Annotated in this window: 44 protein-coding genes and 1 riboswitch (1 of these 45 running past the window's edge); of the genes, 25 read left to right on the top strand and 19 right to left on the bottom strand. The window is 39.3% G+C overall.

Annotated elements, in window-relative coordinates; translation table 11 throughout:
- The 4 genes from ACRX5O_RS19750 to ACRX5O_RS19735 form a co-directional block, all read right to left on the bottom strand.
- A protein-coding gene (locus ACRX5O_RS19750; RefSeq protein WP_433907541.1) for a S8 family serine peptidase crosses the window boundary here: on the bottom strand, positions 1-1187 show its 5' portion. 160 nt of this gene lie to the left of the window's left edge; the window shows 1187 of its 1347 coding nt (coding positions 1-1187); the start codon lies at positions 1185-1187; its stop codon lies beyond the left edge, outside the window.
- A gap of 190 nt (positions 1188-1377) precedes the next feature.
- Complete coding sequence (locus ACRX5O_RS19745; protein ID WP_433907540.1) at positions 1378-2331, bottom strand: NAD-dependent epimerase/dehydratase family protein; 954 nt, start codon at positions 2329-2331, stop codon at positions 1378-1380.
- A gap of 21 nt (positions 2332-2352) precedes the next feature.
- Positions 2353-3507, bottom strand: coding sequence for a glycosyltransferase family 4 protein (locus ACRX5O_RS19740; protein ID WP_433907539.1), 1155 nt, complete (start codon positions 3505-3507; stop codon positions 2353-2355).
- Between the two features lie 41 nt (positions 3508-3548).
- Positions 3549-5219, bottom strand: a complete 1671-nt coding sequence (locus ACRX5O_RS19735; protein ID WP_433907538.1) for a CotS family spore coat protein — start codon at positions 5217-5219, stop codon at positions 3549-3551.
- A 369-nt stretch (positions 5220-5588) separates the two neighbouring features.
- On the opposite strand from ACRX5O_RS19735, the gene ACRX5O_RS19730 reads away from it, so the two are divergent.
- Positions 5589-6539 carry a ribose-phosphate diphosphokinase gene (locus tag ACRX5O_RS19730; RefSeq protein ID WP_433907537.1) on the top strand — a complete coding sequence of 317 codons (951 nt, stop codon included), beginning with the start codon at positions 5589-5591 and terminating at the stop codon, positions 6537-6539.
- A gap of 996 nt (positions 6540-7535) precedes the next feature.
- On the opposite strand, the gene ACRX5O_RS19725 is transcribed toward ACRX5O_RS19730, so the two are convergent.
- A complete protein-coding gene (locus ACRX5O_RS19725; RefSeq protein ID WP_433907536.1) occupies positions 7536-7937 on the bottom strand; it encodes a hypothetical protein in 402 nt (133 codons plus the stop codon).
- A gap of 202 nt (positions 7938-8139) precedes the next feature.
- On the opposite strand from ACRX5O_RS19725, the gene ACRX5O_RS19720 reads away from it, so the two are divergent.
- The 3 genes from ACRX5O_RS19720 (at position 8140) to ACRX5O_RS19710 (ending at position 10913) form a co-directional block, all read left to right on the top strand.
- Positions 8140-8847 carry a M48 family metallopeptidase gene (locus tag ACRX5O_RS19720; protein ID WP_433907535.1) on the top strand — a complete coding sequence of 236 codons (708 nt, stop codon included), beginning with the start codon at positions 8140-8142 and terminating at the stop codon, positions 8845-8847.
- 127 nt (positions 8848-8974) lie between these two features.
- Positions 8975-9057, top strand: a riboswitch (cyclic di-GMP riboswitch).
- Positions 9058-9118: 61 nt separating this feature from the next.
- Positions 9119-10195, top strand: coding sequence for a GGDEF domain-containing protein (locus tag ACRX5O_RS19715; RefSeq protein ID WP_433907534.1), 1077 nt, complete (start codon positions 9119-9121; stop codon positions 10193-10195).
- Between the two features lie 148 nt (positions 10196-10343).
- The gene (locus tag ACRX5O_RS19710) at positions 10344-10913 is read left to right on the top strand and encodes a hypothetical protein (protein WP_433907533.1); all 570 of its coding nucleotides are present in this window, start codon (positions 10344-10346) and stop codon (positions 10911-10913) included.
- A 42-nt stretch (positions 10914-10955) separates the two neighbouring features.
- Here ACRX5O_RS19710 and ACRX5O_RS19705 read toward each other — a convergent pair whose 3' ends face one another.
- From ACRX5O_RS19705 to ACRX5O_RS19680, 6 genes are all read right to left on the bottom strand, one after another.
- A complete protein-coding gene (locus ACRX5O_RS19705; protein ID WP_433907532.1) occupies positions 10956-12542 on the bottom strand; it encodes a bifunctional metallophosphatase/5'-nucleotidase in 1587 nt (528 codons plus the stop codon).
- Between the two features lie 75 nt (positions 12543-12617).
- Positions 12618-14021: a decarboxylating NADP(+)-dependent phosphogluconate dehydrogenase gene (gnd, locus tag ACRX5O_RS19700; RefSeq protein WP_433907531.1), complete on the bottom strand. Its 1404-nt coding sequence runs from the start codon at positions 14019-14021 to the stop codon at positions 12618-12620.
- An 18-nt stretch (positions 14022-14039) separates the two neighbouring features.
- Positions 14040-15386: a GntP family permease gene (locus tag ACRX5O_RS19695; RefSeq protein ID WP_433907530.1), complete on the bottom strand. Its 1347-nt coding sequence runs from the start codon at positions 15384-15386 to the stop codon at positions 14040-14042.
- A gap of 22 nt (positions 15387-15408) precedes the next feature.
- The gene (gntK, locus tag ACRX5O_RS19690) at positions 15409-16947 is read right to left on the bottom strand and encodes a gluconokinase (protein WP_433907529.1); all 1539 of its coding nucleotides are present in this window, start codon (positions 16945-16947) and stop codon (positions 15409-15411) included.
- Entirely contained in the window at positions 16940-17671 is a 732-nt protein-coding gene (locus ACRX5O_RS19685; RefSeq protein ID WP_433907528.1) for a GntR family transcriptional regulator, read from the bottom strand. The genes gntK and ACRX5O_RS19685 overlap by 8 nt, the downstream gene beginning before the upstream one ends.
- Before the next feature lie 807 nt (positions 17672-18478).
- Positions 18479-19807 carry a YheC/YheD family endospore coat-associated protein gene (locus ACRX5O_RS19680; RefSeq protein WP_433907527.1) on the bottom strand — a complete coding sequence of 443 codons (1329 nt, stop codon included), beginning with the start codon at positions 19805-19807 and terminating at the stop codon, positions 18479-18481.
- Positions 19808-19975: 168 nt separating this feature from the next.
- On the opposite strand from ACRX5O_RS19680, the gene ACRX5O_RS19675 reads away from it, so the two are divergent.
- Entirely contained in the window at positions 19976-21373 is a 1398-nt protein-coding gene (locus ACRX5O_RS19675) for a UDP-N-acetylmuramoyl-tripeptide--D-alanyl-D-alanine ligase (RefSeq protein ID WP_433907526.1), read from the top strand.
- 5 nt (positions 21374-21378) lie between these two features.
- On the opposite strand, the gene ACRX5O_RS19670 is transcribed toward ACRX5O_RS19675, so the two are convergent.
- Both ACRX5O_RS19670 and ACRX5O_RS19665 read right to left on the bottom strand, forming a co-directional pair.
- Entirely contained in the window at positions 21379-22485 is a 1107-nt protein-coding gene (locus ACRX5O_RS19670; RefSeq protein ID WP_433907525.1) for a YheC/YheD family endospore coat-associated protein, read from the bottom strand.
- 466 nt (positions 22486-22951) lie between these two features.
- Positions 22952-23860, bottom strand: a complete 909-nt coding sequence (locus ACRX5O_RS19665) for a nuclease-related domain-containing protein (protein ID WP_433907524.1) — start codon at positions 23858-23860, stop codon at positions 22952-22954.
- 217 nt (positions 23861-24077) lie between these two features.
- Here ACRX5O_RS19665 and ACRX5O_RS19660 point away from each other — a divergent pair, with 217 nt between their 5' ends.
- The 7 genes from ACRX5O_RS19660 to eutH all read left to right on the top strand — a co-directional run bounded on the left by ACRX5O_RS19660 (position 24078) and on the right by eutH (position 32461).
- Entirely contained in the window at positions 24078-25697 is a 1620-nt protein-coding gene (locus tag ACRX5O_RS19660; RefSeq protein WP_433907523.1) for a choice-of-anchor I family protein, read from the top strand.
- Between the two features lie 173 nt (positions 25698-25870).
- Positions 25871-26956 (top strand): sensor histidine kinase, encoded by a 1086-nt coding sequence (locus ACRX5O_RS19655; protein WP_433907522.1) that lies wholly within the window; start codon positions 25871-25873, stop codon positions 26954-26956.
- A complete protein-coding gene (locus ACRX5O_RS19650) occupies positions 26953-27525 on the top strand; it encodes an ANTAR domain-containing response regulator (protein WP_433907521.1) in 573 nt (190 codons plus the stop codon). The genes ACRX5O_RS19655 and ACRX5O_RS19650 overlap by 4 nt, the downstream gene beginning before the upstream one ends.
- Positions 27526-27621: 96 nt before the next feature.
- Positions 27622-29058: an ethanolamine ammonia-lyase reactivating factor EutA gene (locus ACRX5O_RS19645; protein ID WP_433907520.1), complete on the top strand. Its 1437-nt coding sequence runs from the start codon at positions 27622-27624 to the stop codon at positions 29056-29058.
- A gap of 16 nt (positions 29059-29074) precedes the next feature.
- Entirely contained in the window at positions 29075-30445 is a 1371-nt protein-coding gene (locus ACRX5O_RS19640; RefSeq protein ID WP_433907519.1) for an ethanolamine ammonia-lyase subunit EutB, read from the top strand.
- Positions 30446-30462: 17 nt separating this feature from the next.
- The gene (gene eutC, locus ACRX5O_RS19635) at positions 30463-31164 is read left to right on the top strand and encodes an ethanolamine ammonia-lyase subunit EutC (RefSeq protein WP_433907518.1); all 702 of its coding nucleotides are present in this window, start codon (positions 30463-30465) and stop codon (positions 31162-31164) included.
- A 31-nt stretch (positions 31165-31195) separates the two neighbouring features.
- A complete protein-coding gene (gene eutH / locus ACRX5O_RS19630) occupies positions 31196-32461 on the top strand; it encodes an ethanolamine utilization protein EutH (protein WP_433907517.1) in 1266 nt (421 codons plus the stop codon).
- 46 nt (positions 32462-32507) lie between these two features.
- On the opposite strand, the gene ACRX5O_RS19625 is transcribed toward eutH, so the two are convergent.
- Positions 32508-33212 (bottom strand): peptidoglycan recognition protein family protein, encoded by a 705-nt coding sequence (locus ACRX5O_RS19625; RefSeq protein WP_433907516.1) that lies wholly within the window; start codon positions 33210-33212, stop codon positions 32508-32510.
- 187 nt (positions 33213-33399) lie between these two features.
- Here ACRX5O_RS19625 and ACRX5O_RS19620 point away from each other — a divergent pair, with 187 nt between their 5' ends.
- Together ACRX5O_RS19620 and ACRX5O_RS19615 are read left to right on the top strand one after the other, a co-directional pair.
- Positions 33400-34863, top strand: a complete 1464-nt coding sequence (locus ACRX5O_RS19620; RefSeq protein ID WP_433907515.1) for a protein adenylyltransferase SelO — start codon at positions 33400-33402, stop codon at positions 34861-34863.
- A 169-nt stretch (positions 34864-35032) separates the two neighbouring features.
- Positions 35033-36214 carry a NupC/NupG family nucleoside CNT transporter gene (locus ACRX5O_RS19615; RefSeq protein ID WP_433907514.1) on the top strand — a complete coding sequence of 394 codons (1182 nt, stop codon included), beginning with the start codon at positions 35033-35035 and terminating at the stop codon, positions 36212-36214.
- Positions 36215-36269: 55 nt separating this feature from the next.
- Here the strand turns inward: ACRX5O_RS19615 and ACRX5O_RS19610 are convergent, their stop codons facing one another.
- Complete coding sequence (locus ACRX5O_RS19610) at positions 36270-37076, bottom strand: cobalamin-binding protein (protein WP_433907513.1); 807 nt, start codon at positions 37074-37076, stop codon at positions 36270-36272.
- Between the two features lie 84 nt (positions 37077-37160).
- On the opposite strand from ACRX5O_RS19610, the gene ACRX5O_RS19605 reads away from it, so the two are divergent.
- The 4 genes from ACRX5O_RS19605 to ACRX5O_RS19590 all read left to right on the top strand — a co-directional run bounded on the left by ACRX5O_RS19605 (position 37161) and on the right by ACRX5O_RS19590 (position 43067).
- Complete coding sequence (locus tag ACRX5O_RS19605; protein WP_433907512.1) at positions 37161-37331, top strand: hypothetical protein; 171 nt, start codon at positions 37161-37163, stop codon at positions 37329-37331.
- Positions 37332-38188: 857 nt separating this feature from the next.
- Entirely contained in the window at positions 38189-39250 is a 1062-nt protein-coding gene (locus tag ACRX5O_RS19600; protein ID WP_433907511.1) for a PQQ-dependent sugar dehydrogenase, read from the top strand.
- A gap of 105 nt (positions 39251-39355) precedes the next feature.
- Complete coding sequence (locus ACRX5O_RS19595) at positions 39356-42532, top strand: DEAD/DEAH box helicase (protein ID WP_433907510.1); 3177 nt, start codon at positions 39356-39358, stop codon at positions 42530-42532.
- Positions 42533-42644: 112 nt separating this feature from the next.
- The gene (locus ACRX5O_RS19590; RefSeq protein WP_433907509.1) at positions 42645-43067 is read left to right on the top strand and encodes a hypothetical protein; all 423 of its coding nucleotides are present in this window, start codon (positions 42645-42647) and stop codon (positions 43065-43067) included.
- 41 nt (positions 43068-43108) lie between these two features.
- Here ACRX5O_RS19590 and ACRX5O_RS19585 read toward each other — a convergent pair whose 3' ends face one another.
- Positions 43109-44173, bottom strand: a complete 1065-nt coding sequence (locus ACRX5O_RS19585) for a M14 family zinc carboxypeptidase (protein WP_433907508.1) — start codon at positions 44171-44173, stop codon at positions 43109-43111.
- Positions 44174-44717: 544 nt separating this feature from the next.
- On the opposite strand from ACRX5O_RS19585, the gene ganS reads away from it, so the two are divergent.
- From ganS to ACRX5O_RS19555, 6 genes are all read left to right on the top strand, one after another.
- The gene (ganS, locus tag ACRX5O_RS19580; RefSeq protein WP_433907507.1) at positions 44718-46001 is read left to right on the top strand and encodes an arabinogalactan oligomer ABC transporter substrate-binding protein GanS; all 1284 of its coding nucleotides are present in this window, start codon (positions 44718-44720) and stop codon (positions 45999-46001) included.
- 100 nt (positions 46002-46101) lie between these two features.
- Entirely contained in the window at positions 46102-47358 is a 1257-nt protein-coding gene (gene ganP, locus ACRX5O_RS19575; protein WP_433907506.1) for a galactooligosaccharide ABC transporter permease GanP, read from the top strand.
- A gap of 3 nt (positions 47359-47361) precedes the next feature.
- On the top strand, positions 47362-48213 hold the full coding sequence (ganQ, locus tag ACRX5O_RS19570; protein ID WP_433907505.1) for a galactooligosaccharide ABC transporter permease GanQ: 852 nt from the start codon (positions 47362-47364) through the stop codon (positions 48211-48213).
- Between the two features lie 43 nt (positions 48214-48256).
- Positions 48257-50326 carry a beta-galactosidase GanA gene (gene ganA / locus ACRX5O_RS19565; protein WP_433907504.1) on the top strand — a complete coding sequence of 690 codons (2070 nt, stop codon included), beginning with the start codon at positions 48257-48259 and terminating at the stop codon, positions 50324-50326.
- A 135-nt stretch (positions 50327-50461) separates the two neighbouring features.
- Positions 50462-52909, top strand: a complete 2448-nt coding sequence (locus ACRX5O_RS19560) for a glycosyl hydrolase 53 family protein (protein WP_433907503.1) — start codon at positions 50462-50464, stop codon at positions 52907-52909.
- 140 nt (positions 52910-53049) lie between these two features.
- Positions 53050-54039, top strand: coding sequence for a LacI family DNA-binding transcriptional regulator (locus ACRX5O_RS19555; protein WP_433907502.1), 990 nt, complete (start codon positions 53050-53052; stop codon positions 54037-54039).
- Positions 54040-54130: 91 nt separating this feature from the next.
- Here the strand turns inward: ACRX5O_RS19555 and ACRX5O_RS19550 are convergent, their stop codons facing one another.
- Positions 54131-54535 (bottom strand): MerR family transcriptional regulator, encoded by a 405-nt coding sequence (locus tag ACRX5O_RS19550; protein ID WP_433907501.1) that lies wholly within the window; start codon positions 54533-54535, stop codon positions 54131-54133.
- A gap of 247 nt (positions 54536-54782) precedes the next feature.
- Between ACRX5O_RS19550 and ACRX5O_RS19545 the strand changes: the two genes are divergently transcribed.
- Positions 54783-55823 (top strand): NAD(P)-dependent alcohol dehydrogenase, encoded by a 1041-nt coding sequence (locus ACRX5O_RS19545; protein WP_433907500.1) that lies wholly within the window; start codon positions 54783-54785, stop codon positions 55821-55823.
- 136 nt (positions 55824-55959) lie between these two features.
- Here the strand turns inward: ACRX5O_RS19545 and ACRX5O_RS19540 are convergent, their stop codons facing one another.
- Positions 55960-56826, bottom strand: a complete 867-nt coding sequence (locus ACRX5O_RS19540) for a dimethylarginine dimethylaminohydrolase family protein (protein ID WP_433907499.1) — start codon at positions 56824-56826, stop codon at positions 55960-55962.
- 84 nt (positions 56827-56910) lie between these two features.
- Positions 56911-57201 (bottom strand): YMGG-like glycine zipper-containing protein, encoded by a 291-nt coding sequence (locus ACRX5O_RS19535; RefSeq protein WP_433907498.1) that lies wholly within the window; start codon positions 57199-57201, stop codon positions 56911-56913.
- Positions 57202-57671: the final 470 nt, after the last annotated feature.

The raw sequence follows: 57671 nt of genomic DNA, 5'->3' as shown, positions 1-57671 counted from the left end.
GCTGTTTTAGGAGCAGCCATCGATGTTCCTGCATAGAAGGCATATCCTCCAGGAACCGTGGATAAGCATAATTTATTACGATCTCTTAAATTGGTGTCGCCTGTTTCTAGCCAAGCTGTACCGTAGTCGCCTCCTGGTGCGATGACATCAATTTTACCAACACCATAGTTAGAATAGAAAGTGAGGTTCTTTTCTTCACCACCAGCAGCTACACGGATCAAGGTTTGGCTGCTTGGGCTCCGATGAGTTGCACCTGTATCATCTCCTGAAAGCTTTCCTGGACTTGAAAGGTCAACGCCAGCATTTCCTGCAGATCCGACTACCGTTACCCCATTCTTTATCGCATATTGAATGGCGCGGTTGAAGAGACGAACGTCTGCAACAACCTCTTGTGTTGCATAATCCGGATTTTGGAACCAATCGTAACCTCCAAGTGACATGTTAACGACGTCCACATTGTCATCTGCCGCTGTCATTAATGCATTGGCGATATCAGAAGTGTAAGCTCCCCCCGTTGGTCCAAACACTCTATACGCAGCAACTTTTAATTCTGGACCGATTCCTAGTACTCTACCATTTCCGGCAATGGACCCAGCCACGTGAGTTCCATGACCATCTTCATCCATTGCGCTCGTTATACCTGGTACGAAAGATTTTCCGTAAGCGTAGTTTTCTTTAATATCAGGATGAGTATAATCTATTCCTGTATCCACAACAGCTACAACAATATCCTTTCCATCCTTCGCTTCTCCAGTTCCTCCTTCCAAATTCCAAGAGGCCCCATTGTTTGTTACTTGCTTAATATCCCATTGATAGGTGTTATATAAATCGTTTGCAGGTGTAGACGTGAAATCATCTTCAAGAACGTCCACATTTACTGGGGCTTCAGGATAAATGGTGTTTTCCACACCAGCATCTAGTACGACTGTGCTTTTTTCGATGTCTGTTAGAAAGTTAGAGTTATCTGAGTGGACCTTAACAGCACCTAATTTCGGTAACGCCTTAGTAACTTTACCACCAGAACTTTTTACTAGATCTTGATAGTTTGATGGAAGATTTGTATCAGATTTAAAGATAACTATGTAGTTCTTGTCCACCGCTTGAGCTTGAGTAACCCCTAAACTTCCAAAAAAGGCAGTAGCACTCAGTGTTGCTGTTAAAGCACCTGCAATCCATTTCTTCTTCATTAAAATCCCCCTATTAAAAGAATTTTCCAACAACTTAATTATAGAATTCGCTTACATAACGCTCAATGGGTGCATTTTGTTTAAACTTGTCATTACTTGTTCGAAATACAAAAAAAGTTTCGACAATCGTAATTTAAGTGTAGCAAAAAATCCTTCATATATTTTATGAAGGACTAAAAATCAGCAAACTCTATTTCTTTTTATATAAATCCTTTACATCCTCAATTTCCTTCAATAGGCCTTCCTTTAATGTAACCTGTGGATCGTAATTTAATAGTTTTTGTGCTTTGGTAATATCAGCCCAAGTATGAAGTGGCTCTCCGTAAGTAGATCCTGTATATCGAATATTGAGCTTTTGGCCAAGAGCGTCTTCTAGGATGGATAAGCAACTTAAAAGAGAGGCCCTTTCTTTTCCGCCGATATTTATCGTTTCTCCTACAATGCCTTCCGAGATAGCTGCGGAGGCAATTGCGTTAATACAGTCGCTAATAAAGGTGAAATCCCTTGTTTGCTGTCCATCTCCGTATATTTCTATTGTTTCGTTACTAAGTGTTCGTTTAATAAATTTATGAAAGGCCATGTCTGGTCGCTGCCTTGGACCATAGACGGTAAATAATCGTAAGATCGTGATGGGGAGCCCATCGTTTTGATAAAATACTCGACACAAGTGTTCACCAGACAATTTCGTTACCCCATATGGAGACAGTGGTGTTGGTTCGGATATTTCCGTTACTTTGCCATCCTTTTGACCGTAGACGGAAGAGGTCGAGGTATAAATGAATTTTTTTATCGGAAACTTAAGGCATGCTTCCAATAACGTTTGAGTTGCAATAATATTATTGGTTACATACAATGTGAAGTCCTGACCCCAGCTAGATCTTACACCGGGAACACCTGCCAGATGGTAGATGATATCTACTCCCTCAAGTAAGGTGTCCCATTTAGCATGTTGTATATCTTCTTCAACAAATGTAAATCTTGTAGAGTGAAGTAGGTTTTGAAGGTTTCGTTCACGAATCCCTCTTGAAGTACCAACTGGTAAAAACACATCAATACCTATCACCTCATTTTGTGGGTTTTGTAGCAAGCGCTCACAGAGATGAGACCCGATAAAACCTGCAGCCCCTGTGACAAGAATTTTCATAATGCACACTTCCTTTGGCTGCTAATTTTCGGAAGGATTTCTCTCCCAGACGGAAAGGATATTATTGGCTACATGTTTCCAAGTGAAATTTTCTTCAACGAGTTTTCGACCGCGAAGCCCCATGTCCCTAGTAGATTCTAAATTTGCTAGCATTTTATTGAGGTGGTTTGCGTATTCAATAGGATCTTCAGGATTTTGAACAAGATAGCCATTATCATTCAGGATAATTTCTGGATTACCACCTCTAGCGGTAGTGATAAACGGAAGCCCTGCTGCCATGGCTTCATAATGAACTCTAGCTAGTGGTTCTTCCCAGATGGATGTGCAAACAAAGACATCTGCGGCACAAAACCAATTGTGAACCTCATCTGCTTGAACATATCCTGTAGTAATAACCGGGATAGGGGATCTTTCTGCCAATGCACGCGTATAGGAGATGTAATCACTAATCCTATCGTCACTATACCAGGCTGCCCCTACGATAACGAGTACAGCATCTTTTGATTTAATATGTGACATGGCCTTAACAAGAACATGTGGCCCTTTGTTCCTTGAGAGACGACCAACAAATAAAATAATTTTTTTGGACCCTAAGTCGTATTTGGAACGAATGGCTTTTCTTGCCTGTAGAGCAGATTCTGATTTTGTCCAAGGAGCAAACCTGGACAAATCTACACCAGAATAGATCGGGAAGATTTTGGGCGCTGCTTCTGGAAAATAAGATACAATGGTTTGACCAATATATTTACTAATGGTTATGATTGTCTCTAATTTCTCTACAGCTGCTGCTCCTTCAGCCCGGCTAATCTTCTCTGGTTTAAACATATCATTGTGCATGCTTAATATGATTCGAGAGTTAGGAGCGAGTTCGCTTACTGGCAGGACCAGCTTTGGGCGATTAAAAATGTGAATGATGTCGTATTGCTCTTCTGTTTCTGACAGATATTTCACAATTCCTTGCTTGTAAACATCTAGTAACCTTTGAGAGTCAATACGGACGTAACGAATGCCATTAACAACCTCTTCATCCGGTAGATCCGGATCTGTTCTGCTGATGATGGTAATTTGATGTTGCTCGCTTAATAAGTGGGAAACACCGCATATATACGTTTGGATAGCGCCACCTCGAATATTAGGGACAGGTAGCATTTCTGTACAAATCAGCAACACATTCATGTGCGTTCTCCCTTCTTGCTATTTTTCGTAGAAAGTAAACATTATTTTTTCTTTTTTGTCTTACGTTCGTGTTCTAGCTTTTTTCGCTGGACTTTTGCTACAATACTTTCAAATTCAGCGTTCGACTTTTTTATCTTATTTACGGGTTTAGAGGAAGCTGGACGTTCGGTATTTTTATTAGCTTTGGATGGTTTTCCTTCATTCATTTTCTTTAGCAATTTTGGAAGATCATCTTCTAGAATGGATTTTAGAAGGAGATCTAGGTCGACCAAATGATCTTTACTGCTACTATTTTTAGACTTGAGGGATGGTTCCATTTTTATTCTTTGGATTCTTGAACGCAAACTTTCTCGATCTTGAATGGATTTCTTAACTTCAGGTTCCTTAGATTTAGATTCCTTAGACTTAGATTCTTTAGATTTAGACTCTTTAGACTTAGATTCTTTAGGCTCTTCAAAAGTGGACGGAACGTTTTGTTGTGCTTTAGATGGATCGGACTTTTTGAATTCATTATTATTTTTAACTAATAATTCTGTATCGCCTAATACGACTGCACTTGGAGTTACATCATAAATGAATTCTTCCTCTGTATAATCACCAGGAGGGTACTTCTCTTTGTCTTTGGCTAATTCGGATAGAACTTCCCATTTATTGGATTCTGTTAGAGTGATTCTGTCTAAGATGGCATCAAGTTCAGTGTTCATAAAAGTCACTGGTTCGAAAACTACTTCTTTTACATGCTTATAAAACTCATTTGGAAACGCCATATCAATCCATAGTAATTCAAAGGTTTCTTGGTCGATTGGATTTGCTTGGTGGTAGGCGTCTATTACACCTCGTATCCATTCGAGATCCCAGGTTCCCATATCATCCATTGTGCTTGTAATAATTTTTCGTAAGTCACGAATAGGTAAATCATAAGAAACTCCATCCAAGTCGATGACCCAGATTCCACCAGGTCCTTGTTGTCCATTAGACCAGCCATAGTCTTGGTGAGCTAAGCCCCAATGTGCTTCCCCTTTTGCAATCATTTTTCGATAAGAGGATTGCTTGAATTTTTCATACATTTCATAGGCTTGCTGTTCAAATTTGTCTACAACAGATAGTAAGTGTGGACTTGCGACCGTTTCAGGGTAAGCATGGGCAATATCTCGGAACCAACCTATTTTTTGAATCATTTTCTCGTAATATTGATTCCATCGATACAGTCGAGAGGACTTTTTTGAGCCGGCTGGTGGAATATATCCTTTCGTATGACGATGGAATTCTCCTAGACCATAGCAAAGTGCAGAGGCAGCCTCTAAATCAATTTTCATTAGTTGTTCAAGCGGAGTTACCCAATCGGTGACAATCCATAACTTGCCTCCTGCTTGTACGTAGAGGTGATTTTCCTTTGTGGGAATAAGGGGGGCAACTCGTGCTCCCTGCTGAACAACATACACTTGGGCACCAATACTAAATAAACTCCTTGTAGGCTGGCGATGAAGAACCTTGATACTGCGTGGTCCGTGGTTGGTCTCTATTTTCCATATAGCTCCGCCTTTATCGGGCTTTGAGGTGATAAGAGTCATCTCGGAGACGGTCATATCATAATTTGATATGACTTCATAGGCTAATTTCTCTAGCTCTGGTGGGACATATTGTTCTAGGTCTGCCTCGCTAGTGGCTGAATCGACTAGATGATCCCACGGTTCAATCGTATATTCATGCACATTTTTTTCCTCCAATCTCAAGACAAAAAACTAGCTTGCTTATTTATATGTCAGAGAGAAGGACATGGAATGGGGCATTCGTGGAGCTTGAGCGTAAGAACCGTGAAAAATTGGTCTTTTATCTGAGTTATGCGTGTTGAATGAATGGGTGATCAAACTAAGGGGAATCTATACCATATGATTGATACGAACTAAGGGAGTATAAAGAAGATTCTCAAAAATCACCTAAATAGGTTATAATTAAGACAGGTTGTGACAAAAAACAACATTTTTCACTATATAAGCAGGAAAAACAGACATGTAAAGAGAATGTATCAAGAATCGTATATTGAATCGAAAAAGAATGAATAAGAGTATGGGGGATATAAGGTGCCTTATCAATTAAGTAAAAATTTTAGGTTGTTTTCATTGAATTCAAACCGTAAGCTCGTTGAAGAGATGGCGGAAATTTCAGGTTGTAAAATGGGAAATTGTTCTGTTTCACAGTTTAGCGATGGAGAAATTCAAATTCATATTGAAGAGAGTGTCCGCGGCTGTGAGGTATTTGTTGTTCAATCCACTTCGTACCCTGTGAACGATAATATTTTAGAACTTTTAATTATGATTGATGCGTTGAAAAGAGCATCAGCAGGTGTCATTAATGTTGTGATTCCTTACTACGCTTATGGTAGACAAGATCGGAAGGCACGTTCTCGTGAGCCTATCACTGCTAAGCTAGTAGCCAACCTATTAGAATCTGCTGGAGCGAATCGAGTTCTTACGATGGATCTTCATACTCCTCAGCTACAAGGTTTCTTTGATATCCCTGTGGAGCATTTAATCGGTGTGCCCGTTCTTGCACAATATTTTATGGAAAAAGGGCTAGAAGATATGGTCATTGTGGCACCACACAACGGAAGTATCGGAAGAACTAGAAAATTGGCCAATACTCTAAATGCGCCAATCGCTCTTATTGATAAAAGAAAACTGGAAGAAGGCGGACATGAAACGTACGATGTGATTGGGAATGTAGAAGGCAAAAACGCAATCATTATTGATGACCTCATTGATACAGGAACAACCATCACGTTTGCAGCAAAAGCATTAGCCGAACACGGTGCAAAAGCCATCTATGCTGGCTGTACACACGCAGTATTTACAGGGAACTCCATTGAAAAAATTGAACAGTCCCCAATTAAAGAACTCGTTGTGACTAACACGATTGAACAACCTGAAGAGAAACAACTCAAGAAAATCACTTGCTTATCTGTTGCCCCATTGCTGGTAGAAGCTATTGACCGAATTCATAGTGAAAAAGCGGTAAGTCCATTGTTTGAATAACAAAGAAACTCTATCGACCGAAGTAAGGGGTTCGGTTTTCGAGTACAAAAACTTAATTAGCAAACAAATTAGCAGTCCAATTCGCAACTGAATTGGACTGCATCTTTTTGTTGAATATTAAGGCTTTCCATAAATGTAATGGTATTTTAGCACCTTAATTTGCACCTCTATTAACAGGATGCAAAAGTTAGTGTCAATGTTCGAATTTGTTTGTTAATTTAATTGGGGATGATGTGCTGAGAGTGGTAGGTGTTTGGATATTCAAGTAATCTCAAGAAAAAGACTCTGTTGTTATTCATTGTTGACTTTTTCGCGGAGGTATAGGAATTCATAGGCGGAGAAATTCCGGTTAATGTGTATAGTAGGGACTCAAGAAGCAGATATAAGCGGATATATTCCGATTAACTTCTCTATATATAACGAAATCTAAAGATTAGGTTCATATAAGCGGAAAAACTCCGCTTATTTTGCGGGAAATGTTGGTATTTCCTGAAATAAACGGAATTCTTCCGTTTATTTTTTAAGTAGTTCTAATTTTGTGCTTCAAAACCGAACTACTTACGACTAAAAGATAGAGTTATACGCTTGAATCATCTTAACAATGGCTACACAAAGACCTAGTGCACTTGCCTTTATTTTCGCAGGGTGTTGACGCTTGCTAACATAAAGGTAAATCAGCACCATAACGAATCCCATCGGAAACCATAAGGTAAAATCACCATGATCGTCAGTAGAAGTTGAAAAGAGGGGACCAATATACGTACTAACTAAAAAATATATAAATACAGTAAAACTGCGATTTTCAAGTTCTTTACTCCATCTGTAAAGTAAATACAATATGCCAATAAATAATAAAGGAATTAGAATATTTTTTATAAGCAGAAGAATCCGTCCTTTCACCAGTGAATAAAGTAATTGTAACACCTAATATGGTAAAATTGGGAAATAACAGTGTTTGTTTTGTGACGAAAAGAATAGAGGATTTCGCTCTAGCAGCTATTTTTCTTTAATACTTTCAATGCTTAAGTTCATCTCTTTTAGCTTTTTATTAAACCTATTTTGAATGGTCCATAGATATTTAGTGGATTCTAAATTCATTTGGTTACCATCGGTAAAATGGAAGGTCAGAACCGTCTTATCTTCGTTCTGATCGTGGTTAAGGGTAATCCTCATATCAAAAAAGAAGAGAATCAAAGCTGAAATGAACAATAGGAGGAATGCGATGCCATAAATGACCGTATTCTCTCCCGGTGAAAAAACATACCAATCTCCTGTTCGATAATGAAAAATATTAGCGACCGTTTGCGGTAGAAAAAGTAAGAAAATAGGTCCGAAAATTGGAATGAATATGGCAATTGCAAGAAAGAGATGTCTAGTTTCATAGTTTTTCTCATCCATTGAAATCAATCCTTTCTTTAATATATATTTCGATAATAACATGGAACAAAGTAAGAAAGGGAACGAAATTAGAAAAAATTACCTGTTGGTAAACTCCGAGCTTTTCTTAATGATATATGTTATTTTTACAAAAGATCTTGAGGAGATTTAATGAATCATCATAAAATTAAGGTATAGCAATTGATCAGATAAAGGTGATGTCATGATACACAACTATTCAGGTGAAACGATCAGTTACAATATAAACTACAAAAAACGCAAGTCTATTGGAATTTCTATTGATGTTTATGGAAATATTGAGGTCCAGGCTCCTAAAGGAACACCCAATGATTATGTGCTTTTATTTATCGAAGAAAAATGGGACTGGATTCAAGAGAAGTCTAAGGAAATGAAGGCTAGAGCGCTTGGTTCACATGAAAAAGTTTATGACCATGGCGAAAGTTTTCTTTATTTAGGTAACACCTATCCCATCCAAATCTTCCACGACGCCAATCTTACGCAGAATCATGTGAAGTTTGAAGAAAATAAACTACATATCTACGTAAAAGAGTTAGAGGAAGAAAAAATCAGACAGGCACTAAAGCGATTCTACTATCAGCAATGTAAGATCTTAGTAGAGAAGAGTATCAAGTCTTATCAAAGCAACTTTAAAATAAAGCCAAAGGGGGTTCGTATTAATGACAGCAATCGTACATGGGGAACTTGTGATTCTAATCAGCAGTTAACTTTTAACTGGAAGCTCGCGATGGCCCCCCATAGGGTAATCGACTATGTGGTTGTGCACGAAATGTGCCATATGTTGCATTTAAATCATGATCGTTCTTTTTGGAGACTTGTTGGGAAAATTATGCCTGATTATAAGGAACAAGAAAATTGGCTAGCTTTTTCTAGTTGGAAAATGACTGTGTAGTAAGGTGAGAGTCTTCATTTATGAAGGCTCTTTTTTATGTCACTAATTGGTTGATTTTACAATTTGCATTCATATATCTATACACCAATATTGCGAGTATAATAGTACTAAAGTAGTAATTATTCCAATTACGAAAAGGCAAATCTACTGAAAGGTAGAGACGCAAAACCGTGGGTCTAAGGTGAAAGCTAAGATTGCCAGGTTATCGAATACAGCCAGAGATGGCTTTCACGAAGTGCTAGAATGCTACGTGAAATTGGAGGAAGAACAAATGATTAGAGAAGAGATGTTTGATAAAAGGTTACTTATTCGTGATATATTGAATACCCTATGGGTTATTATTGGACTGTATTTGTTAGGGACAGGTATACACTTTTTCCTTACTACGTATGATAAGTGGTTATTTTTTTTAGAAGTGATTTTATTTCCATTATTTAAATTTATTGCTGTCATGGCATGTGCAGAGCTGTTTATGAATAAATTCCGGAAACACATGGAGTACTTTATCATGATTGTAATTACTCTTTTTATTAGCATTATAATTATTAGTATTTACGATAAAGTAATTTTGATGGTTTTACTCATTACTCCTGTTCTGGTCTCATTGTTTTTCTATAATAAAAGAATCATTCGCTTTTCGGTGTTTATATCGATCCTCACTTTTTTAGTCATTTATTTTTTCTATGAACCGATACATGCTTCTATGGATACAGCAGATTTGATTATTATTATCTTAATTTTATTAGGGATTTCACTACTTATAAACAGCCTGATGAAACATAGTGATCAAGTTATGAAAGAATTGTTAAAAACAACAAAAGAAAAAAATGATCTATTCTCTAAAAATATTCAAATGGAAAGGCTTACCCGGTTAGATCCTGTTACGGAATTATATAATCACAGGTCGTTCCATGAACACTTGGAGTCAATTGTAAGTCTGGCTTCACCAGAGAAGTTAAACGTACATGTAGCGGTCCTTGACATTGATAATTTCAAACAAATCAATGATACGTTTGGTCATAGAGCAGGAGACAGTGTAATTATAGAAGTCGCCAGGCAAATTAAATTTTTCTCTGTTGGCGATGACTTTCCTTCTAGGTACGGAGGAGAGGAATTTGGAATTATCACAATGGGAACGTCGGAAGAGGATTTTATTAAAAGGGTGGAAAACATCAGGGGAAATATTGCAAACACTAGTTTTCCTGAGCTCAAGGGGCGTAACGTAACAATCAGTATTGGTGTACAAAAATTGTTGCCTGGAATGAACAAGGAAGATCTCTTTAAAGGGGCAGATGCAGCACTTTATACAGCAAAGAGAACAGGGAAAAATAAAACGGTAATTAATTAGGACAGAATATCGGGATGAAGGTGACAATGTGGAATTAACCATTGTCACTCTTTTTAGCGGGGAAAATTGAAGAAATTTGACTCCGAATCGATGTTAGAATCGTAGGTAATAAATAGAGTAGTTTTTTTATGAAATAGGGGAGGCGCAAATGGACTATAAAGAAATAAGAAATATGAGAGTAAAGCAGCTTCTTGTAACCAATGTGATTATATTTTTAAGTGTAATATTATTTTTCACTGTAGTTAAGATCGCCTTAATATCAGCCTTTCAATTTTTCGTCTTTTTGGGCATCCTTTTGGCACTTCGAGGGATTGTTGGGCTTGTAAGAGGAGAAACGACAAAGTCAATCATACCCATTTTCGAGAAAGTAGCAGTCTATGAAAAGGAAAAAATGGGAAGTGAATGGTACAAAGAAAGGAAAACAAATTTTATTGGAAATATCATCGTGAGTGGCTTTATGTTTATTCAAGCATACTGGAACCGTATTTTATCAGAACAACCCTTTCAAATGGATGTCACCTTTATGATTACACTTTTATTTTTCATTCTATTATTAATAAATATCGCATCAATCGTTCGATTTCGGAAAATCGACCATTCAATAAATAGTAATGAATTAAATGGTTATACTCGAAAATCAAACCTAATAGGAGCAGGAGTAGGTATCATTTTTGGTGTAATCATCGCTGTAGTCACCATTTTTTTTATTGTCTCTTAAGGATACTAGTAGGCAAAGAAGGACCCTTGCCTACTAGCAACTTTACGTTTGGATTACCTTCCAATTATCATTTACTGTAGCTTTGATAGTGCCATACTTGGAAAAATAATTAGCAAGCAGTTCAGTCATGTCGATTTGAATTTCTTTTATGACTTTCTTTCCCTTATACATAGAATAGTTCCCACCACCGGTGGCTCGGTAATTATTCATGACCACGTGATACAATTGCTTCCGATCCAAAGCTTCACCATTCTTCATTAGTGAAACAATTCGTTCACCAACTGGTTTTCCAACGTCAATCGTGTATTGAATTCCTTCCCACATATCATAATTATAATGTTGAGGCTTAGGGTCGATGAATTGCGAATTCACTGCTATTTCTCCATGTTCGTTCACGATAAAATAAGTAGCGCTTTTTTCTAATCCATCCTTTATATCCTGACCCGTTAGCTCTAATACCGTCAACGTATTTGGATAGATATAATTTGAAACAATATCCCTCATCGTTACGTTCGTTGGAAGGCCAATGGCATGATTGCTGAACAGAGCGGTGTTTGATATATCAACGTTACTTGCTTCCATTTGTACCTGGTTGATAAATTCTATAAAAGGGTGTTCTTTTATACGCGCAAGAAAAGGATCTTTTATGATCATATCGCCTTGAATACGTCCGATGGGTTGATCGAGCCATTTTTGCGTTTTCTCTTCGTAAGGTAGAATCAATCGTAATATTTCCTCATCTTCTTTCCACTCCTTAACCGGAACAAGAGAGGCTTTTTTAGAAAGACACTTCCATTTATGATCACGATCCAAAGTAAACTCTATATCAACCTGCCCCATATAAGCTCCACTGTTTCCAGGTTGAACGATAGTTACACCGTTTAGCTCATCGGCCAATAAGCGGTGCTGATGTCCAGTTAATAACACATCAATACCTTCTACTGCTTGGCATAGTTGATAGGCTTGATTTTCACCTGTGATTGCTTCGGTTGGTTCTCCAGTTTTGAGGTTTCTTTCAAAGCCACCATGATAGGAAACAACGAAAAGATCAGGTTGTTCGTTTTCCTTGATACGAGGAATCCACTTTTTTGCGCTTTCCACAGCATCCTCAAATTCTAATCCTTCTATATATTCTGCTTTTTCCCAGTTTGGGATATAAGGTGTTGTTAACCCTAAAATGGCCACCTTTATGCGTTCTGGGAAGATTTTTATGGTGTAGGGTTTTCCAAAGTAAGGTTCTTTGGTCTGTTTGTTAAGTATATTGGCAGATAAAAAGGGAAATTGAGCTTCAGAGACGCCTTGTTCTAAAGTAGACAGGCCATAGTTAAACTCGTGGTTTCCGATAATGGCTGCATCATAATGTAGTTTGTTAAAAGTTAGTATCACCGGATTGGGTAAATGAATTTGCTTTTTTACATAGTGATAGGTTAATGGTGTGCCTTGAATACTATCACCATTATCAATTAGAAGGAGGTTCTCTTCCGTTCTACGGAGGTGTCGGATATAGGTAGCGATTTTGGCTAAACCAATGGATTCATATTTATTGGTTCCATATAAAATAGGGAAGATCTGTCCGTGGGTATCACTAGTTTCTACTATTGTTAGTTTCGCGTAATTATGCTGATTCATGATATCGCCCCTTTCCCTACATGGTGTCATTATACAGAAAAAGGTGCATGACCACAAAGGCCAGCACCAATCATATTATTGCCATTCTGTATGAAAAATTCCATCCCGATCATTTCGCTCATACGTATGTGCTCCAAAATAATCACGTTGGGCTTGTAAGAGATTCGCATGTGACCGACCGGTACGATAGCTATCGTAGTAGGTGAGGGAAGCACTTAAACAAGGGAAGGCGATCCCTGATTGAATTCCCTCACTTACGATATTCCTTAATCCTTGTTGGTATTTCTTCACCTTTTCAGCAAAGAAAGGAGCAACAAGTAAGTTAGAAAGATGTGGATTCTCTTTATAAGCTCGGCTAATGACATTGAGGAACTCTGCTCGAATGATGCAGCCACCACGGAAAATTAGCGCAATATCTTCTAACGGAAGGTTCCATTCATAAAGCTCTGAAGTAGCTCTATATTGGTTAAAGCCTTGAGCATATGCACAAATCTTCCCCATATATAAGGCTTGTCGAACGTATTCGATCCATTCTTCTTTGTTCCGTTTCGAGTGCAGGGTGGCTGGTCCTTCTAACATTTCTTCTGCGGCAACTCGTTCTTCTTTCAAAGAAGAGACATAACGAGCAAACAGTGATTCGGTAATGATTGATGTAGCAATGCCATTGTCAATTGCTTGAATACTCGTCCATTTACCTGTTCCTTTTTGACCGACTTTATCTAGAATCACATCAATCAGAGGGAGTCCAGTTAAATCATCTCTTTTTCTTAAAATCTCGGTTGTGATTTCAATTAAGTAACTCTTCAATTCCCCTTGATTCCAAGTTTCAAAGATATCAGCAATTTCATCCACAGATAAAAGCAAGGTATCCCTTAAAAACGAATAAGCTTCGGTAATAAGTTGCATATCGGCATACTCAATTCCGTTATGGACCATTTTAACAAAATGACCAGAACCTTTTGGTCCAATATATACACAGCAAGGTGTCCCGTCTACCTGTGCAGCAATCTTTGTCAGAATAGGGGCTACTTTATCGTACACTTCCTGGTCTCCACCTGGCATGATGGAGGGGCCAGTTAAAGCCCCAACTTCTCCGCCAGAAATTCCAATTCCTAGGTACCCAATACCTCTTGCTTTTAGGTCCTGATATCTGCGCTCGGTATCTTCGTAATGCGAATTTCCACCATCCATGATTACATCGCCTTCCTCAAGATAAGGAAGCAAGGCTTGAATCACAGAATCAATCGGAGCGCCCGCAGTGACCATAAGAAAGATTTTTCTAGGAGTTTCAAGAGATTGAACAAACTCTTGAATATCATAGTGAGGTTGAATGGATTGTCCCTCTAACTTTTGAACAAGCTGATCGGTTAAATCTCTTGTATAATTGTACACGCTTACTTTTTCGCCGTTATTTGCCATGTTTAAGGCGATATTGCTTCCCATGACACCTAATCCAATGACTCCAATGGTATTGTACATCTAACATTCGACTCCTTTTTAAACAAACAAGCTTAGTAATAAAATAAATCCTAATCCAGCTACAGAGATAATCGTTTCAAGCAACGTCCATGTTGCAAACGTTTCTTTCATGCTAAGTCCAAAATACTCTTTGAACATCCAGAATCCAGCATCATTTACATGTGAAGCGATTAAGCTACCAGCACCAGTTGCTAGTACGACTAATGCAAGATTTACATCCGTTTGACCGAGCATTGGAATCACTAATCCAGCTGTTGTTAATGCTGCCACAGTAGCAGATCCTAATGAAATACGTAGAATTGCTGCGATGATCCATGCTAGTAAAATCGGTGATAAGGAAGTACCCTTGAATAATTCAGCTACGTAGTCACCAACGCCACCATTAATTAATACTTGTTTGAAGGCACCGCCGCCCCCGATGATTAAAAGCATCATTCCAATATGTGAGATAGCAGTTGTACAAGAATCCATCACGTTTTTGATTGGGATTTTTCTTGCTAATCCCATCGTGTAAACGGCAAATAATAAGGAAATCAACATAGAAGTACCAGCATTACCGATAAAGCGAATCATTGCTAGGAAACTATTATCCTCAAAGCCCATTGTTTTTTGAAGCAAAGTAATAATCGTAGCGATAGACATTAAAATAACAGGAAGTAAAGCGGTAAACACACTGATACCAAATCCAGGTGTATCTTCAAGCTTAAATGTCTTTTGTTCACCTAATGAAGCAATATTACCTGTTTTTGTAAATGATGCTGGAACTAACTTCTTTGCAATCTTTGTAAAGACAGGTCCAGCTAAGATAACGGTTGGAATAGCAATAATGAAACCATAAAGTAACACTTCACCAATGTTTGCACCATACTCACCAGCAATAACTGTTGGTCCAGGGTGAGGAGGTAAGAACCCGTGTGTTACAGATAAAGCCGCTGTCATTGGAATACCAAGATACAAAATAGAAATCTTTAATTGTCTTGATATCGCAAATACAATTGGAATTAATAAAACTAATCCTACTTCAAAGAATAAAGCGACACCGATAATGAATGAAGCGGCTACAACAGCCCATTGAATATTTTTCTCACCAAATTTGTTTACTAGGGTCATCGCAATTCGTTGCGCACCCCCAGAGTCTGCAATCAATTTACCTAGCATTGCACCTAGTCCAAAGATCAATGCTAAGTGACCGAGCGTACCACCTAAACCTGCTTCAATGGTTGTAACGATTTCATCTAATGGCATACCAAGTGCTAAAGCCACCCCAAACGATACAATAATTAATGAAATAAAGGTGTTTAATTTGAAGCCCATGATCAAGATAAGTAATGCTAAAATTCCTACTCCAACGATAACTAATGGCATCGAAAGTTCCCCCTAAATATTGTTATTTTTCTATTAAGCTTCTTTGATAAGTGGCAATTTGTTTATATTCATTTTCTAATACTCTTGATAAGTTAATGAAAATCGGCAATAACTGTCTGTATTCTTTGACTGCCTCTTCATTTGGTGTGTGCTTGTAGGTGCTTCCAATCATCTCAGAAGCAATCTCAAACGATTCAATTTTTCCTGTCGCATATAAGCCTAAAATACATGCTCCTAAACAAGAACTTTCATAGCTTTCTGGAACAACTAATTCAGATTCGAAAATATCGGACATCATTTGACGCCATACATCAGATCTAGCAAAGCCTCCCGTTGCTTGAATTCGAGTGACAGGACCCTCCATGCATTCTATTAGAGCTAGGAAAACCGTGTATAAGTTGTAGATTACGCCCTCTAGAGCGGCGCGAATCATATGCTCCTTTTTATGTGAGAGAGTTAAGCCAAAGAATGAACCACGTACATCTGGATTCCAAAGTGGAGCCCGCTCGCCAGCTAGGTAAGGATGGAAAAGCAAGCCGTCCGCACCTGGTCTGACGCGTTCCGCAATCTTCGTTAATACTTCGTACGGATCAATTCCAAGTCTTTTTGCTGTTTCAATTTCTGAGGAAGCAAATTCATCTCGAATCCAACGAAGAATCATTCCACCATTATTTACTGGTCCACCAATAACCCAGTGATTTTCAGTTAGGGCGTAGCAGAAGATTCGTCCTTTTTCATCGGTTTGTGGCTTCTCTATAATTGTTCGAATCGCTCCACTTGTACCAATCGTGACAGCGATTTCACCTTTGCGAATGGCATTCACTCCAAGATTGGAAAGTACGCCATCACTTGCACCGATGACAAAAGGAGTTTTGACGTCAAGCCCCATTTGTGTTGCAAAGTCTGGATGAAGGTCTGTGAAAACTTGTGTGGTTGGGACCAACTGGGACAATTGATCTCTTGTAACGCCTGCAATTGATAATGCCTCCTCATCCCAATCCAAGGTTTTGAGATTCATCATGCCCATCGCAGATGCAAGGGAATAATCGACCACATACTGGTTAAATAACTTTTTGAAAACATATTCTTTTATCCCGATGTATTTCTTTGCTTTTGTAGCAATTTCAGGGCGATCATTGGTGATCCAAGCCATTTTACTTAATGGTGACATTGGGTGAAGAGGTGTTCCTGTACGTTTATACACCTCATGACCATTCAGTTCCGTTTTAATCTTATGCGTCCAAGCTTCGCTGCGATTGTCAGCCCATGTGATACATGCCGTAAGAGGCTGGTCATCTGTATCGATAGCAATCACGCTGTGCATCGCACTGCTGAATGAAACAAACGCTATATTTTTTTGTGGGTTTTTCTTTGTGATGTTTGAAACGGCTTTCAAAACTGCTTGGAAAATTTCTTCCGGGTCTTGTTCAGCTGTTGAAATATTGGGTGTGTAAAGAGGGTAGCCAATATTCTCTGTTTGAATCACTTCGCCATTCTCTGTAAAAAGAACGGCTTTCGTACTGGTTGTTCCTATGTCTACACCTAACATATAGCTAGTCATTTTCCTGCTCTACTCCTTTAGAAAGCATTTGTTGTGACATCCAGAGATCATCTACTTTTCCTTGAACATCATCAAAATTTTGATGTAAAGATTGAACCATGAGGGTTCTTTCTTTTGTTTGAATGGCTTCAATATATAATTCGTGATTTTTAATAATTCGCTCAAAGTCTTCGTACTTTTCCTGAAAGCGAGCTCTCATTGATAAAAGAATGAAGCTTTCCATGACGGGTCGTAAATTGTTCCATATCATAAGCATGTACGAATGATTGATGGAACGAATAATGGTTTCGTGAAATAGGAGATCCTGATAGGAGAACTCATCTGCATCTTGATACTTGATAGCAACTTTCATCATTTCAAGTATCTTACTGAGTTCCTTAACTAATTCAGTCACATCCATTCTTACTAACCGTTCAAACACAAATGTTTCAATAAGTAGACGAACATCATATATTTCTTCGATTTCTTTTTCGGTTAACCCAATGACAACGGCACCCATTCGTTCTAGTCGAATGATGTTTTCTGATGCAAGTACTTTTAACGCTTCACGAACAGGTGAACGACTCACAGCAAAATCTGCAGCTAGTTTATTTTCAGAAATGATGGCACCGCTTTCAATTAACCCGGAAATAATTCGCATTCTAAGCTCGCATGTCACACGATCGCCAGCAGATGCCTTTGAGAGCCATTTTGATGGATATAAAAAATCCTTAGATTCGGTCATATCTACACCTTCCTGTTAATCAAGTATACTTGTATACAAGTATTATAACCTCTGAGAATATTTTTGCAAGCGCTTTTATAAAAGTTTTATTTTGGAAATTTATTAAACTAGCATATTTACGTGAATATGGAAAAAAGAGTGTAGCGGTAACCAGAGTGAGAGTTAGGTTCCCGTGAGTAAAGAAAAAAAGAGCGTAGCGGTAACCAGAGTGGAGTTAGGTTCCCGTGAGTACGGAAAAAAGAGCGTAGCGGTAACCAGAGTGAGAGTTAGGTTCCCGTGAGTACGGAAAAAAGAGTGTGGCGGTAACCAAAGTGGAGTTAGGTTCCCGTGAGTACGGAAAAAAGAGCGTAGCGGTAACTAAAGTGAGAGTTAGGTTCCCGTGAGTACGGAAAAAAGAGCGTAGCGGTAACCAGAGTGAGAGTTAGGTTCCCGTGAGTACGGAAAAAAGAGCTTAGCGGTAACCAAAGTGGAGTTAGGTTCCCGTGAGCAAAGAAAAAAAGAGCGTAGCGGTAACCAAAGTGGAGTTAGGTTCCCGTGAGCAAAGAAAAAAAGAGCGTAGCGGTAACCAGAGTGGAGTTAGGTTCCCGTGAGCAAAGAAAAAAAGAGCGTAGCGGTAACCAAAGTGGAGTTAGGTTCCCGTGAGCAAAGGAAAAAGAGTGTAGCGGTAACCAGAGTGAGAGTTAGGTTCCCATGAGTACGGAAAAAAGAGTGTGGCGGTAACCAGAGTGGAGTTAGGTTCCCGTGATTAACCCCTAAGAAAATGCCTTGTTTACAATAAAAAATGCTACCCATATGGAGTAGCATTTTTTAGAATCCTTCTAAATATTTGGCATACATCATGTTTTTATAACGTGCTAAGTAAAAGGCATGCCTGTTATTGGCTTTCAGTGCGATATATGGATCTGGGTTTTGATGATTAATCTCTATTACATAGAGTTTTCGATTTTCATTCATTCCGATATCAAAGCCGATGTTTGCAAGGTGATATCCTTGTTGTTCAAAAAGAGCCAATATTTCTTTTACTAATGTATCAATCTTTAAGAGTACTTCCTGGGTCTCCTCTGAATCTAGTTTCCACACGTTTTTAAGGGTAGCAGAAGCCATTTCGGTTTGGCCGCCTGCCGTAATATTGCTTACCAATTGTCCCTTCGCACCGTATCTTGAATATACTCCAAGGTTATCCCATAGACCCCATTCATTTTTAATCATCATCACTCGAAAATCTATCATCCGATCATCATATGTCATTAAAGGAATGGTCTGTTGTACTACATACATATAAGGAGGAAGGTTAGCTTGGAAAAAGCTCATCATTTCTTGCTGGGTAGAAAAGGTTTTTACGTGTTTACTACGGTTTACATAAAAAGAAACAGCAATGTTGTCGGGTGTTTGAACCACCTTAAAAATACGCTTGCCTAATCTCCCGTTTATAGGTTTTATATAAATACTTTTATAAAGCTGTAGCATATGACTGATGTCGTTAGGTTCTTGATAGAGAGTTGTTTGAGGTAACACATGATCGAACTTGGGAAGGAGCATCTTGTGCATCTCCCATTTTGAAAAGTGTGGAAAGTTAAATACTCTAGGACCTAAAACTGAAGTTAAATGGTTTATTTTATCATGAAAGTTTTTATATTTTGAGGTTAAGCTTGCCTCGAGAATCGTCATAACGGTTGCTGGATAAGGAAACGTTCCGTATTTCCATGAGTCGTGTTCGGGTTGATATAAAAAACCGGATATGGTCTGTTGCTCAATATGAATACTTTCGAGAGAAAATACAAGAATAGCTCCACCTATCTGCTGATATCTTTTCACGAAGCTCTTATAGGTAAAAAGCATTTGTTCGACTTTTTTATCTGTCAGCTCTGTAAGAATGCCTATAAATGGACCAATCCGTATGAGATTGTCATTTAGTAGGATGTCGTATGAGCAGGTTAAGGGGATTTGTAGCTCTTGGATAATATCCTCTGATAATTGAATCTCATTTCCTTCAACAGAGTCTGAAACCTCTATTTTCACCTCGACTGCCTTAACACCGAATGTTAAGCTTCCGTTTCCCTGTTCAGGAGTCAAGGTAGAATGAGGAGAAAATGTGATTGTATGCTTTGTTTGATTACATGGTTTAATATGATGCATGATTTTCACCTCCAACTTCAAGCACCCGTTTCTTCTTGTAGTATATGTACACACAAGAAGGTAGGAATGTGTTTTGCGCAAAGGATTGGAAAATGGTTATATGCCCTTACCATGAATGGACTTTTTCAATAGAATAAACCAAAGCCACAAAAGAGAGTGGGTGACATCATGAAACATCTTCATTTAAACCAACTACTTCCTGTTTTGGGAGGAAAGGTGATTCACGGAAATGGATCGCAAGTAATAAAAAATGCTGCAAAGTACGGGGAACATGTCATAACTGAACATTCTTTGGTTTTTATTATAAAAAAGGGAAAAACGTTGCCCTTACCAACGAAGGTTTCCTCCATTACGGTCGTTACTTCCACACCTAGATTGTTGAAACATGTTAGTAGTGATACAACGATTGTCTATGTACCAGATGTAAAAAAGGCGTACTATCAGTTTATTACCTTTTACAGAAATCTTTTTACCCTACCTGTTATCGGGGTAACAGGTACCTCTGGAAAGACGACCACAAAAGAGATGATCTCATGGATCTTATCAGAAAAGCAAAAGGTGGTAAGCACGTATTTAAGTCATAATGGTTTAAGAAGAAACTTGGATTATTTATTGGAAATAGATTATACCACGGACAGTGCCGTATTTGAAATGGGGGTTTCAGGTCCTAATCAGTTGCTGTATTCAGCCCGATACTTCCGACCACAAATTGGAATCATCACAACCATTGGCACCGATCATATTGAAGGATTTAAAAATCAAGATTCATATGTAAAAGAAAAGATTAAGATGGTTCAAGCAGTAGGACCTAAAGGGACGTTAATTCTAAATCATGATAATCCGTACTGTAGAAGGCTCAATCTGGAATCTTTTAAAGGAAAAGTCATTTATTACGGAATGGAGAAAACAGCCGATTTTTATGCTCATTCCGTGACTTTTAATCTGAAAAAAAATGGAATGGATTTCGTAATTGCTTGCAAAGAAGGGGAGTATTCTGCCTTTGTCCCAGGGTTCGGTAAGCATAATGTGTACAATGCGTTGGCCGCAATCATCGCATGTTCATTAGTAGGTAAGAGCATTCCTGAGACCATTACTAGATTACAAACCTTTTCACACGTAAAAAGTCATCTTCAGTTCCACAAAGGAATCAATGGGAGCCTAATCATTGATGATACATGGAACACCAATCTTACATCCATCGAGGCAGCATTAGAAGTGCTTAAGGAAACGGCAGAAGGAAGGAAAACGATAGCAATCATCGGAGAAATAGAAGAACTAGGGGATTATTCCGTATCCGAGCATCAAAAGGTGGGAGAACTGGTCGTAAAAAACAAGGTTGATATATTAATAGCAATCGGAAAGGACGCCATTCCAACCTGTCAAAAGGCAGCTGAATTAGGGATGAACAGAGCGAATATTCACCATCTAACTAGTCATACAACCTTGATGCAGTTGCTGAATCGTATAGTCGACAAGGACACATCTATCTTGTTGAAAACCTCGATGCGAAGATCCTTCAAGAACACACTAAGCCATTTAATTATAAATGGAAAAGAGTCTGATTAGAGAGTTTACTCTATCAGACTCTTTTTTTGGGTAATTAAAAACTTCGCATAATCTATAGGCGTGCTAAAAACAGATTCCCATTCTGGGTTAATTAACTTCCCCTCCATGAACAAGCCACTAACATAGTCGGAAATAAAATTACACTCGATAAAATAAGGGGTACCATCTTTCGTAATACCTAGATCAAATCCGAGATCGGCTAAGTGTGGGAAGTGTTGTGCAAGGTAATTAGCTACATAAAGGGAAAAATCGGAGATCTTTTTAACAAGCGTTTGATAAGGGATGTTCGGATGGGTGACGTGGGCGATACTTTGTAAAGAATAAGTCGTTCCACCTTGAGCACCATTTGTCAGAAAATCGTTGTCTTGGGCTACCTTACACATAATTCCAGATACTTGAAATTCCCCTTTCAGATTTCGTTGGACCGCTACCCTCATATCAAATGGCCTTCCGTGAAAGGTAGCGAGAGGAATCAGCTTCTGAATCAAATACGTATGCTCGTGGATACGCTTCTGTAAAATGGCAGGCAATGTTTTCTGGAATGCTATTTTTTTCAGCTCTTTATCTCCCTTTGTCTTATAGGAAAGTAGCCATCCGTCAGGAAGTCTTTCAAGCTTCATGGTGCCTTCACCAAATTCTCCGTAGCTCTTTTTTAAAATAAGACGGTCATATCTAGCCACAAGCTTATTTAAGTTTTCTATTGAAAATAACTCTGTATCTGGCAAATGCTTTCGAATGTGCGAATCTTTGTTAAGAATCTTGTGAACAGTGTATTTCTCCACATCGTAATTAGGAATATTGAATACAGAAATCTCGTTTTGGATGAGAGATTTTATATGTGCTCGGTAGGCAGGGAGATGGTCCAGAACTCTTGAGTAAATTACTTTGGGGGAAGGAATTTGTTTTAGGCGATAGTTCGTGCCTTCGTTTACATAAGCCATCACCGTTTTTTCATTTGGCCGAATGTCAAAAAAACGAATATAACAGGGGGTCAAGTCATGCTTTTGGGCAGTCTTTTCCCATATGGAAAACATACTTAAAACATTACCCCTTAAATTTGGCATTTTGTCATAGGTTGATTTCGGGATAATGATTCCAATATAGTTGTTCACATTGATCGTACTCCTTTCATAATAAGGTATTCAATGGAGGGGGTGGAGTGACTGAGATAAGAGTGGTTTTATTCGTACAGGAGCAGTGAATCAAGGCGAAGGAGAGTCTGAATGGAGTGGTCATTCGGACAGGGGACAGTCAATACGAGCGAAGGGGAGTCCGAATGGGGTGTGCATTCGGACAGGAGCGGTGAAACTAGGCGAAGGAGAGTCTGAATGGAGTGGTCATTCGGACAGGGGCAGTTGAATCAAAGCGAAGGGGAGTCCGAATGGGGTGTGCATTCGGACAGGGGCAGTTGAATCTTAGCGAAGGGGAGTCCGAATGGGGTGGGCATTCGGACAGGTACAGTCAATCAAAGCGAAAGGAGTCCGAATACCATCCCACTTGGGAGGAAGGCATATAAACGCTTTAAGAGTCTCCTTCCGTTTTATCATTGCTGCCTCCAACTCCTCAACTTTACCTATACTAAACATAGTAAGTATCTCTCGTGTTTCCACAGGGCGTATAGTTTTTCTTTAATGTCCTGTATATGGTTTTTTTGCATAAATCAACTTGGCACCAATCATAGATACTTTGGGTTGTAATCTTCCGTTCAGGGAAAAGGAGCATAAATTCTTTCACATTCCGTAAAATGCCTAGGGGAATTTTTTCTAGATCTCCACACTTTTCACATACAAATTTGTCAGTTTTAACTGATACCGCAAAAGAAAAGCAGGTTTTACAATATATTCCCTTTTGTAGATGGTCATAATGATATTCTGGCAATCGATTAAATGGATTTTTAGGTTGATGAAGTGAAATTAATTTCTTGGCTAGTTTCTTTTGCTCATCGTTTAACTTGGAAGTTATTTGGTTTAAACTTTTCAAAAAACGATTTACCTGCGTTGGAAAAATAAAGGGTTGATCTACGGGGCATTGGTAAAGGGTGAATTCTGGATTGATAAATATCACTGAGGCTTCAACAAGAAAGTTTCGTTTGAGGGATTGAAGCAATTGGCGGAAAAGAGTGGCGCTCCTTTGTAACTGGGTCACCGGATTTTTATACTCTCGATCAGTTGTTACTGAATAAAGTTTATCTGAATCTAAATAATAATCACCTTGGTAATTCTTCACATCCAGCAGATAAATGGCTTCCTGTGAGATAATCAAACTATCAATTTGAAAATAGGAGTTATTCACTTCAAGCAATAAGTCATTTAAAATATACCTTTCTTCTTGGAGGATTTCTAATAGCTGATCAAACTTCCTCTCGCCTTCAAAACCTTTTTCAAGAACTGAATAATGAAACTTTTCCTTCTCTGTTAATGTCATACGTGTGTTTAAGGATCGGAGAGTCAGCAATTCATCCGATTCAGTTCGACATTTTAAAATCATAGGTCACTTCCCTTCTTTATTTCTACTCCCATTTTATAAAAAATTTCTACTCTTACCATTAAGAGATTTGAACAAACTATTAACATTTACATACAATTAACCAAATATTTACACCACCACGGTTTTTGATGATTCTTACATTTGCGACAATAATGAGTGGAGTTGCCCTACATAAGTGATTCAACCGAAACAAATCCTATATTTGGGAGGTCTGTATATGATAAAGTCAAAAGCATTTCTTGGACTGGCAATGGCAGGTGGAGTATTAACAGGAACGCTACAGTTAAGTGGTACACCTGTGCTGGCAAAAAACGAGGCACAAATTCTTCAAGAAGAAAGTGTCAACGGTAAACTGAGCTATATCGGAAACTACCAGACCGGAATGAGCAACAAAGATGGTGGAATTGCAGAAATCGTAAAATACAATAAAGATAATCAAAAGATGTATATCGTAAACGGTGCAGCACAATCAGTAGACATCGTTAGCATATCTAATATGACATCCAACAAAAAAACAGAGTTCAAGATCGATACTCGCCTTGATATTACTGCTATGGGACAGGCACATGGATTTGCGAGCGGTGATATTACAAGTATTGATATCAATACAAACGAAAAAATTATTGCGATAGCTGTCCAGGGGGCAACTTATAAGGATAATGGAAGTATTGTCATTCTGAATTATGACGGAAAGTACATAAAACATTTCGAGGCGGGCGTACAGCCCGATATGGTTACTTTCTCTCATGATTATAAATACTTATTGTCTGCCAATGAAGGCGAGCCACGGGAAGGATACTCTGTAGCAGATGCAGCTGACCCCAAAGGTTCCATTACCATTATTGACATAAAAAAGGGTGTAGATAAAGCTACAGCTCAAACGATTGGTTTTGACAAGTTTGACTCCAAAGAGGCAAGAGCAGCACTTGTGGAAAATGGGGTATTATTGAAGCCTAATACGGCACCTTCTGTTGATTTAGAGCCTGAGTATATATCTGTTTCTGATAACAGTCATTACGCGTACGTATCTCTACAGGAGGCTAATTCGGTAGCGAAAATCGACTTAAAAACTCAAGAGATTGTAAGTGTGAAAGGGCTTGGATTTAAGGATCATAATTTAGAAGAAAATGCTCTTGATGCATTAAAGGATGGTCAAGTAAACCTCGCTACCCAAAATCTCTATGGTACCTACATGCCTGATGGAATAGCCACGCAAAAAATAGGGGGCAAACAGTACATCTTTACTGCTAACGAAGGCGATGGCAGAGAGTGGGGTGAGTATGAGGATACGGGGGCTTATACATTCCCAGGCACCTCTAATAAAATCGATACCATACTGAATACGGAAAGAGATGGACTTGAGGCTGATAAAACGTATATTTATGGTAGCCGTTCCTTCTCCATTTGGGATGCAGGCACGATGGAGCAGGTCTATGATAGTGGAAGCGACTTTGAAAAAATAACAGGTGAGCTTTTTCCTGAAGCCTTTAATTCTTCAAATAATAAAACAGAACTAGATTCTCGCAGCGGGAAAAAAGGTCCAGAGCCAGAAGATATAAAAGTGATGAAAGTAAATGGCAAAACGTTCGCCTTTATCGGGTTAGAAAGAACGGGCGGCATTATGATGTATGACATCACAAATATGCAAAATGTAAAATTCCATGACTATGTTAACTTAAGAGATTTCACAGGTACAGACGTAGTGTCAAGTGGTGATCTTGCACCAGAAGGACTGTGCTTGGTGGAAGCAAATGATAGCCCAACTGGTAAGCCACTCATGCTCGTGGCGAACGAAGTCTCTGGTAATGTAAGGGTTTTTGAGATGAATGGAAGATAAGTTTACTTAAACAGAGACCTTCTTGTAAGGTTTCTGTTTTATTTTGTAAGAAAAATGAAATTTATCAGAATAATCTCTGTTAGATTTTCTTACAGTATTGTTGGTCATGTCAGGAAAGGGTGGTATTGTTGTTTCTATAGAAAACGACCATAAAAAGAGAGGATTATAATGACATGGTAATAAGTCTCACCTTAGATCAGGTAACAAATCTAACGTATGAACATCATGAGATAATTAAAAACATGTCTACTAATCTTCAAGTAATAGCTGATATTTCTCAAGCCGATGTATTCATCGACTGCTTATTGCCTGGGGGAAAAGAAGCCATTGTGGTGGCTGAAGCCAATCCGAACACCGCATCTTCATTGTATAAGGAAAGTGTGCTAGGTCAGGTGGCAGTAGAGGAAGCAGAACCAGGAGTCTTATTTAGTTTAAGAAATGGGAAACCGGTAATTGGTTCAAGGGGGATATCTCAGGAAAACATCGTCATGCAGCAGGATATTGTTCCTATTACTGATCGTGATGGAATGACGATAGCTGTTTTAATAAAAGAGCGGGACATTTCAGAAATCATTCGAAATGAAAGAAAAGTAAAGTCTTTAATGGAAACAACTAATAGTCAAGAAAAGCAAAGGTTGGTGCAGTCTCTTGTAGTGCAAGAAATTCACCATCGTGTGAAAAATAACTTACAGGTCATCTCGAGTTTACTACGCCTACAAATGAGAAGATCCTCGTCACAAGAGGTTAGGGAAGTTTTTGAAGATAGTCTTTCAAGAATTGCAAGCATGGCACTTGTTCACAATTATTTAGCAAAGGATGGATTAGAAGAAGTAGATGTCAAATTTGTAATGGGGCAAATTGCGACACTACTAGTCTCTTCGTCGACTACTCCAGGACAGGATATTCAAGTAACTGTTCAGGGAGAATCGTTATATTTACCATCAGATAAGGCTACCTCTCTTGCGCTAGTTGTCAATGAATTGATCCAAAATGGATTAAAGCATGCTTTTCATTCTCGAGAAAATGGAAGAATGGAGATTACAATTAATAGTAGAAAGCAGATGGTCTATATCATTGTATCTGATGATGGATCGGGGATGGAAGAACAGCCAAGTGATCAACCTTCATCTACTTTAGGATTGCAGTTGGTAAGCATGCTAGTTGAAGAGGAGTTGGAGGGGGTTCTATCTTTTTTTTATTCAACTCGAGGGACAAAAGTGTCGATTATGTTTCCGATCATAGATAGGGTGATAGAATGATCCAATCAAAAATACTTGTAGTTGATGATGAGCCTATTACGAGAATTGATATTAAAGAGATTCTTCTAGGCAAAGGATACGAGGTGGTTGGAGAAGCTAAAAATGGGGAAGAGGCGGTAGAGAAAGCATATTCATTGGAACCAGATCTTATTATAATGGATGTGAAAATGCCGAAAATGGATGGAATCAAGGCCTCCTCTATTATTAAAGGATTCTCAAGCTCCTCCATTCTTCTTCTAACAGCCTTTAGTCATGATGAGCTTGTTGAACAGGCGAAAGAGGTTGGCATAAATGCCTATATCGTCAAACCAATAACAGAAAAAGACCTTATCCCAGCTGTTGAAATCGCTCTGTTTCAGCGAGAACAAAGCCTTATCTTACATAATAAGATTGGGAATTTAGAGCAACAAATGAAGGATCGAAAACTTATTGAAAAGGCGAAAGGTATTTTAATGGCACAATTGGAATTTACAGAGGAGCAGGCTTATCGCCATATGCAAAAAGAGAGCATGGAAAAACATATTCCATTAGCTAAATTAGCTGAGAGTGTGCTAGAGAAAAGTAAATAAACATCCAAAGCAACGGCGCTTTGAATTAATTCTACTATCTTTTTAGAGGTGGGGAATTAATTTAAGGCGCTTTTTGTTTTCAGGGGGGTGGAGAAATTGGGAAATTGGATCACAAGTATCGGACTTGATATTGGAACCAGCACAACAAAATTCATTGTAAGTCATCTATCAATAGCGGAACAAGGTAGTCCTTTTCATTTGCCAACGTCTCAAATTATTGACCGTACCGTTGTGTATGAAAGTTCCATCTACACAACACCCTTAACATCTAATCAAGATATTGATATGCAAAGTTTGGCGACCATTCTTTCAAATGAATATGAGCAATCTGGCATTCATTTTAAGGATGTCAAAGCTGGTGCAGTCATTATTACAGGTGAAACGGCGAGAAAAGAAAATGCGGAAAAAATTATTAACTATTTAGCTGACCGAGCGGGAAATTTTGTCGTTGCCACAGCAGGAGCAGACCTAGAAGGCATTTTAGCTGGAAAAGGTTCTGGTGCAAAGGATCGTTCAGAAGAAATCGAAGGAATTGTTGCCAATGTGGATATTGGGGGAGGAACAGCCAATGTAGCCCTGTTTGAAGCAGGTCGGGCCATTCAAACCTTCACCTTTCATGTAGGGGGAAGATTAATCCGAATAAATGACCAAGAGGAAGTCGTGTATATTTCGGAATATTTAAGGCCCTGGTTGGAAGCGAACCTCTTTTCCACTCAGAAAGATAGAGGCATTACATTGAATGAGCTGATAGAAATCTGTACACGTATGAATCAAAGCATGATTTCCTTTCTTTCTGGTGAGCCAAAATACCATGCAGATTTGTTGCTGCTTGAACCAATGGATCAAACACTTCCGCCTATTAAAGAGGTGATTTTTTCCGGTGGGGTTGGACATATGATGGCTGGGAAAGAGCCTATTCAGATGAATGAGGTTACAACGTTTGGTGATATCGGCCCGTTACTTGCTTCCACCTTATTGAAGGAGAGTAAGTGGTCGGGATTAAACATAATTGAGGCGAAGGAAACGACAAGAGCAACCGTAATTGGAGCAGGAATGCAAAATACGGAATTAAGTGGGGCGACGATCTTTGTTCATGAAGCCCTGTTACCGATTAAAAATCTTCCGATCGTACGGATCATGGTAGATACGCTAGACTTCGAAACGATAGCATTTGCTAATCAGCTAGATGAAGTAATGACACAAGCGAAAAAGCTTTATGACGTGCAGGATCCACCATTTGCTCTAGGTTTGTTAGGAATGGAGTATTGCTCTTACCAAACGATGAAATCTATGACCAATACAATTTATCAACTCTTCCATCACCATTTCCCGAATGCTACTTGTCTTGTAGTCATTTGTGAAAGTGATATAGGAAAGGCACTCGGTCAATCTTTAAAGAAGACGAGTCATGAAGGGATGCAAATTATTTGTATTGATCAGGTAGATTTTCTACACGGAGATTATATTGACTTAGGATTACGCATAGCGGGGGAAGCGATCTCTCTATCAGTGAAAACTCTAGCTTTTGGATAACGAGGAGGAACCTAGCATGTATAGAAAAACAACCTTATATGGGCTAACCTATGAGTTTCATAGCTTAAAAGAAATCATGGCAAAAGCGAATGAGAGCCGATCAGGGGATGATCTAGCAGGGATTAGTGCCGAAAATATGAAGGAAAGAATGGCTGCCAAGCTCGTGCTAGCTGATATTCTCCTTTCTGATATTCGGAATACACCTTTAATAGATCCTGATACAGATGATGTCTCACAGCTCATTGAAAACAATGTGAATGAAGAGGTATATCAGTTGGTTAAGAATTGGACCGTAGCTGATTTACGAGAATATATTTTGAGTGATGAGCAGACGGGCAAGGATTTGCTCACATTGGGCAGCGGGTTAACTAGTGAAATGATTGCTGCAGTAGCAAAAATCATGTCTAATCTGGATTTGATTCAAGCGGCATCAAAAATAAAGATTATTACGCATTGTCAAACAAAAATTGGCCAACAAGGAGTGCTAGCTTCAAGAGCTCAGCCGAATCATCCATCCGATCACTTAAAGGGGATGACAGCATCCTTATATGAGGCTTTAAGCTTTGGGATTGGTGATGCGGTGATCGGAATTAATCCTGTTATTGATACAACGGAAAATATCTCTGCTTTATTACATGAAACAAAGAAAGCGATTGATCAATTTCAGATTCCAACTCAAAACTGTGTTTTATCCCATGTTACAAGTCAAATGCGTGCCATCGAAAAAGGAGCTCCGGCAGATTTGATTTTTCAAAGTCTGGCAGGCACACAAGCAGGAAATGAGTCCTTTGGAATATCGCTCTCCATGCTAGAAGAGGCGACATCAATGATTCATGAAAAAGGAACAGCAACTGGTCCAAACCGCTGGTATTTTGAAACTGGCCAAGGCTCGGAACTTTCGTCTGATGCTCACTTTGATATAGACCAGGTGACATTAGAAGCAAGGTGCTACGGTCTCGCAAGAAAGTTCAGCCCTTTTATTGTGAATACAGTCGTTGGTTTCATTGGCCCCGAGTATTTATATGACAGCAAACAGGTGATACGTGCAGGGTTAGAGGATCATTTTATGGGGAAAATGCACGGTCTTCCAATGGGGGTAGACGTTTGTTATACGAACCATATGAACGCAGACCAAAATGATATGGATACGTTGAGTACCTTATTAGGGACAGCTGGTGTAAATTTTGTCATTGGTGTTCCGATGGCCGATGATTGCATGCTCAATTACCAGTCCTTAAGCTATCACGATATCGCGACATTACGAAGCATTTTACGCTTAGAACCAGCTCCGGCATTTAAGGGTTGGCTTGAGAGTCTTGGATTAATGGAAAATGGAAAGCTAACTAAGCTAGCGGGAGATCCGACATTCTTCCTACAAAAAGTATAAAAGAGAGGTGAACATTAATGGAAAAACATCAGCTTGAAGCCTTAAAGAAATTTACCCCTGCTCGAATTGGAGTAGGTCGGACCGGAACAAGGCCGTTAACAAAGGACTTTTTATCGTTTCGGATTGATCATGCGGCGGCTGTTGATGCCGTGTATGGAGAGGTTTCCTCCCGGTTATTACAAGAATTTAATCTCTTTACAGTAGAAACACGCTATGAAACAAAGGAACAGTATTTAAAAAGGCCTGATAAAGGAAGGGTTTTATCAGTAGAAGGGGAACAGCTTATTCGCGGAAAATGTATCCAAAATGCTCAAGTGCAGATTGTTATCTCTGATGGTTTAAGTGCTAGTGCGGTCAATGAGAATGTACTTGATGTGTATCCAGCGCTATTGGATTCTCTTTCTTTATATCAAATCGATGTGGGAACACCGTTTTTTGTAAAAGGGGGGAGGGTTGCTTGTATGGATGCCATAGGAGAAATTCTAAAACCGGAAGCCTTTATTTTATTAATAGGAGAAAGACCAGGCCTTGTATGCGCCCACTCACTTAGCGCGTATATGTGCTATCGACCACGAAAAGGAATGAAGGAATCGGAGAGAATGGTGATATCCAATATACATCGAAATGGAACACCGCCGATTGAAGCGGCCGCTCATATCGGAACCTTGGTCAATAAAATGCTCGAGCAAAAAGCGAGTGGAGTAAGTCTTGTTGTGTAATTGAAAACACATCTATAAAGGGGGAAAAAGGATGGTCATGGTTGGTGAAATTGTTATTTATATTATTATGGCATGTGCAATATTAGGAGCCTTTGCCGCTATTAAAAACAGTGAGCAAGGATTAGGGCAACAATTTATGGAAGGCTTACATGCGGTGGGGCATATTTTTGTTCCAGCAGCTGGTATTATGGCTTCTATTCCATACCTTTCCTGGTTTATTAACAAGGTATGTGGTCCATTCTTTGCAAAAATAGGAGCGGACCCAGCAATAGCTGCTACTGCCATTCTTGCTACTGACATGGGAGGATACCAATTAGCACAAGAGTTGGCCACCTCTTATGAAGGCTGGATTATGGCAATGATCGTTGGATTTATGGCAGGTGCCACCATCGTATTCTCGATTCCGATGGGCTTAGCTATGCTAGATAAACGTGATCATAAATATATGGCCTTAGGTGTAATGTCAGGGATATTAACCATTCCGATTGGTGCATTTATATCAAGTGTGTTGGTCGTCCTAACGAATTCTAAAATTAGAGATGCTATATCAACAACTACCGATTCAACCTATGAATTCACAATCAGCTATTTAAAAATATTTGCCAATCTATCTCCCTTGATTATTTTTGTCGTTGTTTTAGCAGCTGGTTTATACTTTTTACCAGATGTAATGATTAAAGGATTTATGTGGTTTGGAAGATTCATGGATGCAGGGATTAAACTGGTGTTAGTGTTCTCGATTGTAGAAATCTTCACAGGTCTTTTCTCGAAGTTGTTTGGTTCATGGGGGTTCCATCCCATTATGGCTGATGCAGATGATCAGTTTCGCGCACTTGAGACGGCAGGCTATATTGGAATTATGTTAGCTGGGGCATTCCCGATGGTATATTTATTACAAAAATATGCAGGGAAACAGTTGGAAGCAATGGGAAGAAAGATTGGGCTAAGTAAAGAAGGAAGTGCAGGATTGGTTGCAACCATTGCGAATATTTTAGCGATGTTCAAGCTAGTTCGTACGATGTCACCAAAGGACAAAGTAATCAATATTTCGTTTGCCGTATGTGCAGCGTTTTTACTAGGAGATCATCTTTCTTTCACAGCCAATTTCCAACCAACATTAATTCTTCCGATTATTATTGGGAAGCTAAGTGCCGGTGCAATTAGCATTGGATTAGCCTATTGGTTATCGGTACCGAAAGCTTTGGAATTAGAAAAGAAGGATCGGGAAGCTGGAATTATTGGAAAGCATAAATATAGAGAAAATGAAGTGGAAATAAAGGAACAAGCAGTTTCCTAAAAGAAGGAAGTAGGTTGGTGAGGTTTCATCAACCTACTTTTTATATTTATTGGAACTCCTTCATCTTTCTTAAGATTAATGGATAAAAATACGTTTTAGCAGCAGTGGTCGTATTTCCTCCGAAAAAATTCGTTCCTGGACACGGTTTCACTTCATAGCTTTTCGCATGATCTAGCACTCTTTGCCCTGTTTTGTAATTCCACCAATGATGATAAGTGATGGTATCCACTGAAGGGGTGAGGTTAAATTTTAGACAAAGCAAGGCTGTAATGTACACAATCGTTTCCTTTTGTTCAGCAGTCATCACATCTTGCCCTTTATCAAAGTTGCCTACATTTTCGATGGCGATGCCTACAGAGTTGGCCTTTGCCCCAATCGAACCTTCAGGAGCCATATCAAATGGGCGGGATACAGCTATTTTTCCATCTGGGAAGGTTGTGATATTTTGTGCGATGGTCTTCCAGTGCATTTGGTTTTTATGATAATTTTCCATGCCTTGAAGTAAACGAAAATGATTGGAACCGTTGAATCGTTTATAAGCTGGTGCCCACGTATGATGCTGCTGAATGAGGCTGATTTTCCGATGAAATTGACTATTTAATAACCAATCCTTGAATTGTTCCCTTGTCATCAGAATATGTTGCCCCTGCTTTTGTGGGGAAGTACTCACTTCCTGCACACTATCCGTTGCTAGAGCTGTTTGAGTAGTGAAAAGCAAACAAAAAAGCAACCCAAATAGAACTCTTCTCATCTGTTTTTCCTTTCTGTTTCTATATTGTCTTTTACGTTAATAGTTTGTTGAGGTTCAGTCCAAATATTCTTATTGCTTTTCCCTAAAAGAAGGTGAAAGGTATAATAAAAGGGAGTTGTTGAACATTAAAAAAGTAGATTTATGCTTTAAGATCAATTTATAAAAGCTGAAAGAAGTGAAATATAAGATGACTAAATCAAATGAATCAGGTTGGAACTTCGACAACAGCTATACCAAATTGCCAGAGTTCTTTTATTCAAATACAAATCCAACACCAGTGCGGTCACCAGAAATAGTGAAGTTTAATGAATCCTTGGCAACATCACTTGGCTTACACTCAGAGGATTTGCGAACTGAAAATGCGGCAGCAACTTTCGCTGGAAATGACATTCCTGCAGGTGCCTCACCGATAGCTCAAGGGTATGCGGGACATCAATTTGGACATTTTACTATGCTAGGAGACGGCAGGGCTATTTTGCTCGGTGAACATATCACCCCTACTGGTGAGAGATTTGATATTCAGCTAAAGGGTCCAGGTAGGACGCCTTACTCGCGCGGGGGAGATGGTCGTGCTGCTCTTGGGCCTATGCTCAGGGAGTATATCATTAGTGAGGCGATGTATGCCCTAAGGATACCTACGACCCGTAGCTTAGCGGTGGTATCTACAGGACAACCGGTTATTCGGGAAACCAACTTACCTGGTGCAATTTTGACCCGTGTGGCTTCCAGTCATATCCGTGTTGGTACATTCCAATATGCCGCGAAATGGGGATCAGTTGAAGATACTCGAGCGCTAGCTGATTATACAATTAACCGTCATTATCCAGAAATAGCCGACCATGAAGATAAATATCTTTCCTTTTTAAAAGCGGTCATTAACCAGCAAGCAAAATTGATTTCTAAGTGGCAGCTTGTAGGATTTATTCATGGTGTGATGAATACAGACAACATGACAATTAGTGGGGAAACGATCGACTACGGTCCTTGCGCATTTATGGACACATATGATCCAGAGACCGTTTTTAGCTCCATTGATGCGGGGGGGCGGTATGCTTATGGAAACCAACCAGGAATCGGAGGTTGGAATTTAGCGAGATTTGCTGAAACACTGTTGGATTTGCTTCATGACAACGATGAAGAGGCTGTAAAAATAGCTCAAGAGGCCATATCCGAGTATCCGGAGCTGTCTCGCCAATATTGGCTCGAAGGAATGAGAGCCAAACTAGGGATATTTAATGCAGAAGAACAGGATGAAACGCTGATAAATGATCTTCTAAACGTGATGAAGCAATATAAAGCCGATTATACAAATACCTTTAGAGCGTTAACCCGTGAAGCACATGAGGAATCGGTCCTTCAAGGAACAACAGAGTTCAACGACTGGTATAAGAGATGGCAGGAGAGACTCAGCAGACAGGAACAATCAAAAGAATCTGCACTAGAATTAATGAGAAAGAGCAACCCTTCCATTATCCCAAGAAATCATCGGGTGGAAGAAGCCTTAGATGCTGCCCAGCAAGATGACTATAGTGTCATGGATAAGTTACTGGAAGCTTTAGCAAATCCTTACGACTATACTTCTGTCCAAGAAGAGTACTGTAAACTGCCAGACTCAACTGGCCTTCCTTATCGAACGTACTGTGGAACATAACGGAGAGCAATGCTACCTGGGTGGCATTGTTTTATTTTTGGGAAAATTATAAATACACGCCTGACACTAGAAAAGCAAAACTTAATTAGATAAAATGGAAAAGTTATTGTTTAAAAGAAGGCATAATAGTAGAAAGTAACTTTGTACATGCATCTAAGGAGAGAACAGTATGAGTATCATTATTGGCATTTTAGGTATTATCCTTACACTCGGATTGGCCTACCTTTTATCAAATGATAAGAAGGGGGTTAACTTTAGAGCAATTGTAATTATGTTTGCTCTTCAGCTTACCATCACTATTGTCATGTTTAAGACGGTTGTCGGCTTAAAGATCGTGGAAGTGGTATCAAATTTCGTTACACAAGTATTAACTTATGGATATGAAGGGATTAATTTTGTCACAGGCGGATTAGTTCCTGAAGATACATCTGTATTTTTTATTAATGTTTTGATGTTGATTATTTTCACATCGACCCTTTTATCGATTCTCACGCATATCAAGATTTTGCCATTAGCGATCAAATACATAGGTGGGGCTATTTCAAAAATTACCGGCCTATCAAAGGTAGTGACGTTTAATTCAGTCAACTCGATTTTCTTTGGTCAAAGTGAGTCATTATTGGCGATTAAAGCACATTTAGATAAAATGAACGATAATAAATTGTTCATCGTATCTACAAGTGCAATGGCAAGCGTAAGTGCAAGTATTATGGGTGCTTATATGAGCATGATCCCTGCACAATATGTCTTAGTGGCGATGATTTTAAATGCTTTTTCGGCTCTAATTATTGCGACCATTGTAGCTCCTATTCAGTCAGGAGAAGATGAAGAAATTAACTTAAAGGAAGTTTCCCAATCAAAATCCATTTTTGAAGCAATCAGTGTTGGTGCGATCGATGGAGGTAGAGTAGCGTTAATTGTTGCGGCGATGTTAGTAGCCTATGTTGGTTTAATGGCTTTAATTAATGCGGCTTTCTCAGGATTAATCGGCCTTTCTTTAACTGAAATATTAGGTTATGTGTTTGCACCGGTTGCCTTCATGATGGGAATTCCAGCGAGTGAAATGTTGACGGCAGGTTCTATCATGGGGATTAAACTTGCCACAAATGAGTTCGTTGCTATGCTTGAATTCCAACCATTGATTCCGGACTTGAGTGACCGTACTGTGGGAATTGTTTCAACCTTCCTAGTCTCGTTTGCTAACTTTAGTTCCATTGGAATTATATCTGGTTCAATTCAAGCCATTAACGGTGAAAAAGCTGGGGTTGTAGCTAAGTTTGGACTAAAAATGTTACTCGCAGCTACATTAGCATCGATATTAACCGCAACCACGGTTGGATTGTTTCTATAATTAAATGTTGCTATGATTTGTAAGACCATTGTCTGTTTGGGACAATGGTCTTTTATTATATGGTTGGATCTTCGTTGTAAGCTGGATAAATGTCTGGATGAAGAAGGGAAGCAATCTTCGCTAATCCCAGCAGTAACCTTGGGGAAGGTCTGCAAAACAATGGCTCATCCAGTATGTATAGTTGCTGATTTTTGATTGCATCCATTTGATCCCATTCAGGGCGTTTAAGGATCACCTTAGGGTTCACTTTCTCTTTTTGTACTCCGACCCAAACAACTGAAATGACATCAGGGTTTCTTCTGCGTACTTCGTCCCAATCGGTTTGAACACTCGCTTCCCCGCGGTCAGAAAAAATATTGTGTCCACCAGCTAGCTGACTGATTTCGGTTAACCAATTGCTTGCCCCTGGGGTGAATACGGGTTTCGCCCACCACTCCCAGTAGATCGTTTTAGGGATTTCAACCGTCTTGCTTAGAGCCTTGTAGTCTCTAATTTTTGAAGTGAACTTCTCGTAGGCTATGGTTGCTTTTTCTATGGAGTTTGTTGCTTTTCCAACAAACAATAAGGAGTCAGCTACCTCTTGTAGGGTTGTTGGATTAGGAACAATTACAAAAGGGATGTTGCGTTTCTCTAACTCTTCAATATTACGTTCCATTCCAGGAACAGTGAGGGAAGCTAACACTAAATCAGGCTGTAATTCTTCGACCTTATCCATATTTATGTTAAGATCCGGCCCTAATCTCGGTAACTCTTTAATCTCCTCGGGCCAGTCAGAATAGTCATCGACTCCAATTAATGAAGAAGTTAATCCTAAATAAGCCACAATTTCGGTGTTGCTTGGACAAATAGAAATGAGTTTCAACGGAACACGCTCCTTACTCTAGGAATCTACTTTAATTATACATATTATTATAATAAAAGAATCCGATATTAGGAGGAGAAACATGTGAAGAATTTCCATTGCTGTGCCTCATGTGTGAATTATGAAGTGAAAAAAGAGAATGGGAAAATGATTTACCGATGCTCCCGATTAGGATTTGATACGAAACCAACCTATCAATTTAACTGCTGGGATCCGAAAGAGGCAGTGAAGAAGTTGATGGGGAAGGGTGAATAAAGAGAATTTGATTTTGTAGTAGGCTCGGCTTGATGAGTCGATTTAGAGTCCGAATGCACCATTGATTTGGACAGGGACGTCTTGTGGGGTCGCTATAGAGTAAGAATACACCCATGATTCGGACAGGAACGGTTCTGGGAGTCGCTTCAGAGTCCGAATGGGCCCGTGATTAGGACAGAAACGGCTTGGGGAATCGCTATAGAGTCCGAATGCGCCATTGATTTGGACAGGAACGTCATGTGGTGTCGCTTCAAAGTCCGAATGGGCCTGTGATTAGGACAGGATCGGCTTGGGTAGTCGCTTTAGAGTCCGAATGGGCCTGTGATTCGGACAGGCCCGGCTTGGGTAGTCGCTTCAGAGTCCGAATGGGCCTGTGATTCGGACAGCCCCGGCTTCGGGAGTCGCTTCAAAGTCCGAATGGGCCTGTGATTCGGACAGCCCCGGCTTCGGGAGTCGCTTCAAAGTCCGAATGGGTATGTGATAAGGACAGCCCTGGCTTCGGTAGTCGCTTCAGAGTCCAAATGGGCATGTGATAAGGACAGCCCCGGCTTCGGGAGTCGCTTCAGAGTCCGAATGAGCCCTTGATTCGGACAGCCCCGGCTTCGGGAGTCGCTTCAGAGTCCGAATGAGCCCTTGATTCGGACAATCCCAACTTCGGGAGTTGCAACAGAGTCCGAATGAAGTCATGATTCGGACAATCCCAGCTGCATCCAAGTCCGAGTGCCCACCACGATTCAGACAGCCCCGTCTCCGGAAGCCGCTTCAATGCGTAAATATGAATTAAAATAGAAAGTATTTTATTATTGGAAACAAATGGATAAACTTCTATCTAGAGAACAAAAATTGAGGTGGTAGTAGTGAAAAAAATCCTGATTACATTAACGGCAATCCTTTTTGTTTCGGGTTGTACAGGAGATAATGAATTATCGAATGAGAATGAAGCAAGTGAAGCTGTTGCAAGGCAAGCTGAGGTGGTTGCGACCGATTTAAATATTCCTTGGAATATTACCAAACATAATCAAACCTTTTATTTAAGTCAACGTGCGGGAAGTATTATTAAAGTGGATGAAGAAAATGGTTCAAAAACGATGCAAGAGGTGGATGTTACAAAAGAGGTCCTTCATATCGGAGAAGGAGGACTTTTGGGTTTTATTCTTTCTCCAAATTTTGAAAGCAACCAGGAAGCATATGCTTACCATACATATGAAGAAAATGGAGAAGTATTGAACCGTATAGTCGTTCTCCGGCTTAACCAAAATACATGGCGGGAAACTTCCGTTATCCTTGAAGGAATTCCTGGTGGGAGAATTCATAATGGTGGACGAATCAAAATCGGACCTGACGGCAAATTGTATGCAACTGCTGGAGATGCAGGGAATCCCAATAACGCTCAAAACGTCAGTAGCTTAGCAGGCAAAATTTTACGCATGGAATTAGATGGTTCGATTCCTAATGATAATCCAATCAAGAATTCATACGTATATTCATATGGACATAGAAATCCTCAAGGTTTAGCGTGGGATAATAGTGGAAAGCTTTATAGCTCTGAGCATGGGCAGTCGGCACATGATGAGATTAATCAAATTGAACCCGGGAAGAACTATGGGTGGCCTGTGATTGAGGGTGATGAAAAAGCTCCAAATATGGTCTCTCCATTATTCCATACCGGAGAGGTAACCTGGGCACCATCTGGAATTGAAATAAAAAACGGGAATATCTACGTAGCGACCTTACGTGGCGAAAGTATTCGAGTAGTCGACCTCGCTGGTACGAAAGTGGAAACCGTATTTGAGGGTGCGGGAAGAATGCGGGATATTTTTATTGAAGAAGATGCGCTATATTCAATAACTAATAATCGTGATGGAAGAGGGAATCCTAGGGAAGGTGACGATCGGTTATTTAAGCTACCTATTCAATAGTAGAAAAAAATGCCCAATTAGTTATTTGGGCATTTTTTGGTGTCTGCTACTCTTTTGATGGTAAAATAGTTGAGACAAATGATCTTCTAGAAAGGAGAGACATACGTGAATATACGATTAAATCACAAAATCATAAAAGACATGTGTGGTACAGTCTCCTTTAAACGAGGAGATTCTTTTTATCGTGCGGATAGAGTAACATTTCAGAGTTATCATCATCAAGGTTGTGAATCAACGGTTACGGGCGCGGAGGACTTTAAAGTTAAAGTAGAAGTGGACCACGGTGATTTTCAAACAACCTGTAGCTGTCCTTCACTACCATCTTTTAAAAATGAATGTCAGCATATTGCAGCTGTGTTATTAGCAATATATGACTATCAGAAAAAAGGGACGGTCCCTTTTATACCAAGCGAACATCCAAACGCCAATCAGGAATTAACAGACGGGTTGTTAACCCTGTTTGCCAGCCAGCCAAAGCGGTCGAGTGGACATCAGCTCCATTTTGAAAACCGACAAGTAGTAAAGGCTGCGTTTACTTGCAAAATCATTTCGGTAATGGATAAAGAGATGCTTGGGGTGGAGCTCACTATCCACTCCATTCTAGTCCAAGATATACGAGATTTCCTAGAGAAAATGAAAAACGGGATACCCATATCCCTTTCAGATACTTTTACTTATGACCCGAGTGTTCATTGTTTTCAAAGGGAAACGGACGCGGTTATCCACCAGCTTGTTCAAGTGACGAATGATGAAAAGGTGCATGGTGTTGTACCTAACAGCCAAATGCTACTGATCACACCGACTTCTTGGGAAAGACTACTCCCTTTTCTTGTAAATGCCCCACAAGTAAGCTTACAGGTTGATGAATACACATATAGCGGAATCAGACTTTCTAAAAGAACGCTTCCTTTACAATTTGATGTAATAGACGTAACGGGCGGAGGTTATCACCTTAAAGTTCAAGGGTTGGATCAAATCATTGTGATGAATTCATATGGATTGGTTTTATTTAAGGGAGAAGTGTACCAAATCCCTTATGAAGATATTGACCGACTGGTTGAAATGAAACAAATGTTAGCAAATTCGAAGTCAGGTAGTATTCCCATCCCAAAGGAACAATTTGACTTTTTCTTAGAAAAAGTGGTTCCTGGCTTAAAAAAGCTAGGGAACGTGCAAATATCGTCTGCCGTTTCCAATCAACTCTTCCACACACCGCTCGTAGCAAAGTTGTACCTTGATCGAGTAAGCAATCGGCTTCTTGCTGGGCTAGAATTTCACTATGAAAATATAGTAATTAACCCATTAGAAAGTCATCAACACCAAGCAAGATTTATTGCAGCAAGGGATGTAGGGAAAGAACAGGCGATCCTTAAGTTGATGGAGGAAAGTTCTTTTGCTACCACGGACAGTGGGTATGTTCTCCATAATGAGGAATTGGAGTATGAGTTTTTATATCATGTCGTTCCGAAGCTACAAAAGCTAGTGCAATTATATGCAACGACAGCTGTCAGAAACCGGTTGTTTAAGGAGAATGCTCATCCTAAAATCCGGATTAAAATGAAAAAAGAACGAACCAATTGGCTTGAATTCAAGTTTGAAATGGAGGGCATGGCTGAGAAAGAGATTCGTTCCGTGCTAGCAGCCTTAGAGGAAAAGCGAAAATACTATCGTTTGAAAAATGGGTCACTGCTCTCGTTAGAAACAAGAGAATTTGAAGAAATTGATCGTTTCCTTAAAACACTTCCTGTCCAACCAGAAGATTGGGAAAGTGAATTAAACTTCCCTGTTGTTCGAGGGCTACAGCTCTTAGATAGTGATAGTAAAGTATTTAAGTTTGAAGAGTCCTTTCGTCAATTTTTAGATACTATTCAAAATCCGGGTGAAATGAAGTTCGAGGTGCCAAAATCGGTAGAACCGATTCTCCATGAGTATCAGAAGCAAGGTTATCAATGGATGAAAACTCTCGCCCATTTTGGATTTGGAGGGATTCTTGCAGATGATATGGGACTTGGGAAAACCTTGCAGAGCATTTCCTTTATATTGTCGGAGCTTGCTACCATACGTGACAAAAAGCTCCCTGTTCTTGTTGTCTGTCCATCGTCTTTAACCTATAACTGGTTAAGTGAAATGATAAAATTCGCTCCAGAGCTACAAGCCGTTGTGATGGATGGAACGAAAACGGAACGTGTAAAACTTCAGAATGACCTGGATGGGTTGGACGTTGTGATCACCTCGTATCCATTGTTATTAAAAGATTTGACCTGGTACCAAAAACAGTCGTTTCGTGTGGTCTTCTTTGATGAAGCACAAGCATTTAAAAATCCAGTTTCACAAACAGCGAAAGCCGTACGAAGGATAAAAGCAGATTATCGCTTCGCCCTTACAGGGACTCCGGTGGAAAATTCCTTAGAAGAACTGTGGTCCATTTTTCACGTTGTGTTTCCTGAACTTTTCCTAGGATTCAAGGAGTACAGTAATCTCAATCGAAAGCAAATTGCTCGCAGGATTCGGCCGTTTTTACTTCGAAGAATGAAGGAAGAGGTGCTCTCTGACATTCCTGGGAAAATGGAGTTGATGGAGTCAGTGGAGCTTCTTCCGGATCAGAAGAATTTGTATGCCGCGTACCTTGCCAAACTGAAAGAAGATACGTTAAAGCATTTGGACAAGGACACGATAAGAAAAAATCGGATTAAAATCTTGGCTGGATTAACGCGATTAAGACAGATTTGTTGTCATCCAGCTTTATTTGTGGATGGATATAAAGGAAGTTCGTCAAAATTTGAACAGCTCATGAAAATTGTAGATGAAGCAAGGTTTTCTGGAAGACGGGTGCTGATTTTTTCTCAGTTTACGAAGATGCTCACTCTGATTGGCAGGGAACTAGCTAATCAAGGGATCCCATTTTTCTACCTTGATGGTCAGACTCCTTCGGAAGAACGTCTGGAAAGATGCAATCGATTTAACGATGGCGAACGAGATATTTTTCTTATATCGTTAAAAGCAGGTGGGACGGGACTAAATTTAACAGGGGCGGATACAGTTATTTTATACGACCTTTGGTGGAATCCTGCTGTTGAGGAGCAAGCCGCAGACCGTGCACATCGCATTGGCCAGACGAATGAAGTACAAGTGATCAAGCTTATTGCACGCGGGACAATCGAGGAGAAAATAAATGAACTGCAGGAGAAAAAGAGAGATCTTGTGTCAGAGATTATTGATTCTAAGCGGGATTCTGCTCCTTCTCTTACAGAAGATGATATTCGTGAGATATTGATGAATTAGTCAAAGTGAAATCTACATCTCAAGTCTTATAAGAAGTTACACCCTTGGTTTCTATTTAGATAAGAAGAGTCACTCTATACTTATAGTATCTTAAATAAGATGGAGTGGTTTTATGACGGACTTGCTACTAAATCTAATTGATAAATGGGGGATAGGCGGAATTTTGTTTTCCTTATTCATTGAGGGAAGTGCCTTTCCCTTTGTTGGAACATTTTTCATTGTAACAGTAGGGTTTATTTTAGATTTATCTTGGTTTGAAGTAACATGGATTTCACTAGTTGGAAGCTTTTTATATGCTCTCGGTAGCTACATTCCTTATACGGCACTTACGATGTTAGGAATAGGGCCTTCTACTTTGTTTTTGTTAAGTATTGGCCGTTTTTATGACGGGGATGCGAAAACAATGGTAAATATAATCGCTGAATATCAAATCATGTTACTTGTTGGACTTGGAGTAATGACGATTGGTTATATGAGTTGGAAAGTACTAAAACAGCGTAACCAAAAGAGAAAGATTGAAGTAATTGATAGATAAAGGGAGAGCCTCCATAACTGGAATGCTCTCCCTTATTTATATTATTCGTCCGCCTCTTCGCCTTGTCTGTTTTTTTGTTCTGGAAGAGTATCCCAGAAGCTAGTATCGGCAGTCTCAATGGAGCCATCTGCAATTGCTCTTACCGTAGCATCTAGGGTAGTAATCGTCTGCTTAATTAAATAGCCGTTGCTCTTTTGTCCTAGAGCATAAGATTCAACAAAGTGATCGGACATGCCACGCATTTCAAATAGGAGGGTAGAGATGTCATAACGAACAGCCGCGCCGTTACGTCCGATATTTTCACCGCTACCACCCGCGTATTTACCGATATGGCCCCACCCAGTATCCTCAAGTGCTCCATAAACAACCGATCCTAATCTTTTAGAGCGTTCAAGCACTTCAGGCTGCACATTTGGATTGGTCGGATAAAGAATCGATCCAGATACGAGTTCCCCTTCTGTTTCACTAAGCGTGCCCTGGTGATGAAGGTCGATCATATAATCGATGTTATATTTTGCAAAAACATTCTCATGTAAGGACTTTGCTTCTGGTTCCATGTCACTCGTTGCCTTATCATGTTCACGGTTAAGGTCAACATAGTTCGCATTATAACGAGTAAGATGGCGGTCACCATCTGCATGATAATTATCAAGTGAGAAATCCACATCCCCCATTGCTCCATCAGCATTGAGCATAGGAATGATAAGTACATTGACGTTATCTAATACTCCCTTAGTTTTCTCTGTGCCTAAATGCTTAATAAAGCTAAGGGCACCCTCTGTTGTAAGCTGCTCGTTTCCGTGCTGCTGTGTTAAAAATAAGATCGTTGGATTATCAGGATTGGAGATATATTTTGCCATATAAATATCACGGCCTTTGACAGTTTGTCCAATCACCTCTAATTCCATCGCTTCTTGCTTCGCATCCTGAGTCTTTAAATAATCTACTAAACTCTCATATGTATGCAAAATTGATGTTTGGACGGCACCATTACCAGCACCTGGACCATTTCCGACAGCAAAAACTGGTGTTGTGACGGCGGTAATTGCACCAAATGCCATTAAGCTTGATAAGGATACGGATAAAACTTTTTTCTTTAAGTTCATATCTTACCTCCAAATAAAATTTTTTAACAATTCAAATTTTATCCAAATATGGTTCGGATGTTAATAAAGTAAATTGCCTATTATTTAGACAAATTTCGATTGACGAAATACATACAAATGAAGGATTTAAAAACTATCGAAAGTAGGCTTTTGCATTTGAGATAGGAAGAAAGGTGTAGGACACGATGGTTTTCGATTATAAAAGTTTAATTAGTCCTTATATGGTCGGGGAGAAAAATGGGAAGATCCAGATATGAGTCTTTTGGTAAAACTTTTTACTAAAAGTAAGTATAATTACTTGTATTTATTGTGTTTAAATAGTTAGATTCAGTTGATTATGTAAAGAAGTTTGAATGTTTCGGGCTTGGATTTAACGCTACGAAGATCCTGTTTGATATCCTATAATCGCTAGTAAAATGTTTTTCTTAAAATATTTTACTAGTTTTAGTAAAAATATATTTACATGTTTTACTTTTAGTGATATATTTTAATTACTGAAGCGCTTTCAATGAAAAATATAAACCAATGTGAGAGGATGTAAGCTATGAAGAAGTTTAAAAAGTATTTTAGCCTTATGAGCGGTATTGCTTTAAGTCTATCTTTAGTAGCATGTGGACCTCAAGAAAGTAGTACTGAGAGTACCGGTTCGAAGGATTCTTCCAAGAACAAAGAGTATGATTTACTAGTTTGGGAAGATATTGAAAAAGGAGCAGGTATTAAAGATGCGATTGCTAAGTTTGAAGAAGAAAATGGAGTAAAGGTGAAAGTAGTTGAAAAAGCCTATGCTCAACAAATAGAAGATTTACGTATGGATGGACCGGGTGGTACAGGACCAGATGTACTTACAATGCCTGGGGACCAAATTGGTACTGCGGTAACGGAAGGGTTAATCAAAGAGTTAAATGTAGGTGAAGATGTTCAATCTATTTACACAGAAGTAGCTATGAAGTCGCAAATGGTAGATAACAAGGTGTATGGATTACCTAAAGCAGTAGAAACTACCATGCTTTATTACAATAAAGATTTAGTTTCTGATGCTGAGCTTCCAACCACTCTTGATGGATGGTATGAGTACTCTAAGAAGGTAACGGATGGGGAAAATTTTGGATTCCTAGCTTTGTTTGATCAAATCTACTATGCACAAAGCATTATGAGCGGGTATGGTGGTTATATTTTCGGCACGGATGACAAAGGGAATTATGATCCTGCTGATATTGGATTAAAAACACAAGGTGCTCTTGAAGGGGCAGAGTATATTCAAAAGTTCTATAAAGAAGGTCTATTTCCAGCTGGAATCATCGGTGAACAAGGAATTAATGTACTAGAGTCGTTGTTTACAGAAGGAAAAGCAGCAGCTGTCATTTCAGGTCCTTGGAATATTGAGCCGTTTACAAAAGCAGGAATCAATTTTGGTGTAACAAAATTACCTGAGCTTTCAAATGGTGAAAATATGAGTTCATTCGTTGGAGTGAAGAGCTATAACCTAAGTGCTTATAGTAAAAATACTGAACTTGCTGAGAAGTTAGTTGTATTTTTAGCAAATGAAGAGAATTCAAAAGCTAGATATGAAGTAACCAAGGAAGTGCCAGCTGTACAAGCACTTGCTAATGACCCTGTTGTAGCAGAAAGTGAAGCAGCCCAAGCGGTAGCAGAGCAATCACAATTTGCTGAATTAACTCCAAACATTCCAGAAATGAACGAAGTTTGGACACCAACAGACTCTGCCCTACAAACAATCGCAACTGGTAAGGCTCAACCTAAAGAAGCATTGGAGCAAGCAGTTGAAACGATTAAAGGACAGATCGAAGCGAAGCATGGTGGAAAATAATTTGTAAAGTAAACAATGGTGTCAAACGTTACTCATGTTTGACACCATTTATTATAAGGGCGGAAATTGTAAAATTAACGTCTAATAAGAGGTGAAAAAAGTGCAACATCGCAAAACGGCTTTGCTTTTATCAATCATTCCAGGGCTTGGTCAATTTTACAATAAACAGAGGATAAAAGGGCTTTTATTTCTACTTTTAGCGGTTTCGTTTTTTGCAGTATTTGGTGATTTGTTGAATATGGGCTTTTGGGGACTTTTCACACTTGGAACGGAAGTACCGCGAGATAACTCTATCTTTCTATTAGCTGAAGGGATTATTGCTGTCATTGTAACGATTTTTGGGCTTGCCTTTTACTATATCAATCTACGAGATGCTTATAAGAACGGTAATTTGAGAGACAATAATCAGCGTCTGCATTCTCTTAAGGAAGATTATCGTAATTTAATTGAGCAAGGCTATCCTTATGTCATCAGTGGACCGTCGCTCTTTATTTTAATATTTGCTGTTATCTTCCCTATATTATTTAGTTTCGCATTAGCGTTTACGAACTATGATTTATACCACTCTCCACCAGCTAACTTAGCTGATTGGGTGGGGTTAGAAACATTTTTTGAAATCTTCACTGTTGATATTTGGCGTTCTACCTTCTTTGATGTATTAGCTTGGACGGTCATTTGGACGCTTGTGGCCTCTACCTTGCAGGTGAGCCTTGGAGTGTTTCTAGCGGTGTTAGTCAATCAGAAAGATGTGAAATTTTCCAAGTTCTATCGAACGGTTTTAGTCCTTCCGTGGGCAGTACCTGGGTTTGTAACGATACTAATATTTGCGGGATTATTTAATGATAGCTTTGGGGCAATCAATAACGATATATTGGCTGCTTTTGGAATTCAGTCCATCCCATGGCTGACAGATGAAAACTGGACACGAGTGGCTTTAATTCTTATGCAGGGATGGTTAGGTTTCCCTTATATATTCTTAGTGACAACAGGTGTCCTTCAGTCTATTCCAGATGACCTTTATGAAGCAGCGACCATTGACGGAGCATCTGTTTTTGCAAAGTTTCGCCATATTACAATGCCAATGATTTTAATTGCAATGGCTCCGATCATTATTACTCAATACACGTTTAACTTTAATAACTTTAATATCATTTATCTATTTAATGGTGGTGGACCTGCTGTTCCAGGGTCGACGGCTGGCGGAACGGATATACTCGTTTCATGGATATACAAATTAACGATGCAATCGAGTCAGTATTCACTAGCGGCTGCATTAACCATCTTGCTATCCGTGTTTGTTATTGCGATTGCGCTATGGCAATTTAGACGTACGAATTCCTTTAAAGAGGGGGCTTAAAAGATGCTGAAAGATATGAAAAAACAAAAATTCTTTCGTCTCCTAATTACACATTCGATTTTAATTTTTATGACAGTGATTATTATTTATCCGTTAATTTGGACCGTTGGAGCGAGCTTTAATCCGGGAAACAGTTTGATAAGCACATCAATCATCCCTAAAAACCCTACACTCGATCATTATCGAGAGTTGTTTGCAGGAAAAGAAAGCTTGCAATATGGCGGGTGGTACTTAAATTCCTTGAAAATTAGTATTTTCACGATGATTGGGTCGGTTATAAGTGTTTCCTTTACGGCCTATGCATTTTCCCGCTTTCGCTTTAAGGGAAGGCAAAATGCATTAACATTATTTCTATTACTACAAATGATTCCACAATTTTCTGCTCTTATTGCTCTATTTGTATTAGCGCAAATACTAGGCATGATGAACAGTCATTGGCTATTAATCCTTTTATATATTGGTGGTCAAATTCCAATGAACACATATTTGATGAAAGGGTACATGGACTCGATTCCAATGGACTTGGATGAAAGCGCGAAAATCGATGGAGCAAGTAACACAAGAATCTTTTTACAAATTATTATGCCTTTATCACGACCAATGATCGCGGTAGTAGCGATGAATGGTTTTACGGGGCCGCTGGGAGATTTCGTTTTATCATCGACCATTTTACGAACACCTGAGGCATACACCCTACCGATCGGATTGTATAACCTAGTCAATGATGTGATGGGGGCTAGCTACACTACCTTTGCCGCTGGAGCCATACTAATCAGTATTCCGATTGCGATTATATTCATTTTGCTTCAGAAGAACTTTGTATCAGGATTAACAGCTGGTGGAACCAAGGGCTGATTTCTTAAAAAGGCAAGAAAATGAATAGTAGAAGGAGACGACAATGAAAAATCATCATAAAACCTATACAACAAAAGCGAAATTCATGCTCCATGGAGGAGACTATAATCCTGACCAATGGCTGGATCATCCAGAAATATTGGCGGATGATATCAAATTAATGAAGCTTTCCCATACCAATACATTCTCAGTAGGAATCTTTGCTTGGAGTGCATTGGAGCCAGAGGAAGGCAAGTACCACTTTGAATGGTTAGATGATATTTTTGACAATATTCACAGTATCGGTGGAAGAGTGATCTTAGCTACACCAAGTGGAGCACGCCCTGCTTGGATGTCGGAAAAGTATCCTGAGGTCCTTCGCGTAAATTCTTCTAGAGTGAAACAATTACATGGAGGAAGGCATAATCATTGTTTTACATCTCCTGTTTATCGTGAAAAAACACAGGAAATGAACCGCAAGTTAGCGGAAAGATACGGTAGTCATCCGGCTTTATTGATGTGGCATATCTCAAATGAGTACGGTGGAGAGTGTCACTGTGAACAGTGTCAATCGGCTTTTAGACATTGGATTAAAAACAAATATAATCATGATCTTAAATCATTAAATGATGCCTGGTGGGGACCGTTCTGGAGTCACACATATAGTGATTGGTCTCAGGTTGAATCACCCTCTCCGATTGGGGAAAGTATGGTTCATGGCTTAAACCTAGATTGGCGACGTTTTGTTACAGATCAAACCATTTCTTTCTATGAAAATGAGATTGTTCCATTAAGAGAGCTTACACCAGAGGTACCGATCACAACGAATTTTATGGCAGACACATTCGATTTAATTCCGTTTCAAGCACTTGATTATAGTAAGTTTGCGAAGCATGTGGATGTTGTTAGCTGGGATGCGTATCCAGCTTGGCATAATGACTGGGAAAGTACTGCCGATTTAGCTATGAAGGTTGGCTTCATTAATGATCTTTATCGTAGTTTAAAACAACAACCATTCTTGCTAATGGAATCCACTCCAAGCTTGGTGAACTGGCATAGTGTGAATAAAGCAAAGAGACCAGGTATGCATCTTCTATCTTCCATGCAGATGGTTGCTCATGGTTCTGATAGTGTGATGTACTTCCAGTGGAGAAAATCACGTGGGTCGTCAGAAAAATTCCATGGTGCTGTGGTGGATCATGATAACAGTACGAACAATCGCGTTTTCCAAGAGGTAGCTCAAGTCGGAAAAACGTTAGAAAATATATCTGATATTGTAGGAACGAATCGTCCAGCGGATGTCGCTATTCTTTACGATTGGGAAAGCAACTGGGCTCTAAATGATGCACAAGGATTTGGATTGGACACCAAACGCTATCCTCAAACCTTGCAACAGCACTACAAGGCCTTTTGGGAAAAAGATATTCCGGTAGATGTGATAACAAAGGAGCAAGACTTTTCTTCCTATAAACTATTAATTGTGCCAATGCTGTATTTAATGAGCGAGGAAACCGTTTCAAGTTTAAAATCCTTTGTCGCAGCAGGCGGAACACTAGTCATGACCTATATTAGTGGCCTTGTAAATGAATTTGACCTAACGTACTTAGGTGGATGGCATAAAGACCTACAGGATATCTTTGGTTTAAAACCAGTTGAAACAGATACGTACTATCCAAAAGATCGAAATTATGTGGTGTATAACAATCGTACGTATGAATTAAAGGATTATGCTACGATACTTGAACTAAACACTGCAACGGTAGAGGGTGTATACACAGATGATTTTTATGCAAATACCCCAGCAGTAACTAGCCACAAATATGAAAAAGGAAATGCTTACTATATTGGTGGTCGGTTAGAAGATCAGTTCCAAAGGGACTTTTATGAAGAAATAATGAAAGATTTGGCTCTAGAATCTGTGTCTTCAGTAAAACATGGAGAGGGGGTATCTGTACAAGTAAGAAATGCTCCAGAAAGTGACTACATTTTTGTTATGAATTTCACTGAGGAAAATCAAGCGGTTGCCTTTGAGTTACCAGTAACTGATAAGATTACCGGTGAAGAATTGCTTGGGGAAGTTACGTTAGATAAGTATGAAGTAAGAATTGTTGAGAAAAAAAGAACGACGAATTAACGTGAATGCATACATGGGTGGGACCGGGAACCCACCCATGTATTTGTGATTTGAATGGAAGCGTTTACTGCTCGAAAACACATCTTAGTATGATTTCCATTAATATAAGAAATTTAAGATAAAGGTGAGGAGAGTATGAGAATTATAAAAAGGGTGTTCGCTAGATTGCTAGCATTTACATTAATCATAAGTTCCGTTTTATTTCATCCTAGCGAAGGGGTTGCACAGGTAAATCTATTGAATAATAACGGATTTGAAACAAACTTTTGGGATGATTCTTCTTGGACTGTTGACACGACGAATTGGGATGGTCTCGATCTTCAGCATTTTTCATACTCGGATGATTCTTGGATGACCCCCGCTGAAGGAGAATATGCATTCAAATATTGGGTGAAAGACACAGCTACTGAGAATCAATCTTTTACTTTCAGTCAAGGTATTCAAAATTTACCTGCAGGTAGCTATGAGCTGTCTGTAAAAACGATGGGTGGTGCAAGTGCGGAATCAGGACAGGTGACACTTTTTGCTGGAGAGGAAAAAGGGGATATGCAGGCAACAACGGGTTATAACAATTGGGGAACCATCACTTTAAAGTTTGAGCTTGCAGAGAATACTTCAGAACTACAGGTTGGAGCGACTGTTTCAGGAGCCCCAAAGGCTTGGGGATATTTAGATAGTTTTCAATTAACTTCTACAAGCTCTTCAGATATTCCAGAACCGGTTGCAAGTGATATTTTCGTGAAAAGGGTAGCTGGGATCGATGAGGATTTTATTAAAGGGGTAGACGTGTCGAGTATCATTGCCTTAGAAGACAGTGGAGTCAAATTTTATAATGAAGCAGGGAAAAAACAGGACATCTTTAAAACGTTACATGATGCAGGAGTGAATTATATTCGTGTGCGAGTATGGAATGACCCGTACGATTCAAAAGACCGTGGGTATGGCGGCGGTAATAATGATATAGAAAAGGCGATTGAAATCGGAAAAAGAGCAACCGCCAATGACATGAAACTGTTAGTAGACTTCCATTACTCAGACTTCTGGGCAGACCCAGCGAAACAGCAGGCACCGAAGGCTTGGAAGAACCTGAACTTAGAGGAAAAGAAAGTAGCACTCTATGAATATACAAAAGAGAGCTTACAAGCCATGATTGATGAAGGAATCGATATTGGTATGGTTCAAATCGGAAACGAAACAAATGGTGGTCTTGCGGGAGAGAAAACTTGGGGAGCGATGAGCCAATTATTCAATGCAGGAAGCAAAGCCGTAAGGGAACTTGATTCTAACATGTTAGTGGCTTTACACTTTACCAACCCAGAGACTTCAGGTAGATACGCTTCTATCGCCAAAACACTTCATGAAAATGGAGTGGACTATGATGTATTTGCAAGCTCCTACTATCCATTCTGGCATGGAACTTTATCGAATTTGACCTCCGTTCTAAAGAATGTGGCCAATACGTATGGAAAGAAAGTTATGGTAGCGGAAACATCCTATACATATACAAAAGAGGATGGAGACGGTCATGGAAATACAGCACCAAAGGATTCAGGGCAAACATTAAATTACCCTATCACAGTACAAGGACAAGCAACAGCGGTTCGGGATGTAATCGAGGCGGTTGCTAATGTAGGGGAAGCAGGAATGGGCGTTTTCTATTGGGAGCCTGCTTGGATACCGGCAGCTCCAGACAAAAAACTAAAGAAAAACCAACAGTTATGGGAAAAATATGGGTCAGGCTGGGCGACTAGCTACGCGGCAGAATACGACCCGGAAGATGCGGGCCACTGGTATGGTGGAAGCGCGGTTGACAATCAAGCGCTGTTTGATTTTTACGGTCGTCCGTTATCCTCTCTAAATGTATTTAAATATGTTGATACAGGGTCGGTGGCCCCTTTAAAAATTGACGAAATAAAGGATGTTTCTTTAAGTGTCATTGCAGGTGAAGAGGTTACATTGCCAACAACCGTACTGGTTACCTACAATGATGGGAGCTCAGGGTCTGTTCGTGTCACTTGGGACGAAGAAGCAGTGCAACAAGCCATTAAGAATGGTGTTGGTAGCTATGAAATGAACGGTGAAGTAGAAGGTGGAGGAACAGTCAAACTTCATCTTACAATCAATCCTGAAAATTTTGTGATGAATTCAGGATTTGAGGAAAATGATAGAAGTATGTGGAACATCCAATATAAGAATGGAACATCACCTCATACCGATTTTCAACATAAGTCTGCTGATGCAAAGTCTGGGAATTACTCGCTTCATTTTTATTCTGGAGAAGAAGTGAATTTCACAGTAGAACAGACGATTACTGGATTAGAGCCTGGTTACTATAATCTTTCGATGTTTTTACAGGGCGGAGATGCCAATAACTCGGATATGTATTTGTACGCATTTGCAGGTGGTCAAGAATACAAAACTCAAACCTCTGTTAATGGGTGGGTGAACTGGAGTCATCCTTTAGTGTCTGATATTCTAGTGCTAGATGGAACCATTACGATCGGAGCTAGCATAAAAGCAGATGGAGGGGCATGGGGAAGTGTAGATGATTTTTACTTATACAAGGTAAAGGAAATCAACTAACATAAATAAGTATATGCCAAATAAGGTCTGACCTCCTTGATAGGGGGCAGACTTTGTTTCATTTTCTAATTTAATCCTTTCTTTTTATATAGGGATATGGAATGATAAATATATGAGATTAGCGAGATAGAGGTGATGATATGGCCACGATCAAAGATATTGCAGAAAAGGCCGGGGTATCCATTGCTACTGTTTCCCGTGTATTGAACTATGATTCTTCGCTTTCGGTTACGGATGAGACAAGAAAAAAGATATTTGAAGTCGCAGAAAAGCTCGAATATAAACGTCGGGTTGTACGAAAGTCAAGCCCTTCAAAGTTTGCGATTGTTCATTGGTATACAGAGAAAGAGGAACTCGAAGATTTATATTATATGTCAATACGGTTTGGAATAGAAACAAGATGTCAGCAGCTGGATACACAAATCGTAAAGTATTTTTACAATGATATCGAGGAGTTAAAGCAGGAAAATATTCAAGGAATTATCGCAGTAGGTAAGTTCAGTGAAAACCAAGTGAGAGCTCTAGCAGAGATTACGGAACACATCGTTTTAGTTGATCATAGTTTGATGGATGATTCGTATGATTCAGTTATTACTGACTTTGATAAGTCCACCAAAAAGATCGTCGATTACCTTTTAGATAAAGGGCACACTTCCATCGGATATATTGGTGGTCGGGAATACTACAGAGATCAATCAGGTGAAATCACAGACCTTCGTGAGAAGACATTTTATAGCTATATGAATGAGAAGAAATTATTAAACGAACGCTTTATTTACACAGGCTCCTTTTCAGTGGACGACGGATATCGGTTAATGAAACAAGCGATACTTGAGCACCAAGAAGCATTACCAACTGCCTTCTTTGCCGGAAATGACTTACTTGCCATTGGAGCCCTCCGAGCATTACATGAAGAAAATATCGTGGTTCCAGACAGAGTTAATATCATTGGTTTGAACGACATTAGTGTCTCAAAATATATTTATCCATCACTATCAACATTAAAAGTCCATACCGAAATGATGGGAGAAGTAGCAGTTGATTTAGTTATGGAACGAGTAATGGGACGTAAAGTATCCAAAAAGGTGCAACTGGGAACAGAGCTGATTATTCGTGACAGTAGTCATTAATGATAACCATTGCATTTAAAAATATATAGTAAAACGAAATGGCATAAATAGAACCACCTGTCTTTCAGAGGACAGGTGGCTTTTCTATTAATTAAAAATTTCCTATTTTATTGTTGTGATGAATATCTTCCGTTCCTGCATCCAAGGCAGTCTTGTAATAGTTGCATTTATGATTTATGATCTCCATTGTCTTTTTCAGTTCTTCTAGCTGTTCTTCTACAATAGCTTTTCGATCCAAGAACATGTTGTATCTTTGCTGCAAGGTCGAATCGCCCTCTGAACACCATTCAATGAATCCTTTAATTTCCTTAATAGGCATCCCAGTTGATTTTAGACATTGAATAACTTTTAATGCTTCAATATCGGATTCTTTAAATAATCGGGTCCCACTAGGGGTACGTTCCACAAAAGGCATTAGACCCTCCTTATCGTAGTATCGTAAGGCATATACTGTGAGATCTAATTCTTTTGCAACTTCGCTTATAGAATATGTCATCGTTATTTATCTCCTTTTTTCTAGATATAGACTTCGAGTTAACTCTATGTTTTAGCAAGATTTTATCATGCTGTATACCCAACGTCAAAGTCTAACATTTGTCGTTTTCTGCACAAATTTATTGCTTGACCTAGAGTTAACTATAGGGATTATTCTAGATTTGCAAGAGAAAAGGGGGAGAAATTAATTTACCTCTGATCCTAGTCGATTCTCTTGAAAAATCAAAGTATAGTGGAGGTTAAAACAAATGACAGTAGCTAAAGCGAGAGCAGTCGACGGTCCAGACAAACCGTTTCGAGTTGCTGAAATTAAAAGACGTGACCTTGATCTAAACGATGTTCTAATTGAAATTAAATATGCAGGCATATGTCACTCTGACATCCATACTGCTCACGGCGAATGGGGTCCCGTAAATTATCCTCTTGTACCCGGACACGAGATTGCGGGAATTGTTACTGATGTAGGAGCAGAGGTCACAAAGTATAAGGTCGGTGACCGGGTAGGGGTCGGATGTATGGTTGACTCCTGTGGCGACTGTGAGAATTGCCGTAAAGGAGAAGAACAATACTGTCTCAATGGAAATGTTCCTACCTACGCGGGTGTTGACAAATACGGTGAGCCTACACAAGGTGGCTATTCAACCCACATTGTCGTAACGGAGGACTTCGTAGTAAGAATCCCTGATAGCATTGAGCTTGACGTCGCAGCACCACTACTTTGCGCAGGTATTACGACATATTCGCCTTTAAACCACTGGGGGGCTGGTCCAGGTAAGAGAGTAGCGGTTGTTGGTATGGGTGGTCTTGGTCATATGGCTGTCAAAATTGCACATGCCATGGGTGCTGAGGTCACCGTCTTATCACAATCGTTGAAGAAAAAGGACGATGGCTTAGACTTCGGAGCTGACAACTACTATGCTACGAGCGATTCAGAGACGTTTAAGAAACTGGCTGGTTCGTTCGACCTCATCATAAATACAGTAAGCGCTAAAATCGATATCAGTGCCTACCTTTCGTTATTGGCGCTGGATGGTACACTCGTCAATGTAGGTGCGCCAGCGGAGCCGTTGTCAGTTAACGTATTCTCACTTATTGGTCATCGCCGTTCATTTGCAGGTTCAATGATTGGCGGCATTCGTGAGACTCAGGAGATGTTAGAATTCTGTGCAAAACATAACATCGTTCCTAAGATTGAAGTCATTTCAGCCGATCAAATTGACGAGGCTTACGAACGTGTATTAGGTTCAGATGTGAAGTATCGATTCGTGATTGATATCAGCACAATGTGATTTGCGTAGTTGATAAATTCTAATGGTAATTTTGGGGGATGTCCAATAAACCTAGCTTTATGGACATCCTTTCTGTTCATAAAAAAACTCTCCCCTGTAATGAAGCTTAAGGAGAAAGTTATTCTTGAACGCTGAACTATGATTTTGGCCTTGACCTAAGAATGGGAAGCGTACAGCAGCGGAAAGAGCCTCCTGATTTTATAATTTCTGTTATATCAACTTCTATTACTTCAAAGCCACGGTCACGAAGCTGCTTATTTACATTTTTATTTACTGGCAAGCTCAAGACTCGCTTGTTACCTATTCCAAGCACATTAGTCCCAAGCGTGAACTGTTCTTCATCAGATACTTCAATAAGTTCATATTTTGATCCAAATATGTCGAAATCTTCTTTTGTCAAAGCCTCCGGGAAGATAAGGGCTAGCTCTGGAGAAATAACATTAAATACACAGTCTAAATGTAAATATTCTGCCTTGAACTGGATGGCTTTAACATCAAACTGGGGCAAAAGATGTTTTAAATGATCAACTGCCTGCTGGCTGGTCCGATTACTCAACCCAATATACACGGTTTCCCTATCGATAATTACATCTCCGCCCTCAATCTGATCCCCAACAATATTATAGTAGGAGAATCCTTCATCCTCCAGCCACTGCTTTAATACATTATCTTCTCCCTGCCTGACATCACTTGCCATATCGGCTACAAACACAGTATGTCCGAGTGTAAATCCTATGTCCCTTGTAAAAACCTGTTCCGGGTATTTCTTATGGTAAGGAAGCAAAATAACTTCAATGTCGTGATTCCGCAGAGTCTGGACCATTTGATTATGCTGTTCTAATGCAGTCTCTATATGTATTCCTTCATTTTGGAAGTGCTTTTGGGTCTCATTAATCACATCCCTGATCGTCATGTACTGCGGCTGGCAGCAGATCACGCGTTTTAATTCATCGTATTCACTGAAACAGATTGTTTTATGTTCAATATTCGATTCTAATGTCATATTTAGGTCCTCCTATAAATGGGTACAGTATCAATATTCCCTTAATAGGATGTAAAAATGATAAGAGAAGAACAAGAAGTATCGTTACTTATTTATAGAGTTACGATTATTGCTCTCATCATGATTTTTGGAAGCCGTATTGGTGTCTACTTCAGCTCCCTCTACCATCTGGTTACCAATAGCACCACCTGAAACACCGCCTATAACAGCACCAACTAGTCCAAATGGAGAGCCTATCATAGCACCCGTAACGGCTCCACTTAAAGTTCCTGCTGCTTCACCAAGGTCACTGGCACTTTGATTACTACTAGCTGGATTGTTACCACTTTCTTCTTCATTTCCACCGAAGTTATTATTTTCGTTACTCTGATTCATCTAATCACTTCCTAGTTTTTTAATGGGGATTTGCTAGTTATGTAAGCACACTATCCTAAACATATACTCCCCAGCTAAAGTAGTTTTACTCACTAGATGTTTTATGGTCAGCTTTCTTCTTAGACAATAGGGTAGTTTGTGTAACAAGAACGACAAAACCATCCTATATTGTAACGGGTTCTGTTACCTGTCACAAAAATCCAAAATGTATATTAAAATGACCATCAATTTGTATGTGAATTTGATGGTCATTTTTTATTGATATAACGCGAATAATTATAAAAATAGGCGTGAAACTGTAGTCCAATTTGTATATCAAAATGTAAGGTTACAGAGATTTCTGTTACCTCGCAAAAGTTTTTTATTTACAAAACCACTTTTTTCTTTTGACTATGGCTCTGTAATTATTCATTGATGATTTCGTATAGGTAAGAGAATTAATAGGCGGAGAATTTCCGGCTAATGTATAT

It is taken from the genome of Robertmurraya mesotrionivorans, assembly GCF_050971805.1.
Lineage (GTDB): Bacteria > Bacillota > Bacilli > Bacillales > Cytobacillaceae > Robertmurraya_A.
This window is presented reverse-complemented; position numbering and strand designations above follow the sequence as displayed.

What these genes read in the sequence shown, in the direction of transcription:
- ACRX5O_RS19640 (WP_433907519.1), top strand. Translation starts at nt 29,075, where the DNA reads ATGTATAGAAAAACAACCTTATATGGGCTAACCTATGAGTTTCATAGC.
- ACRX5O_RS19540 (WP_433907499.1), bottom strand. Translation starts at nt 56,826, where the DNA reads ATGACATTAGAATCGAATATTGAACATAAAACAATCTGTTTCAGTGAA.
- ACRX5O_RS19555 (WP_433907502.1), top strand. Translation starts at nt 53,050, where the DNA reads ATGGCCACGATCAAAGATATTGCAGAAAAGGCCGGGGTATCCATTGCT.
- ACRX5O_RS19550 (WP_433907501.1), bottom strand. Translation starts at nt 54,535, where the DNA reads ATGACATATTCTATAAGCGAAGTTGCAAAAGAATTAGATCTCACAGTA.
- ACRX5O_RS19675 (WP_433907526.1), top strand. Translation starts at nt 19,976, where the DNA reads ATGAAACATCTTCATTTAAACCAACTACTTCCTGTTTTGGGAGGAAAG.
- ACRX5O_RS19710 (WP_433907533.1), top strand. Translation starts at nt 10,344, where the DNA reads ATGGACTATAAAGAAATAAGAAATATGAGAGTAAAGCAGCTTCTTGTA.
- ACRX5O_RS19590 (WP_433907509.1), top strand. Translation starts at nt 42,645, where the DNA reads ATGACGGACTTGCTACTAAATCTAATTGATAAATGGGGGATAGGCGGA.
- ganA (WP_433907504.1), top strand. Translation starts at nt 48,257, where the DNA reads ATGAAAAATCATCATAAAACCTATACAACAAAAGCGAAATTCATGCTC.
- ACRX5O_RS19745 (WP_433907540.1), bottom strand. Translation starts at nt 2,331, where the DNA reads ATGAAAATTCTTGTCACAGGGGCTGCAGGTTTTATCGGGTCTCATCTC.
- ACRX5O_RS19585 (WP_433907508.1), bottom strand. Translation starts at nt 44,173, where the DNA reads ATGAACTTAAAGAAAAAAGTTTTATCCGTATCCTTATCAAGCTTAATG.
- gnd (WP_433907531.1), bottom strand. Translation starts at nt 14,021, where the DNA reads ATGTACAATACCATTGGAGTCATTGGATTAGGTGTCATGGGAAGCAAT.
- ganS (WP_433907507.1), top strand. Translation starts at nt 44,718, where the DNA reads ATGAAGAAGTTTAAAAAGTATTTTAGCCTTATGAGCGGTATTGCTTTA.
- ACRX5O_RS19705 (WP_433907532.1), bottom strand. Translation starts at nt 12,542, where the DNA reads ATGAATCAGCATAATTACGCGAAACTAACAATAGTAGAAACTAGTGAT.
- ganQ (WP_433907505.1), top strand. Translation starts at nt 47,362, where the DNA reads ATGCTGAAAGATATGAAAAAACAAAAATTCTTTCGTCTCCTAATTACA.
- ACRX5O_RS19660 (WP_433907523.1), top strand. Translation starts at nt 24,078, where the DNA reads ATGATAAAGTCAAAAGCATTTCTTGGACTGGCAATGGCAGGTGGAGTA.
- ACRX5O_RS19545 (WP_433907500.1), top strand. Translation starts at nt 54,783, where the DNA reads ATGACAGTAGCTAAAGCGAGAGCAGTCGACGGTCCAGACAAACCGTTT.
- ACRX5O_RS19680 (WP_433907527.1), bottom strand. Translation starts at nt 19,807, where the DNA reads ATGCATCATATTAAACCATGTAATCAAACAAAGCATACAATCACATTT.
- ACRX5O_RS19650 (WP_433907521.1), top strand. Translation starts at nt 26,953, where the DNA reads ATGATCCAATCAAAAATACTTGTAGTTGATGATGAGCCTATTACGAGA.
- eutH (WP_433907517.1), top strand. Translation starts at nt 31,196, where the DNA reads ATGGTCATGGTTGGTGAAATTGTTATTTATATTATTATGGCATGTGCA.
- ACRX5O_RS19615 (WP_433907514.1), top strand. Translation starts at nt 35,033, where the DNA reads ATGAGTATCATTATTGGCATTTTAGGTATTATCCTTACACTCGGATTG.
- ACRX5O_RS19620 (WP_433907515.1), top strand. Translation starts at nt 33,400, where the DNA reads ATGACTAAATCAAATGAATCAGGTTGGAACTTCGACAACAGCTATACC.
- ACRX5O_RS19685 (WP_433907528.1), bottom strand. Translation starts at nt 17,671, where the DNA reads ATGACCGAATCTAAGGATTTTTTATATCCATCAAAATGGCTCTCAAAG.
- eutC (WP_433907518.1), top strand. Translation starts at nt 30,463, where the DNA reads ATGGAAAAACATCAGCTTGAAGCCTTAAAGAAATTTACCCCTGCTCGA.
- ACRX5O_RS19665 (WP_433907524.1), bottom strand. Translation starts at nt 23,860, where the DNA reads ATGATTTTAAAATGTCGAACTGAATCGGATGAATTGCTGACTCTCCGA.
- ACRX5O_RS19740 (WP_433907539.1), bottom strand. Translation starts at nt 3,507, where the DNA reads ATGAATGTGTTGCTGATTTGTACAGAAATGCTACCTGTCCCTAATATT.
- ACRX5O_RS19695 (WP_433907530.1), bottom strand. Translation starts at nt 15,386, where the DNA reads ATGCCATTAGTTATCGTTGGAGTAGGAATTTTAGCATTACTTATCTTG.
- ACRX5O_RS19715 (WP_433907534.1), top strand. Translation starts at nt 9,119, where the DNA reads ATGATTAGAGAAGAGATGTTTGATAAAAGGTTACTTATTCGTGATATA.
- ACRX5O_RS19725 (WP_433907536.1), bottom strand. Translation starts at nt 7,937, where the DNA reads ATGGATGAGAAAAACTATGAAACTAGACATCTCTTTCTTGCAATTGCC.
- ACRX5O_RS19625 (WP_433907516.1), bottom strand. Translation starts at nt 33,212, where the DNA reads ATGAGAAGAGTTCTATTTGGGTTGCTTTTTTGTTTGCTTTTCACTACT.
- ACRX5O_RS19560 (WP_433907503.1), top strand. Translation starts at nt 50,462, where the DNA reads ATGAGAATTATAAAAAGGGTGTTCGCTAGATTGCTAGCATTTACATTA.
- ACRX5O_RS19655 (WP_433907522.1), top strand. Translation starts at nt 25,871, where the DNA reads ATGGTAATAAGTCTCACCTTAGATCAGGTAACAAATCTAACGTATGAA.
- gntK (WP_433907529.1), bottom strand. Translation starts at nt 16,947, where the DNA reads ATGACTAGCTATATGTTAGGTGTAGACATAGGAACAACCAGTACGAAA.
- ACRX5O_RS19720 (WP_433907535.1), top strand. Translation starts at nt 8,140, where the DNA reads ATGATACACAACTATTCAGGTGAAACGATCAGTTACAATATAAACTAC.
- ACRX5O_RS19535 (WP_433907498.1), bottom strand. Translation starts at nt 57,201, where the DNA reads ATGAATCAGAGTAACGAAAATAATAACTTCGGTGGAAATGAAGAAGAA.